This is a genomic window from Brevibacterium litoralis (assembly GCF_040212315.1).
GTDB lineage: Bacteria > Actinomycetota > Actinomycetes > Actinomycetales > Brevibacteriaceae > Brevibacterium > Brevibacterium litoralis.
The window spans coordinates 1-57,347 of record NZ_JBDIUY010000001.1 but is presented as its reverse complement, the minus strand read 5'-3'; the positions used below and the strand labels follow the sequence as shown (position 1 = coordinate 57,347).

At 69.1% G+C, this 57,347-nt stretch carries 48 protein-coding genes, 2 tRNA genes and 1 pseudogene (1 of these 51 running past the window's edge); 23 read left to right on the top strand and 28 right to left on the bottom strand.

Annotation, left to right across the window (positions count from 1 at the left end):
• The 5 genes in view from AAD496_RS00255 to AAD496_RS00235 are tightly spaced (at most 1 nt apart) and all read right to left on the bottom strand, a layout consistent with a single transcriptional unit that may run on beyond the window.
• Positions 1-358: the 5' end (the start) of a peptidoglycan D,D-transpeptidase FtsI family protein gene (locus tag AAD496_RS00255; protein ID WP_349826614.1), read on the bottom strand. 1,115 nt of this gene lie to the left of the window's left edge; the window shows 358 of its 1,473 coding nt (coding positions 1-358); the start codon lies at positions 356-358; its stop codon lies off the left edge, out of view.
• Positions 358-2,007: an FtsW/RodA/SpoVE family cell cycle protein gene (locus AAD496_RS00250; protein WP_349826613.1), complete on the bottom strand. Its 1,650-nt coding sequence runs from the start codon at positions 2,005-2,007 to the stop codon at positions 358-360. The genes AAD496_RS00255 and AAD496_RS00250 overlap by 1 nt, the downstream gene beginning before the upstream one ends.
• Before the next feature lies 1 nt (position 2,008).
• On the bottom strand, positions 2,009-3,679 hold the full coding sequence (locus AAD496_RS00245; RefSeq protein ID WP_349826612.1) for a PP2C family protein-serine/threonine phosphatase: 1,671 nt from the start codon (positions 3,677-3,679) through the stop codon (positions 2,009-2,011).
• Positions 3,676-4,230, bottom strand: a complete 555-nt coding sequence (locus tag AAD496_RS00240) for an FHA domain-containing protein FhaB/FipA (protein ID WP_349826611.1) — start codon at positions 4,228-4,230, stop codon at positions 3,676-3,678. The genes AAD496_RS00245 and AAD496_RS00240 overlap by 4 nt, the downstream gene beginning before the upstream one ends.
• Entirely contained in the window at positions 4,227-5,129 is a 903-nt protein-coding gene (locus AAD496_RS00235) for an FHA domain-containing protein (RefSeq protein WP_349826610.1), read from the bottom strand. The genes AAD496_RS00240 and AAD496_RS00235 overlap by 4 nt, the downstream gene beginning before the upstream one ends.
• Before the next feature lie 324 nt (positions 5,130-5,453).
• Between AAD496_RS00235 and AAD496_RS00230 the strand changes: the two genes are divergently transcribed.
• Both AAD496_RS00230 and AAD496_RS00225 read left to right on the top strand, forming a co-directional pair.
• Positions 5,454-5,537, top strand: a tRNA-Leu gene (locus AAD496_RS00230).
• A gap of 300 nt (positions 5,538-5,837) precedes the next feature.
• Positions 5,838-7,496, top strand: a complete 1,659-nt coding sequence (locus AAD496_RS00225; RefSeq protein WP_349826609.1) for an alanine/glycine:cation symporter family protein — start codon at positions 5,838-5,840, stop codon at positions 7,494-7,496.
• A 134-nt stretch (positions 7,497-7,630) separates the two neighbouring features.
• Here the strand turns inward: AAD496_RS00225 and AAD496_RS00220 are convergent, their stop codons facing one another.
• Positions 7,631-8,479: an HAD hydrolase family protein gene (locus AAD496_RS00220; RefSeq protein ID WP_349826608.1), complete on the bottom strand. Its 849-nt coding sequence runs from the start codon at positions 8,477-8,479 to the stop codon at positions 7,631-7,633.
• A 79-nt stretch (positions 8,480-8,558) separates the two neighbouring features.
• Positions 8,559-8,987 (bottom strand): helix-turn-helix domain-containing protein, encoded by a 429-nt coding sequence (locus AAD496_RS00215; protein ID WP_349826607.1) that lies wholly within the window; start codon positions 8,985-8,987, stop codon positions 8,559-8,561.
• Between the two features lie 63 nt (positions 8,988-9,050).
• Here AAD496_RS00215 and AAD496_RS00210 point away from each other — a divergent pair, with 63 nt between their 5' ends.
• A complete protein-coding gene (locus tag AAD496_RS00210) occupies positions 9,051-10,592 on the top strand; it encodes a SulP family inorganic anion transporter (protein ID WP_349826606.1) in 1,542 nt (513 codons plus the stop codon).
• Positions 10,593-10,704: 112 nt separating this feature from the next.
• On the opposite strand, the gene AAD496_RS00205 is transcribed toward AAD496_RS00210, so the two are convergent.
• Together AAD496_RS00205 and AAD496_RS00200 are read right to left on the bottom strand one after the other, a co-directional pair.
• Positions 10,705-10,995, bottom strand: coding sequence for a hypothetical protein (locus tag AAD496_RS00205; protein WP_349826619.1), 291 nt, complete (start codon positions 10,993-10,995; stop codon positions 10,705-10,707).
• A gap of 408 nt (positions 10,996-11,403) precedes the next feature.
• Positions 11,404-12,342, bottom strand: a complete 939-nt coding sequence (locus tag AAD496_RS00200; protein WP_349826605.1) for a dihydrodipicolinate synthase family protein — start codon at positions 12,340-12,342, stop codon at positions 11,404-11,406.
• A gap of 108 nt (positions 12,343-12,450) precedes the next feature.
• On the opposite strand from AAD496_RS00200, the gene AAD496_RS00195 reads away from it, so the two are divergent.
• Entirely contained in the window at positions 12,451-13,185 is a 735-nt protein-coding gene (locus tag AAD496_RS00195) for a class I SAM-dependent methyltransferase (protein WP_349826604.1), read from the top strand.
• Between the two features lie 12 nt (positions 13,186-13,197).
• On the opposite strand, the gene AAD496_RS00190 is transcribed toward AAD496_RS00195, so the two are convergent.
• The 4 genes from AAD496_RS00190 to AAD496_RS00175 all read right to left on the bottom strand — a co-directional run bounded on the left by AAD496_RS00190 (position 13,198) and on the right by AAD496_RS00175 (position 15,520).
• A complete protein-coding gene (locus AAD496_RS00190) occupies positions 13,198-13,665 on the bottom strand; it encodes a VOC family protein (protein ID WP_349826603.1) in 468 nt (155 codons plus the stop codon).
• Positions 13,662-14,108 (bottom strand): DMT family transporter, encoded by a 447-nt coding sequence (locus tag AAD496_RS00185; protein ID WP_349826602.1) that lies wholly within the window; start codon positions 14,106-14,108, stop codon positions 13,662-13,664. Before AAD496_RS00185 ends, AAD496_RS00190 begins: the two co-directional genes overlap by 4 nt.
• Positions 14,109-14,423: a DMT family transporter gene (locus AAD496_RS00180; protein WP_349826600.1), complete on the bottom strand. Its 315-nt coding sequence runs from the start codon at positions 14,421-14,423 to the stop codon at positions 14,109-14,111.
• Positions 14,424-14,530: 107 nt separating this feature from the next.
• Positions 14,531-15,520 (bottom strand): LysR family transcriptional regulator, encoded by a 990-nt coding sequence (locus AAD496_RS00175; RefSeq protein ID WP_349826599.1) that lies wholly within the window; start codon positions 15,518-15,520, stop codon positions 14,531-14,533.
• 394 nt (positions 15,521-15,914) lie between these two features.
• Between AAD496_RS00175 and AAD496_RS00170 the strand changes: the two genes are divergently transcribed.
• From AAD496_RS00170 to AAD496_RS00145, 6 genes are all read left to right on the top strand, one after another.
• The gene (locus AAD496_RS00170) at positions 15,915-16,103 is read left to right on the top strand and encodes a hypothetical protein (protein WP_349826598.1); all 189 of its coding nucleotides are present in this window, start codon (positions 15,915-15,917) and stop codon (positions 16,101-16,103) included.
• Between the two features lie 223 nt (positions 16,104-16,326).
• Entirely contained in the window at positions 16,327-18,219 is a 1,893-nt protein-coding gene (gene hutU / locus AAD496_RS00165) for a urocanate hydratase (protein WP_349826597.1), read from the top strand.
• A gap of 3 nt (positions 18,220-18,222) precedes the next feature.
• Positions 18,223-19,428: an imidazolonepropionase gene (hutI, locus tag AAD496_RS00160; protein WP_349826596.1), complete on the top strand. Its 1,206-nt coding sequence runs from the start codon at positions 18,223-18,225 to the stop codon at positions 19,426-19,428.
• 50 nt (positions 19,429-19,478) lie between these two features.
• Positions 19,479-21,146 carry a histidine ammonia-lyase gene (gene hutH, locus AAD496_RS00155; RefSeq protein ID WP_349826595.1) on the top strand — a complete coding sequence of 556 codons (1,668 nt, stop codon included), beginning with the start codon at positions 19,479-19,481 and terminating at the stop codon, positions 21,144-21,146.
• On the top strand, positions 21,143-22,480 hold the full coding sequence (locus AAD496_RS00150) for a formimidoylglutamate deiminase (protein ID WP_349826594.1): 1,338 nt from the start codon (positions 21,143-21,145) through the stop codon (positions 22,478-22,480). The genes hutH and AAD496_RS00150 overlap by 4 nt, the downstream gene beginning before the upstream one ends.
• Positions 22,481-22,489: 9 nt before the next feature.
• Positions 22,490-23,269 (top strand): IclR family transcriptional regulator, encoded by a 780-nt coding sequence (locus AAD496_RS00145; RefSeq protein WP_349826593.1) that lies wholly within the window; start codon positions 22,490-22,492, stop codon positions 23,267-23,269.
• 153 nt (positions 23,270-23,422) lie between these two features.
• On the opposite strand, the gene AAD496_RS00140 is transcribed toward AAD496_RS00145, so the two are convergent.
• From AAD496_RS00140 to AAD496_RS00120, 5 genes are read right to left on the bottom strand one after another with little or no spacing between them, the layout of a single operon-like run.
• The gene (locus tag AAD496_RS00140; protein WP_349826592.1) at positions 23,423-24,796 is read right to left on the bottom strand and encodes an alkylhydroperoxidase domain protein; all 1,374 of its coding nucleotides are present in this window, start codon (positions 24,794-24,796) and stop codon (positions 23,423-23,425) included.
• Between the two features lie 7 nt (positions 24,797-24,803).
• A complete protein-coding gene (locus tag AAD496_RS00135) occupies positions 24,804-26,600 on the bottom strand; it encodes a dipeptide ABC transporter ATP-binding protein (RefSeq protein ID WP_349826591.1) in 1,797 nt (598 codons plus the stop codon).
• Positions 26,597-27,493, bottom strand: coding sequence for an ABC transporter permease (locus AAD496_RS00130; RefSeq protein ID WP_349826590.1), 897 nt, complete (start codon positions 27,491-27,493; stop codon positions 26,597-26,599). Before AAD496_RS00130 ends, AAD496_RS00135 begins: the two co-directional genes overlap by 4 nt.
• Complete coding sequence (locus tag AAD496_RS00125; protein WP_349826589.1) at positions 27,490-28,578, bottom strand: ABC transporter permease; 1,089 nt, start codon at positions 28,576-28,578, stop codon at positions 27,490-27,492. The genes AAD496_RS00130 and AAD496_RS00125 overlap by 4 nt, the downstream gene beginning before the upstream one ends.
• A gap of 1 nt (position 28,579) precedes the next feature.
• Positions 28,580-30,436, bottom strand: a complete 1,857-nt coding sequence (locus AAD496_RS00120; RefSeq protein WP_349826588.1) for a TIGR04028 family ABC transporter substrate-binding protein — start codon at positions 30,434-30,436, stop codon at positions 28,580-28,582.
• Positions 30,437-30,913: 477 nt separating this feature from the next.
• On the opposite strand from AAD496_RS00120, the pseudogene AAD496_RS00115 reads away from it, so the two are divergent.
• The 5 genes and pseudogenes from AAD496_RS00115 to AAD496_RS00095 all read left to right on the top strand — a co-directional run.
• A pseudogene (locus AAD496_RS00115) lies at positions 30,914-30,991 on the top strand (hypothetical protein); the annotation flags it as partial.
• A 73-nt stretch (positions 30,992-31,064) separates the two neighbouring features.
• Positions 31,065-31,616, top strand: coding sequence for a VOC family protein (locus AAD496_RS00110; RefSeq protein WP_349826618.1), 552 nt, complete (start codon positions 31,065-31,067; stop codon positions 31,614-31,616).
• 75 nt (positions 31,617-31,691) lie between these two features.
• Complete coding sequence (locus tag AAD496_RS00105; protein WP_349826587.1) at positions 31,692-32,414, top strand: VOC family protein; 723 nt, start codon at positions 31,692-31,694, stop codon at positions 32,412-32,414.
• Between the two features lie 202 nt (positions 32,415-32,616).
• Positions 32,617-34,485, top strand: a complete 1,869-nt coding sequence (locus AAD496_RS00100; protein WP_349826617.1) for a gamma-glutamyltransferase family protein — start codon at positions 32,617-32,619, stop codon at positions 34,483-34,485.
• A gap of 112 nt (positions 34,486-34,597) precedes the next feature.
• A complete protein-coding gene (locus tag AAD496_RS00095) occupies positions 34,598-35,353 on the top strand; it encodes a GntR family transcriptional regulator (RefSeq protein ID WP_349826586.1) in 756 nt (251 codons plus the stop codon).
• A 109-nt stretch (positions 35,354-35,462) separates the two neighbouring features.
• Here AAD496_RS00095 and AAD496_RS00090 read toward each other — a convergent pair whose 3' ends face one another.
• Positions 35,463-37,058, bottom strand: coding sequence for an acetolactate synthase large subunit (locus AAD496_RS00090; RefSeq protein ID WP_349826585.1), 1,596 nt, complete (start codon positions 37,056-37,058; stop codon positions 35,463-35,465).
• A 179-nt stretch (positions 37,059-37,237) separates the two neighbouring features.
• Between AAD496_RS00090 and AAD496_RS00085 the strand changes: the two genes are divergently transcribed.
• Both AAD496_RS00085 and AAD496_RS00080 read left to right on the top strand, forming a co-directional pair.
• Positions 37,238-38,455 carry an allantoate amidohydrolase gene (locus tag AAD496_RS00085; protein WP_349826584.1) on the top strand — a complete coding sequence of 406 codons (1,218 nt, stop codon included), beginning with the start codon at positions 37,238-37,240 and terminating at the stop codon, positions 38,453-38,455.
• Between the two features lie 233 nt (positions 38,456-38,688).
• Positions 38,689-39,705, top strand: coding sequence for a class I SAM-dependent methyltransferase (locus AAD496_RS00080; RefSeq protein WP_349826583.1), 1,017 nt, complete (start codon positions 38,689-38,691; stop codon positions 39,703-39,705).
• A gap of 29 nt (positions 39,706-39,734) precedes the next feature.
• On the opposite strand, the gene AAD496_RS00075 is transcribed toward AAD496_RS00080, so the two are convergent.
• Positions 39,735-40,718 carry an ADP-ribosylglycohydrolase family protein gene (locus tag AAD496_RS00075; protein WP_349826582.1) on the bottom strand — a complete coding sequence of 328 codons (984 nt, stop codon included), beginning with the start codon at positions 40,716-40,718 and terminating at the stop codon, positions 39,735-39,737.
• 228 nt (positions 40,719-40,946) lie between these two features.
• On the opposite strand from AAD496_RS00075, the gene AAD496_RS00070 reads away from it, so the two are divergent.
• On the top strand, positions 40,947-41,759 hold the full coding sequence (locus tag AAD496_RS00070; protein WP_349826581.1) for a hypothetical protein: 813 nt from the start codon (positions 40,947-40,949) through the stop codon (positions 41,757-41,759).
• Between the two features lie 164 nt (positions 41,760-41,923).
• Positions 41,924-43,219 carry a DNA cytosine methyltransferase gene (locus AAD496_RS00065; RefSeq protein WP_349826580.1) on the top strand — a complete coding sequence of 432 codons (1,296 nt, stop codon included), beginning with the start codon at positions 41,924-41,926 and terminating at the stop codon, positions 43,217-43,219.
• Between the two features lie 4 nt (positions 43,220-43,223).
• Here AAD496_RS00065 and AAD496_RS00060 read toward each other — a convergent pair whose 3' ends face one another.
• The 6 genes from AAD496_RS00060 to AAD496_RS00035 form a co-directional block, all read right to left on the bottom strand.
• The gene (locus tag AAD496_RS00060; RefSeq protein WP_349826579.1) at positions 43,224-44,204 is read right to left on the bottom strand and encodes a NaeI family type II restriction endonuclease; all 981 of its coding nucleotides are present in this window, start codon (positions 44,202-44,204) and stop codon (positions 43,224-43,226) included.
• Entirely contained in the window at positions 44,201-44,941 is a 741-nt protein-coding gene (locus tag AAD496_RS00055; protein ID WP_349826578.1) for an HNH endonuclease, read from the bottom strand. Before AAD496_RS00055 ends, AAD496_RS00060 begins: the two co-directional genes overlap by 4 nt.
• A 178-nt stretch (positions 44,942-45,119) precedes the next feature.
• A complete protein-coding gene (drmB, locus tag AAD496_RS00050; protein ID WP_349826577.1) occupies positions 45,120-46,103 on the bottom strand; it encodes a DrmB family protein in 984 nt (327 codons plus the stop codon).
• Positions 46,096-46,947 (bottom strand): hypothetical protein, encoded by an 852-nt coding sequence (locus tag AAD496_RS00045; RefSeq protein WP_349826576.1) that lies wholly within the window; start codon positions 46,945-46,947, stop codon positions 46,096-46,098. Before AAD496_RS00045 ends, drmB begins: the two co-directional genes overlap by 8 nt.
• Positions 46,948-46,995: 48 nt before the next feature.
• The gene (locus AAD496_RS00040) at positions 46,996-48,699 is read right to left on the bottom strand and encodes an NERD domain-containing protein (protein ID WP_349826575.1); all 1,704 of its coding nucleotides are present in this window, start codon (positions 48,697-48,699) and stop codon (positions 46,996-46,998) included.
• 109 nt (positions 48,700-48,808) lie between these two features.
• On the bottom strand, positions 48,809-50,554 hold the full coding sequence (locus AAD496_RS00035; protein WP_349826574.1) for a carboxylesterase/lipase family protein: 1,746 nt from the start codon (positions 50,552-50,554) through the stop codon (positions 48,809-48,811).
• A gap of 137 nt (positions 50,555-50,691) precedes the next feature.
• On the opposite strand from AAD496_RS00035, the gene AAD496_RS00030 reads away from it, so the two are divergent.
• Positions 50,692-50,916: a hypothetical protein gene (locus AAD496_RS00030; protein ID WP_349826573.1), complete on the top strand. Its 225-nt coding sequence runs from the start codon at positions 50,692-50,694 to the stop codon at positions 50,914-50,916.
• A 195-nt stretch (positions 50,917-51,111) separates the two neighbouring features.
• Here AAD496_RS00030 and AAD496_RS00025 read toward each other — a convergent pair.
• Positions 51,112-51,188 (bottom strand) — tRNA-Asp (locus AAD496_RS00025).
• Positions 51,189-51,677: 489 nt separating this feature from the next.
• On the opposite strand from AAD496_RS00025, the gene AAD496_RS00020 reads away from it, so the two are divergent.
• From AAD496_RS00020 to AAD496_RS00010, 3 genes are all read left to right on the top strand, one after another.
• Positions 51,678-52,970, top strand: coding sequence for an acyl-CoA dehydrogenase family protein (locus tag AAD496_RS00020; protein ID WP_349826572.1), 1,293 nt, complete (start codon positions 51,678-51,680; stop codon positions 52,968-52,970).
• 1 nt (position 52,971) lies between these two features.
• Complete coding sequence (locus AAD496_RS00015) at positions 52,972-54,399, top strand: phosphotransferase (RefSeq protein ID WP_349826571.1); 1,428 nt, start codon at positions 52,972-52,974, stop codon at positions 54,397-54,399.
• 344 nt (positions 54,400-54,743) lie between these two features.
• Entirely contained in the window at positions 54,744-55,322 is a 579-nt protein-coding gene (locus tag AAD496_RS00010) for a flavin reductase family protein (protein WP_349826570.1), read from the top strand.
• Positions 55,323-55,325: 3 nt separating this feature from the next.
• Here the strand turns inward: AAD496_RS00010 and AAD496_RS00005 are convergent, their stop codons facing one another.
• Entirely contained in the window at positions 55,326-57,164 is a 1,839-nt protein-coding gene (locus AAD496_RS00005; protein WP_349826569.1) for a glycerol-3-phosphate dehydrogenase/oxidase, read from the bottom strand.
• Positions 57,165-57,347: the final 183 nt, after the last annotated feature.

The following is a 57,347-nucleotide window of genomic DNA, read 5'->3' as shown; positions in this document are numbered from 1 at the left end:
GGGCGTCGTCCGTCCCGGACAGCAGCGAGTTCTCGGTCCGCTCCAGCCCGGTGGTCGCGTTCGTCACCATGAAGTAGCCGGTCGCGGCCGCGTAGACCTCCGGGTCGAGGCCCTCGGAACCGTAGGTGCGCTGGTAGTCGTACACCCCGTCCTCGGTCTCGACGGAGGACGCGATCGGGCTGCCGTCGACGAGCAGCGGTCCGCGGTGACGGTCGAGCGCCTCCCGGATCCCGCGGGTGTTGAGCGGGTCCTCGGCCAGCCGCTGGGCGGAGAAGTACTGGATCCAGCTCGTCGACCCGAACAGCAGGGCGAACATGACGAACCCGACCAACGAGACGTTGCGCAGCGGTTTCAGCATCAGTCCTCCCTCCGATCCTCGTGCGTGCGGTCCTCGGCGCGGTCCCGGCCGCGACCGTCGAGCAGATCACCGGGGAACCCGTCCGCGGCGTCGGTGCCCGCCGCACGGGCCGTCCGGCGGTCGATGAGTCCGGTGGGCGCCTCGGCGTCCCACTGCTGCCGGTGTCCCGCGGTCGAGGTGCCTGCTGCCACGGGCGTGCCCTGCTCGGCGGGCGCCTCGGCAGGGTCCTCCGTGGACCGGGAGCGACGCAGGCGCTCCTTCGGGAGGGTGAGGACGCCGGTGTGGAGCTCCTCGACGGGGCGACGGGCGTTGTCGGAGGCGCGCAGGAGCAGGCCGATGATGATCCAGTTGGCCACCAGCGAGGAGCCGCCGGCCGCCAGGAAGGGCGTGGTGAGGCCGGTGAGCGGGATGAGCCGGGTGACGCCGCCGATGACGATGAAGCACTGGAGGGCGAGCGAGAAGGACAGCCCCGTGACGAGCAGGGTGCCGAAACCGTCGCGGAGCTTCTGGGCGGTCTTCATGCCGCGTTCGAAGAGCAGGACGTAGAGGAGCAGGATCGCGAAGGCGCCGACGAGGCCGAGTTCCTCGCCGAGCGAGGCCCAGATGAAGTCGGAGTTCGCGAAGGGGGTCTGCTGGGGGCGGCCCTCGCCCAGGCCGTTGCCGACCAGTCCGCCGTCGGCCATCCCGAACAGGCCGGTGACGAGCTGGTAGGAGCCGCCGGGACGGTTGAACTGCTCCGGGTCGAGGGCGTGCAGCCACCCGTCCACACGTTGCTGGACGTGACCGAACAGGGCCCAGGCGGCCACCGCGGCCGCGGCGAAGGCACCGAGGCCGAGGAAGATCCAGGTCTTCACGCCGGTGGCGACGTAGAGCATCGCGACGAACAGACCGAAGTACAGCAGCGAGGTGCCGAGATCCTTCTCCATCACCAGGATTCCGACGCTGCCGACGGCGAGCAGTGCGAGGAAGGCGCAGTCACGCAGGCGCGGCAGGCGCACACCGAGGATCTTCGGCCCGGCGAGCACGAGCTGGTCGCGGTAGGTCGCCAGGTAGCCGGCGAAGAACACCGCGAGCAGGATCTTGGCGATCTCACCGGGCTGGAAGGACATGCCGGCGATCCGGATCCAGATCCGGGCACCGTTGATCTCCGCGCCGATGAAGGGCATGAGCGGCAGCAGGAGGAGCACGAGGGCGGCGAGGCCACAGGTGTACGTGTAACGGCGCAGGATCCGGTGGTCGCGCAGGAACACGACGACGATCCCGGCGCACAACACACCGAGCGTCGTCCACTGCATCTGGGAGGTGGCGACGGTCGAGGTGGTGTCCGTGTCGGTCAGCGCCAGGTCGATCCGGTAGATCATCGCCAGGCCCAGGCCGTTGAGCAGCAGCGCGATGGGGACGACGACGGGATCGGCGTACTTGGCGCGCCACCACACGAGGGCGTGGAGCAGCAGTCCGAGACCGGCCTGCCAGCCGGCGTACACGTAGACGTTCGCGGGGACGCGGTCCTCGGCGCCGAGACCCACGAGTGCATAGGCGCCGGCGGACACGAGCACGGCGAGCACCGTGAGGCCCAGTTCCGCGACACGGTGCGTCCCCGGGCCCGGCGGCCCGTCCGGACGGCTCTCCACCGGTGTCAGGGTGCTCATGTCAGTTCCCCGCCCGCCCGGCGGTCGCCCGGGTCGTCGGTTCGGAACCCTGTTCGGGGGAGCCCTGGTCCGGCGCCTGCCCGTCGTTCCCGCCGGAACCCGATCCCGGGGTGGGCGTGGTGACGCCCCCGGTGGGCTCACCGGTCGGCGGGTCGGTGGGGGAGGGGTCCGCCTCGGCGGCGGCGTTCGACTCGGCCTCCGTGCGCAGGGTCTCCGTGACGGCCAGGGCCTCCTCCCGGGTGAGCGAGGCGATCCCGTCCTCCACCCGGGTGCGGCTGAACTCCCCGAGGTCGGCGACGGCGATGTCGGTGCGCAGCTCCTCCTCGGAGAGGTCGACGGGGCCCAGGTCCTGCGGGATCCCGCGGTAGACGACGACGATCCCGTCCTCGGCGGCCACGTAGTACTGACTGCGGACCGCGTTCCACCCGAAGGCCGCGGCGAGCACGACGGCGAGGACGACCGCGAGAGTGACGAGGAGTGCGACGAGTCCGCGCCGGCGGCGGGGCCGGTCCGCCGCGGGGTCGTCCGGGTGGTCGGGGTCCTCCGGGGCCACGTCCTCGGCGGCCGAAGTGCCGGTCGTTCCGGCGGCGTCGCCGGTCCCGGGCTCGTCCGTCGGGGTGTCGGCACCCGGGTAGCCGGGTGCCATGGCCCCGGCGCCTGCGGGCACCTCACGCGTGGGGACCTCGAGGGTCGGTGCGTCGGTCCCGGCGGTCGAGTCCTGTCCGGGTTCGACGGCGGGTTCGCCGAGGAGGTCGATCGCGGGCATTTCGGTGGTGTCCGTGAGGTCCTCGGGGACGACGGCCTGGGGGCCGGTCTCGATGAGCTCGGTCGGCGTCGACTCGACGAGCCCGAGCTGGGCGAACTGGGGGTTGATCGCGACCGAGCCGACGGCGGAGCCCAGGGACGCGGCGTCGGTGACGGCCCGGTCGTCCTCGGGCGCCTCGACGACGTCGCCGATGACGACGGTGACGTTGTCCGCACCGCCCCCGGCCAGTGCCAGGTCGACGAGGTGGTCCGCGCAGGCCCCGAGGTCGGGGATGGTCTTCAGGGCGTCCTCGATGTCCTCGATCGCCGCGAAGCCGGTGAGGCCGTCGGAGCACAGCATCCAGCGGTCGCCGGGACGGGCCTCGCGGAAGGACAGGTCGAGTTCCGGGGCGGCACCGACGTCCCCGAGTACCCGCATGACGACGGAACGCTGGGGGTGGGTGTCGGCCTCCTCCGGGGTGATCCGGCCCTCGTCGACGAGGAGCTGGACGAAGGTGTGGTCGTGGGTGACGAGGGTGAGCTCGTCGTCGCGCAGCAGGTAGGCACGGGAGTCACCGATGTGGGCGAGACCGAAACGGTCGCCGTCCCGCAGGAGAGCGGTGACGGTCGTTCCCATGCCGGCGAGCTCCGGCATGTCGTGGACGGTGTCGATGATCCGGTCGTTCGCCGCGAGGATCGTGGACCGCAGTGTGTCGAGCGCGTCCGGGTTCGACCCGGTGTCGCCAAGGGCCTGCATCCGCGCGACGGTGATGGCCGAGGCGACGTCACCACCGGCGTGCCCACCCATGCCGTCGGCGATGAGGAGGAAGTTGGGGCCCGCGAACCCGGAGTCCTGGTTGTTCTTGCGGTGGAGTCCGGTGTGCGAGCGCGCCGCGGTCCGCAGGACGTGTGTGGGTGCAGTGCTCACGCGGCAAGCTCCAGTGTGGTGTGTCCGATGGTGAAGGGTCGGCCGGGTCCCAGCGGCACCGGTGCGGTCACCCGTGCCCCGTCCAGGTGGGTGCCGTTCGTGGAGCCGAGGTCCTCGAGCACCCAGCCGGACCCCTGCGGGACCAGACGGGCGTGACGACCCGAGGTGTAGTCGTCGTCGATGACCAGGTCGTTCGACCCCGAACGTCCGAAGGTGACGGGCACGGACCCGAGGGCCAGGACGGTACCGGTGAGCGGTCCACCGGTGACGACGAGGCGCGAGGCGTGGGTCGGCACGGGCCCGGAGGCCGGGGGACCGGCCCCGGCGGGGGCACCGGGCGGCGCGGGGTGGTGCGGAGGGGAGGACTCCTCGGCGGCGGGGGGCCCGGCGGGGTACTGCGCCTCTGTGCCGGTACCGTCCGCGGCCCGTGCGGCGCCTCGGCGGCGGGGGGCGTAGATGTCCTTGCGCACCACGCGGGCGACGAGGAGGACGAAGAGCCACAGCAGGGCGAAGAGCGCGAACCGCAGCAACATGACGGTGAACTCGCTCATCGGCCTCCCGTTTCGTCGATCCGGAACGTCACCGGGGTGTCGCCGACCAGCAGCTCGACCCCGTCCGTGAGGGCCACCGTGTCGATCCGGTGGCCGTCGAGGAGGGTGCCGTTCGTGGAGTCCATGTCCTGGGCGGTCGCGTGCCCGCCCTCGACCGTCACCCGGAAGTGGGCGCGGGAGGCGCCGGGGTCGTCGACGACGACGTCCGCGCTCTGGGAGGAGCGGCCGAAGACGGTCGTGCCCTCGGGCAGCAGGTGGTCGGTGTCGTGGACGTGCGCGAGGAAGGTGCGCTGCGCGGTGCGCCGGGGGCGGGAGGCCGCGGGAGCGGAGGAAGTCGGCCCGGGGTCCTGGGAGTCGGTGTCGACCGTGACCTGCGGGGCGGGCGGGATGTGGTCGCTCGGGAGGTCCGCGTTGTGGCCCGGGGTGGACTGGGCCTGGTGGGCGTAGACCTCGGGGACGATCGGATGGGCCCGCGACACCGGGTCGTAGCCGCCGCGGCTGGCCGGTTGCGCGGCCGGGGTGCCGTCGGAGCGTCTGGTCGAGGCGCGGACCCGGTACATGCCGGTGTCCAGGTCGTCGGCCTCCTCGAAGGTGACCGTCACGGGGCCGACGAAGGTGTACCCCTGGCTCACCGCGTGGTCACCGGCGACCTGGCGGAGGTCCGCGAGCAGATCCGTGGCGATCGGTTCCAGGCGGTCGTAGTCCGCCGCGGACAGTTCGAACACGTAGGAGTTGGCGGTGAGGGTGCGGCCGCGGGAGACGACGGCGGCACGGTCGTCGGCCTCCTTGCGCAGGGCCCCCGCGAGTTCCACGGGTTCCACCTGGGAACGGAAGGCCTTGGCGAAGGCTCCGTTCACCACGCGTTCGATGCCTTTCTCGAACCGGTCGAGCACGCCCATGTGCGGATGCCTCCTTCCTTCGGTCTGGGTCCTCCGGTGGTGCGGTGACGGAGACGGGCGCCGGAGGACGGGAGGATCGGCTGGTGAGATCGGTCCTCCGGTCACGTGGCGCACGCTGCGTCAGCACACCATGCTAACCATGCGGTGGGCCGTTCGTTCGTCGGGAACACTCAGAGGGGCCGGGGAATCTGCCACGCGGGGTGCTGCCCGATCGCTGGTGTCGGGTGATGTGCTTGGGTGTGAAGTGAATCTCAAAGGGGTCGAGTGGGGCGGTTTCGATTTGTGCGACTCCCCGCGGGCTGCGTATATTTGTTGTCACCGCTTGCGCAAGTGGCGGAATAGGTAGACGCGCTGGCTTCAGGTGCCAGTGATGGCAACATCGTGGGGGTTCAAGTCCCCCCTTGCGCACCGAATGATCCGGGCCGGAACCCCAGAGGGTTCCGGCCCGGATCTTCTTCGTCACCCCTGGCGTCACCCGTGTGGTGGCGTCGCCCGGGTCGTGGTGCGGCCCGGGGTGACCGTCCCCGGGCTCGTCGCGGGGGTATCGTGCGAACCGGAGTCCGTACGAATACCGTAGGTTTACGATTTCTCTGGTAATCCGTCACCGATGTGACTTGAATCATCACGACACCACGCTAAGTTCGTGCGAGGTGCCGGAGTCGGGGCGAGTCCCCGACCGTAAAGCGACCTCGCACCGCGGTGACTCACATGGATCCCGCACGAACCCCGGACGTCCTCGCAAGCGGGGGCATCGACCAGACCATCGACTCGTGGGTGGCGCCGATCGCCGATCTCATGTCGGCGATCGTCTTCTACGCCGTGCCCCTGCCCGGCGGTGCCGAACTGCCGATCGTCATCGTGTGGCTGATGCTCGGTGGCCTGTTCCTCACGGTCTACCTGCGCTTCCAGCCGCTCACGGGGCTCCGGCACTCCATCCGCGTCATCCGCGGGACCTTCTCCCGGAAGACCGACCCCGGACAGGTGACGAGTTTCCAGGCGCTCGCGACCGAGCTCTCGGGCACCGTGGGACTGGGCAACATCGCCGGTGTCGCGGTGGCGATCACGATCGGTGGCCCCGGTGCCGCCCTGTGGATCGTGATCTTCGGGTTCCTGGCGATGAGCATGAAGATGGCCGAGGCGACCCTCGGGTCCAAGTACCGGATCGTCGACGAGAACGGGAAGACCTCCGGCGGTCCCATGTACTACCTGCGCACGGGTCTGGCCGAGATCGGCCGTCCGCGTCTGGGCAAGTTCCTCGCCGTGTTCTACGCGCTCGTCACCATGGTCGGCGTGTTCGGCGCCGGCAACATGTTCCAGTCCAACCAGGCCGCCGCCCTGCTCGCCGCCGCCACCGGTGGTGAGGAGTCCTGGCTCGACGGCAAGGGCTGGGTGGTCGGTGTCGTCATGGCCGCCGTCGCCGCCCTCGTGATCCTCGGCGGGATCACCCGGATCGCCGAGTGGACCTCGGCCATCACGCCCGCCATGGGCATCCTCTACGTCGGATCCGTCCTCGTGGTCCTCGCCGTGAACGCCACCGAGATCCCCCGCGCGATCGGGCTCATCTTCACCGGCGCCTTCACCGGTGAGGGCGTGGCCGGCGGCATCGTCGGTGTCGCGGTCGTCGGCATCCAGCGCGCCCTGTTCTCCAACGGTGGTGGCCTGGGTACGGCGGGCATGGCCCATTCGGCCTCGAAGACCTCCGACCCCGCGACCGAGGGTTTCACCGCTCTGTGGGAGCCGCTCGTCGACTCCATCATCATCTGCAGCATGACGGCGCTCGCCATCACGACGACGGGCCTGTTCGCCGCCGATGCCGGGGACGGCAGCACCGCCGAGGGTGTCGCGCTCACCAGCCAGGCCTTCGGCACGGTCGTCGGGTGGTTCCCGATCCTGCTCACCGTCTGCGTCGTGCTCTTCGCCTTCTCGACCGTGCTGTCCTACGCCTACTACGGCCAGCAGTCGATCCTCTACCTCACGAAGAACAGCAAGGTGGGTCTGCAGATCTTCAACGTCTGCTGGATCCTCGCGATCATCGTCGGTGCCGCCGCGTCCCTCGACTCGGTGCTCGCCTTCTCCGACGCGATGTTCTTCCTCATGACGGTGCCGAACCTGATCGGCATGTACTTCCTGTCGCGGATCGTCCGCTACGAGATCCTCAAGCACCGCACCCGTGCCCTGGCCGACGCGCTGGAGGAGGTCCCCGAGGACCTCCAGGTGGGTCTGCGCGACCACCACCCGACCCGCGAGCAGGTGACGGCCGAGCGCAAGCGCGTGAGCGCGCTCAAGACCGAGCGCCGCGCCATCAAGCGCGAGTTCCGCAAGGCCCAGAAGGCACGCGGCGTCGACGTCGAGGTCCCGACGGCCTGAGGGCGGATACGGGGGCGCCACCGGCGAACTCGCACGCTCGAAGTACCAACCCCACGTACTCCTTCGCTCCTCGGCCTTGGTGGCACCCCCGTCTCCACCCTCAGGCAAGCCGAGGGTGGAGACGTCACGGGGTGTCAGACGAGACCCAGGCGTTCGAAGGCGTGTGCGACGCCGTCCGCGTCCACGGGGTCGGTGACGAGGTCGGCCGCCTCCTTCGCCTCGGGTGTGCCGTTTCCCATCGCGACACCGGTGCCCACGTAGCGGAGCATCTGCAGGTCGTTGTTGTTGTCGCCGATCGCGACCGCCCGCTCGACCGGGACGCCGAGGTCGGCGAGGACGGCGCGGACACCCGCGGACTTGTCGACACCGGCCAGGGACACCTCGCCGCCGCGGGTGCCCAGGCCCGGCAGGGTGCCGGTGATGACCTCGAAGTCCGGGCCGAGGCCCGCGACCACCCGGTCGTAGGCGTCGTCCCGGGTGCCGGTGAACACGGCCTTCGAGACCGGCGTGTCCGGCAGGACCCCGGGGTCGAGCGGACGCACGGTGTCACCGAAGGCCAGCGACTGTGCATCCGCCCGCCCCAGTGCCGTGTACCGCCGCGCCATCTCCTCCTGGTGGGCCGGGGTCGGGTGGGTGAAGTCCGGGCCCTGGAGGTTGTACATGAGGTCCGCCGCGACGAACACGTCGACCATCTCCCGGAGTTGTGGCCGGGTCATCGCTCGCGCGAACACCGTGCGCGCGCCCACCCGGGCGTAGGCCCCGGCCCCGGTGACCGCTCCGTCGAAGCCGAGCGCCGCGAGCTCCGGGAAGATCTCGCGGGGCACCCGGCCGGTCGCGAGGAACACCCGGTGCCCGGAGGCCCGGGCGTGGCGGATCGCCCGGGTGGTCGAGGCGGGGATGTTCCCGTCCTCGTCGAGGATCGTGCCGTCGACGTCGAGGAACACGACACGGTGGTCGGCGGAAGCGGCGGCGGCAGGTGTCATGGATGGCCTTCCGGGTGGGGTGCGGGGGTCGGGCGGCCGAGGAGTCAGAGGACCCGGGGGGCCAGAGCCCGCGGACGAATCAGAGGGCGTCGAGGGTGGCGATGAACTCGTCGGCCATGTCGAGCTTGCGGGCCAGCTGGGCGCGGCGTTCGTGTGCCTCGGTGCGCAGGGCGGCGAGATGGGCACGTGAGGCCTCCGTCGGTTCGCCCTCGGCCAGCGCCAGGAGTTCGCCCATCTGTTCGAGGGTGAAGCCCAGGGGCTTCATGCGACGGACGAGGAGGATCCTCTCGACGTCGGACTCGGTGTATAGGCGGAAGCCGCCCTCGGACCGTGCTGAGGGGGAGACGAGTCCGACCTCGTCCCAGTGTCGCAGGGTCCGCAGGGACAGGCCGGTGCGCTCGGCGACGGTGCCGATCTGCACGGTGTCGACCGGCACGCCGTCGGTGCGGGCGGCGTCCTTCCGCGCGGTATCGGCCGCCGGTGCGGGGTCCTCGGTCCGGGTGGTCATGGCGTCCGATTCTGCCACATGCCCTTTGAACCCTTCCCTTACGTGAGGGTAGGGTGGGCGCTCGTGACCGACACCCCCTCCTCGCGCACGTCCACCGGATCACCCGAGGCAGACACCTCCTGGTCCGTCCGCTCCGCACTCCGGTCCCCGCGCCGCCTCACCATCGAGGCGCTCGCCGGGCTCATCACCGCGCTCGCTCTCATCCCCGAGTCGATCGCCTTCACCGTGGTGCTCGGTGTCGACCCCCGGGTCGGCCTGTTCACCTCGGTGATCCTCGCGATGGTCATCGCCTTCGTCGGTGGGCGGCCCGCGATGGCCTCCGGAGCCGCGGGGTCCGTCGCGCTCGTCGCCGCTCCCATGGTGAAGGCGCAGGGGGAGCAGGGTCTCGACTACCTGGTGCTCGCGGTCTGGTGCATGGCCGTCATCCAGATCCTCATGGGTGTCCTGGGAATCACCAAGCTCATGCGGTTCATCCCGCGGTCCGTGATGGTCGGGTTCGTCAACGCTCTCGCGATCCTCATCGCCTGGTCGCAGATCGAGCATCTGATCCACGTCCCGTGGGCCGTCTACCCGCTCGTCGTGCTCGGCGCCGCCGTCGTCGTGCTCCTGCCGCGGATCACGAAGGTGGTGCCCGGTCCTCTCGTCGCCGTCGTCCTGCTCACCTGCATCACCGTGCTCGCCGGGATCACCGTGCCCACCGTCGGTGACCAGGGGGAGCTGCCGGAATCACTGCCGACCCTGTTCCTGCCCGACGTCCCGTTGGACATGGAGACCCTCCGGATCGTCCTGCCGGTCGCCTTCGCGATGGCCCTCGTCGGGATGATGGAGTCGCTCATGACGGCCAAGCTCGTCGACGACCTCACGGACACCCACTCCGACAAGACGCGCGAGGCCTGGGGTCTGGGCGCTTCGAACCTCGTCGTCGCGCTGTTCGGCGGCATGGGCGGCTGCGCGATGATCGCCCAGACGATCGTGAACGTGAAGGAGGGTGGGGGCCGGACCCGGATCTCGACCTTCCTCACCGGGTTCTTCATCCTCGTCCTGTGCCTGGCGCTCGGACCGATCGTCGGTCTCATCCCGATGGCGGCGCTCGTCGCGGTCCTCGGCGTCGCCGCCGTCACCACCTTCGACTGGCACTCCGTGCGACCGTCGACCCTGCGGCGTCTTCCCGCCTCCGAGACCGCGGTCATGGTCGTCACCGTCGTCGTCACCGTCGCCACGGACAACCTGGCCTACGGCGTCCTCGCCGGCGTCGCGCTCGCCGGCATCCTGTTCGTCAACCGGGTCGCCCACCTCACCTCCGTCGAACGGGTGGCGGACACCGACGCCCGCGGCCGAGGCGCCCGGACCTACCGGGTCACCGGCCAGTTGCTCTTCGCCTCCTCGAACGATCTGACCAACCAGTTCGACTACGCAGGTGACGCCGCCGAGGTCTCCGAGGTCGTCATCGACCTCTCGCAGGCGCACGTGTGGGACGCCTCGACCGTCGCTGCACTCGACGCGATCGAGACGAAGTACGCCCAGCACGGCATCACCGTACGGATCGAGGGGCTCAACGAGGATTCCGCCCACCGTCATGGCAGGCTCACCGGCGAGTTGGGGTGATCCGTCCCGCCCGAGTGCAGTGGGTCCGGCACTCCCGATCGCACTCGATCCCGCTGTATTCCTTTTTCTATGTGAGGACGTAGAAAAAGGAATACAGCGGGATCGAGTGCATTCACTGCCGGCGGGCCGCCTCGGGGGCGGGTTCCGGGCGCAGACCGATCCCGACGAAGGCGGCCGGGAGCGCGGTGAGCTGCGGGAATGTCCTCAGCAGACGGACGAGCGCACGCGGTGCCACGGGCCCGGAGCCGGAGGCCAGGGCCCGCACGATCCCCGCCTGGATCCCCTGTTGGACCCTCTGCACGGCGCGGGCGGGCCAGGCACGGCGGGACGGGACGGCGGCGAGGTGACGGTCGCTGATGGATCCGGTCCGCAGGGGCTCGGCGAGGATCCGGGCGGCGGCCACCGAAGTCCTGGACCGCGAGGTTCACACCGAACCCGCCGGCCGGTGACATCGCGTGTGCCGCGTCGCCGAGGAAGTCGCGGAGGAAGTCGCCGAGTTTCTCGAGGACGAGGACGTCGACCCCGGAGCAGACCGGTGATGATCCCGGCCGGGCCGCCGCCGGCGATGACGCAGGTGACCTCGGTGGGAATGGCGTCGGAGACCATGACACGAGTGTGCGCGTTCTCGGCCCTTCTTCCCGCCTCTACGTGTGTATTCGTCTGTGGACAGAATCCCGGATATCCCGCAGATTCACGCGGATCACGTTGTCCACAGGGCTGTGGAAATGTGGATGAACGGTGGATGTTCGTGAATATACACATGTCTTTCCACAGACATAGAGAAATCGATAGAGAACGATCGGGCACTGGTTCAGCGGAGGTCGAGTTCCTCGACGATCCGCGCCACGGACTCCCGGGCCGCAGGTGGAAGACCGCGGATCGGGGCGGGAAGGGAATCCGGGCGGACGAGGCCCAACTCCTCGGCGATCGCAGCGGTCGGTCGCAGGCTGCCGTGGGTGTGGAAGAGCTCCCACAGCGGCGACAGCCGGGAGTGCAGATGGTGTGCGGACGCGGCAGGCGCCTCGGCGGCGGAACGCAAGTCCGTCGCCGCCCGGGTGAGGTCGAGGCACGGCCCCGGGAGGACCCCGGCGAGGACGGAGAACCAGAGGTCCGCGCCGGCGAGGAGCGCCGTCGTCGCGGCCGGGTCGCCGGAGATCCCGACGGCCGTACCCGGCGCCACGGACTCCCGCACCGCGAGGAGCTGCCGAGCGCTGGTGTCGACGTCCCCGGGCGTCACGCGGGTCGGCGGGATCTTCACGCCTGCGACATGGGGCAGGGAAGTGATCGACCCGTACAGCTCCGGGGAGTAGGTCACGTGGGTGGTGCCGGGGTTGTCGTAGAGGATGACCGGTACGTCGACGACGGCGCTCACTCGTTCGAACACGGAGTGGACCTCGTCCGCGTCGAGTGCCTGGTAGGTGGGTACGGCGACGAGGAGTCCCGCAGCGCCCGCGTCCTGTGCGTCGGTGGCCAGATCGAGGACCTGCCGTGTCGACAGGGCGCCGACGCCGACGACGACCGGTGTGTCGCCGGCGGCGTCGATCGCGGTCCGGGTGAGCCGGGTGCGTTCGTCCCGGGAGAGGTACATGTACGAGCCGGTGGAGCCGAGGACGCCGATGGAATCGACGCCCGACGTGGCGGCACGGGAGGTCAGCCGTGCGAGGGCGTCGAGGTCAGGTGCTTCGTCGACGAACGGCGTGAGGGTAAAGGCACTGAGACCGGTGAACGGTGACGGGGAGGATGGGCCCATGGAATCAGTGTGGCAGGAGGGTCGACGGCCGCGCGTCAGGGGTGAAGGATGGGGGCAGGTCCTTGCCGGTGGTCACCACCGGTGACGTCGACGAGTGCAGGAGGCGCCATGACGGACACGACGACCGGGCACGAGAACCCGCACCCCGACCAGGATCCCCGGGACTTCTGGGAGGACATGTACTCCTCCCGCGGTGCGGTGTGGTCGGGGAAGGTCAACGCGGTCCTGGAGGACGTGGTCGGCGACCTGTACTCCGGCAACGCCCTGGACCTCGGGTGCGGTGAGGGCGGTGACGTCCTGTGGCTCGCACGGCGCGGGTGGAAGGCCGTGGGGATCGACATCTCGACGGTCGCGGTCGACCGCGCGCGGCTGGCCGCGATGGAGGCCGGGGTCTCGCCCGACCGGGCGGAGTTCGTCGCCGGGGACCTGGACGGGTGGGAGGACCCGCGGACCTTCGACCTCGTGACCGCCTCGTTCCTCCAGTCACCGGTGGCGCTCGCCCGGGCCGAGATCCTGCGGGCAGGTGCCCGGCGGGTGGCCCCGGGCGGACATCTGCTCGTCGTCGCACACGCGGAACTCCCGCCCTGGAGCGCGCACGCCCACGATCACGAGGACGAGCGTGACCACGCGGACGAGCACGACCACGCGGGTCACGGGCACGGGGAGGAGCCGGCGACGCAGTTGCCGACACCCGAGTCGGAACGGGAGGACCTGGCGCTCGACGAGACGGAGTGGACGACGGTCATCGCGGAACTGCGTGACCGCACGGCCACCGGGCCCGACGGACAGCAGGCGACCCTCCGGGACTCCGTCGTCCTCGTCCGCCGCGCCGACGAGGAGTGACCCCGGTCGTTCTCAGTAGGTGAGCGGGCGGGAGGAGATCTGCCAGGTGACGCCCCACCGGTCCTGGACCCAGGCGAAGCGGGGGCTGAACCCGTACTCGTCGCTCGGCGGCATGAGTTCCGCACCACCGTCGCCGAGGGCCGAGGCGATCCGGTCGACCTCGACGGATTCCGCCACCTCGACGAACAGGGACACCGAGGGTGTGAACCCGAAGGCGTGCTGTACGGAGCTGTCGCTGCAGTAGATGGTCTGGTCGGCGATCCGGAACGCGGCGAACAGGACCTTGCCCGCCACGTCGTTCATCTGCATGTCCATGCCGGCGGCTTTCGCCTGTTCCATGGCCTCGACCTGTTCGGGCGGCAGTTCGTCCGGGTGGCGCGTGAGCGACAGGATCTCCCCGCCGAACACCTCGACGTAGTGGTGCATCGCTGCTTCTGCATCGCCCTCGAACATGAGGAACGTGCGTGCTGTCGTCGTCATGGGCCGAGTCTGCCACGCAGGGCGGCCGGGCTCGAGGGGTCCGCGGTGTCGATCCCCGCAGGATCAACTTCTGCGGGATCCGCCGTGCCGTCCACCGGACCCGGGCCATCCGCCGTGCCTCCGACCGCCGAGGGCACGAGCTTCAACCCGATCACCGCCCCGACGATGCCGGCGAGGAACAGGGCCTTGAGGGGTGAGAGCGATTCCGTGCCGGTGGCGACCGCCCACAGGACGGTGAGTGCCGCGCCGATCCCCGTCCACACCGCGTAGGCGGTGCCGACCGGGATCGACCGCATCGCCCACCCCAGCCCGACCATGCTCGCCACGAGTCCGAGCGCGAAGACGAGGGTGGGGCCGGGGCGGGTGAAGGTCTCCGAAGCGCCGAGCGCGGTCGCCCAGACGGCCTCCAGCACTCCGCTGATCACGAGGACGAGCCAGGGCACTCAGCTCACCACCTTGAGGCCGATGACGCTGCCGACGAGCAGCACGATCAGCCCGATCCGCACGAGCGAGGCACGTTCCTGCCCCGTCACGACCGCCCACAGGACGGTGAGTGCCGCGCCGATGCCCACCCACACCGCGTAGGCCGTGCCCGTCGGGATCGTCCGCATGGCCCACGCGAGGCCGGCCATCGACGTGCACATGGCGAGGACGAAGACGACCGAGGGCAGCACCTTCCGGAATCCCCGGGAAGCGGCCAGGGCCGAGGCCCACACGGCCTCCAGGGTGCCCGATGCGATGAGGATGAACCACGCCATCACCCCAGTCTGCCCTCCGCGCGTTGCGGGTGCGTTGCGGGGGAGCACACCGCTCCCGAGGTGCCCTGAGCTTCCCCTGTGAAGTGCAGGGCGCCTCGGCGGCGGGATCAGGCGGACCGGAGTTCGGTCACCTCGGCGGGGCGGGGCTCCGGCACGCCGGTGCCGTCGCCTGCGCAGAAGCCCAGGCGTTCGATGTCCTCGGAGACGGACTCGCGGGCGAGGTCGAGGAAGGTGTCGGCGAGTTTGTCCTGCAGGTCGGTGTCGGGGATCCGTTCGGCGACGACGAGGTGGATGTGGCGGACGGGGACGGGGTCGACGATCGGCAGGACGCGGACGCCGCGGGGGACGTGGACGATTCCCAGGCGCGGGAGGATCGAGACGCCCATGCCGCGGTCCACCATCTCGAGGGCGGTCTGGTAGTCGTAGGCGCCGAACCGGAAACGCGGGGTGACGCCGACGGCGGCGCACACGGCGTACAGGCGGTCGGCGCAGGGGCCGCCGCCGGCCTCGTTGTCGACCCAGGCGAAGGGCGTGAGGTCCTGGATACGGACGGACTCCTCGGCGGCGAGCGGGTTGTTCTCCGGCATCGCGACGACGTACGGGTCGGCGAGGAGGTGGGTGGAGCGCCAGCCCTCGGGCACGACCAGGTGCTCGGAGTCGGCGACGACGACCTGGACCTCGGTGCCCTGGAGTTCGAAGTCGCCGCGGCCGGCGGCCATGACGACGCTCACCGAGAGTTCGGGGCGGAACCACTCGAGGTACGCGAGGACGTCGGGGATCCAGCGGACCCCCGTGGACCCGAAGTAGCTGATGGCCAGCGTGTCCCGGCGGCCGTTGACCAGGTCGTCCGCCTTCTCCTCGAGTTCGGCGACGGCGTCGAGGACGGATTCGACGTGGGGGAGGAGGTCCTGGGCGGCCTCGGTCGCCTGGAGGCTGCGGCCCACGCGGCTGAACAGCTGCAGACCGGTGTTCTTCTCCAGGGACTTGAGCTGCTGACTCACCGCGGAGGGGGTGAAGCCGAGGGCGTCGGCGGCACCCCGGACGGACCCCGTCGAGGCGATCGAACGGAAGGCACGCAACTGCGTCAGGTCGGTCATGAGGATCACTGTAAAGGAAATCTGATCAGTTGTGCATTTCTGTGAGGGTGTGCTGAACGGCTTTGCGGAGTGGCGGTGTGGAGTCCAGGGCGGGGAATCGCTGTGTGAACCTGCTCACATGGTGTTCCGTATCGTGGGAGAAGGCGCGTCGAAGGGGGTGTTCTCGAGAGATCCAGGTCATCGAATCGGGCTGGAATAGCTGTGCATCGTGACGTGTTGCACTGTCCATGGAGGCTGTTAAGTCAGCGTGCACGATTGTGCACTTCCGTGTGATGGAACTTCATGGCCTCGAGCGATCATGATGGATATCGCAACGGCCGGTCAGAACGGGCCGCTGTCCGCACGGCGCCAACCGCGCACGGCGACCACCGAACACCATCGAAAGGAGCTCGTGATGAGCACCCTCGCAGCCATCGTTTCCCTCGCCCTCATCGTCGCCGCCATCGCCGCCGGGTACTACGCCATCGGCCGGTTCGTCGTCGACACCCAGCACAACAACACCGAGCTCAAGACCGGTGCCCGTGGCGTCCTGTCCGTCATGGCCCGCGGCTTCAACTCGCTGGCCGTCGCCCCGCGCGTCTGAGGTCGTCCGCGACCTCACGGGCGCCGTCGCGCCGCACCACGTCCGCCCCTGCCGGAATGATCCGGCAGGGGCGGACGTGTATTCACCTCGGAGACGATGTCCGATATATCGGACACTTTGCGGCCCGGGACACTTCCGTTCCTCATCGTAGGATCCGCACACTCGGGGAAAAGAACCGTGGCCCGGACCACTCCGGGTGCCGCACGTCCCGTGAGGAGTCCCCATGAGCATGCCCGTCCCGTCCGACGACCCGGGCACCCGTACCGTCGACGCGTCCGCCGGATTCACCCGTCACGACCCCACCCGTGAGATCCGCGCACCCCGCGGCACGGGCATCACCGCGAAGTCCTGGCAGACCGAGGCCGCCAAGCGGATGCTCATGAACAACCTCGATCCGGAGGTCGCCGAGCGCCCCGAGGACCTCGTCGTCTACGGCGGTACCGGCCGCGCGGCCCGCTCCTGGGAGGCCTACGACGCGATCGTGCGCACCCTCGACGACCTGGAGTCCGACGAGACCCTGCTCGTCCAGTCCGGCAAGCCCGTCGGTGTGCTCCGCACCCACGAATGGGCTCCGCGCGTGCTCATCGCCAACTCGAACCTCGTCGGTGACTGGGCGAACTGGGAGCACTTCCGCCACCTCGAGGCCGAGGGCCTCATGATGTACGGACAGATGACCGCCGGGTCCTGGATCTACATCGCCACACAGGGCATCCTCCAGGGCACCTACGAGACCTTCGCCGCCGTTGCGCGCAAGCGGTTCGACGGGACGCTCGCCGGCACGCTCACCGTCACCGGCGGCTGCGGCGGCATGGGCGGCGCGCAGCCCCTGGCCGTCACCCTCAACGGCGGAGCCTGCCTCATCATCGACGTCGACCGCACCCGCTTGGAGCGACGCAGGGCCAAGCGGTACCTCGACGAGGTCGAGACGGACCTCGACACCGCCCTGGAGAAGGTCCTCGCCGCGAAGAAGGCGCGGCAGCCCCTGTCCGTGGGTCTCGTCGGGAACGCCGCCGAGGTGCTCCCCCTCCTCCTCGACCGTCCCGAGGCCGCGGAGGTCGACGTCGTCACCGACCAGACCTCCGCGCACGACCCGCTCTCCTACCTGCCTGTCGGCGTGGGCCTCGACGACTGGGAGTCCGAGGCCGCAGAGGTCGACGTCGTCACCGACCAGACCTCCGCGCACGACCCGCTCTCCTACCTGCCTGTCGGCGTGGGCCTCGACGACTGGGAGTCCGAGGCCGCCGAGGACGCCGAGAAGTTCACGCTCCGGGCACAGGAGTCCATGGCCCGTCACGTCGCGGCGATGGTCGGGTTCCAGGACCGCGGCGCCGAGGTGTTCGACTACGGCAACTCGATCCGCGACGAGGCCCGGACCGCCGGCTACGACCGTGCCTTCGACTTCCCGGGCTTCGTGCCGGCCTACATCCGTCCGCTCTTCTGCGAGGGCATGGGACCGTTCCGCTGGGTGGCCCTGTCCGGTGATCCGCAGGACATCGCGGTGACCGACACGGCCCTCAAGGAACTCTTCCCGGAGAAGGAGTCCCTGCACCGGTGGCTCGACGCCGCCGCGGAGTACGTCGAGTTCGAGGGCCTGCCGGCCCGCATCTGCTGGCTCGGCTACCGCGAACGCGAGCAGGCCGGTCTCCTGTTCAACCGCCTCGTCGCCGAGGGGAAGGTGTCCGCCCCGATCGTCATCGGCCGTGATCACCTGGACTCCGGCTCCGTCGCGAGCCCCTACCGCGAGACCGAGGGCATGGCCGACGGGTCCGACGCCGTGGCCGACTGGCCGCTGCTCAACGCCCTGGTGAACACCTCCTCGGGTGCCACCTGGGTGTCCCTCCACCACGGTGGTGGTGTGGGCATGGGCCGCTCCATCCACGCCGGTCAGGTGTCGGTGGCCGACGGCACCGAGCTCGCCGCGCAGAAACTGCAGCGCCTGCTCACCAACGATCCCGGCATGGGCGTCCTCCGCCACGTCGACGCGGGCTACGACCGCGCCCACGAGGTGGCCTCCGGGCGGGGCATCCGCGTGCCGATGGACGCCGGCCTCGACCACCGGCCGGCCGCGGACACCGCTGCCGCCCCCGCCGTCCCCGACACCGTCCCGGAGGGATGAGACGTGCGCACCCTCGTCACCGGTATCGGTGAACTCGTCACGAACGACCCGCAGGCCCCCGATCTCCTCGGGCTCGTCGAGGACGCGGCCCTGCTCGTCGAGGACGGTCGGGTCGTGTGGGCCGGGGCCCGCGCGGACCTCCCCGCCGCCGAGGCGCCCGCCACCACGGTGCTCGACGTCGCCGGCCGTGCCGTGATGCCCGGTTTCGTCGACAGCCACAACCACCTGGTCTTCGCCGGGGACCGATCGGAGGAGTTCGCCGCCCGGATGGCCGGTGAGGCCTACTCCGCCGGCGGCATCCGCACGACGGTCACCGCGACCCGGGAGGCCACGGAGGAACGACTGGAGGACAACCTCGCGCGCCTGGTCCGCCAGGCCCTGCACTCGGGCACGACGACGACGGAGATCAAGACCGGTTACGGGCTCACCACCGCCGACGAGGTACGTGCCCTCGACATCATCGGCCGGTACACCGACGAGGCGACCCTGCTCGCCGCCCACGTCGTGCCCCCGGAGTACGCCGACGACCCCGAGGCGTACGTGGACCTCGTCGTCGACGAGATCGTCCCGGCCGCTGCCGGGAAGGCCCGCTGGATCGACGTGTTCTGCGAGGAGGGTGCCTTCACGGAGGACCAGACGGCGCGGATCCTCGACGCCGGGGCCGCCCACGGCATGCGCCCGCGACTGCACGCCAACCAGCTGAGCGCCTCGGGAGCGCTGCAACTGGCGGCCCGGCACGGGTGCGCGAGTGCGGACCACGCGACCTTCGCCTCGGACGCCGACCTGGAGGCCCTCGCCGCGGCGGGCACCGTCGTCACGCTCCTTCCCGGCGTTGAGTTCTCCACCCGACAGCCGTACCCGGACGCCCGTCGCTACCTGGCCGCCGGTGTGACGCTCGCGCTCGCCAGCGACTGCAACCCCGGGTCGTGCTTCACGAGTTCGCTGCCCTTCTGCATCGCCGTGGCCGTCCGCGACATGCACTTCACCGTCGACCAGGCGGTGTGGGCGGCGACCGCCGGCGGTGCCGCGGCCCTGCAGAGGACCGATGTCGGTCGGTTGACGCCCGGCGCCCGGGCGGACTTCCTCGTGCTCGACGCGCCCTCCCACCGGTACCTGGCCTACCGGCCGGGTGTCCCGCAGGTCGCCGAGGTGTACCGCGCCGGTGAACGCGTGGCCACCAATCCGGCGCCCTACACGTCTCCCCTCTGACACCCTGCCGGCACCGATGCCGGCATCCCACGACCGAAAGGACCTCCCACATGACCGAGCCCCGCGCCACCGGCGCCCTCGACGTCGTCGACCTGGACCCGGAGACGCTCACCTTCCGTGAGGTCGTCGCCGTCGCCCGGTACGACGCCCCGGTGCGGATCCCGCCGGCCGTCCTCGACGCGGTGGCCGCGGGCCGTGCGGCGGTCGACGCGCTCGCCGCCGCCGACCGTCCCGTCTACGGGGTCTCGACCGGGTTCGGCGCGCTGGCCCAGCGTCACATCGAACCGGACCTGCGCACCGCACTGCAGAAGTCGCTCATCCGCTCGCACGCCGCGGGCATGGGCACGGAGGTCGAACGCGAGGTCGTCCGCGCCCTCATGCTCCTGCGTGCCCGTACGCTCGCCACGGGCCGCACCGGTGTCCGCCCGGAGACCCTGCAGGTCTACGTCGGCATGCTCGACGCGGGCATCACCCCGGTCGTCCACGAGTACGGTTCGCTCGGCTGCTCCGGCGACCTCGCACCGCTGTCGGCCTGTGCACTCGCCGCGATGGGGGAGGGCCCGGTGCGGGACGCCTCGGGTGCGCTCACCACCGCCGCCGAGGCGCTCGCCGCGGCGGGTCTCGAACCGCTCGTCCTCGCCGAGAAGGAAGGACTGGCCCTCGTCAACGGGACCGACGGCATGCTCGGGATGCTCGTCATGGCCCTGTACGACCTGGAGAACCTGCTGTCGACGGCGGACCTCACCGCGGCGATGAGCGTGGAGTCGCAGTTGGGCACCGACCGGGTGTTCGCCCCGGATCTCCACGCGCCCCTGCGGCCCCATCCCGGCCAGGAGTCGAGTGCCGCGAACACCTTCGCCGCGCTCGCCGACTCCCCGGTCGTCGCCGGGCACAAGGACTCGACCCACCTCGTCCAGGACGCGTACTCCCTGCGCTGCGCCCCGCAGGTCACGGGATCGGCCCGGGACACGCTCGCCTTCGCCGCGACCACGGCGGCCCGCGAGCTACGCGCGGCCATCGACAACCCCGTGGTCCTACCGGACGGCTCGGTGTCCTCGAACGGCAACTTCCACGGTGCCCCGCTCGCCCATGCCCTCGACTTCCTCGCGATCGTCGCCGCCGACGTCGCGAACATCGCCGAGCGTCGGACCGACCGCTTCATGGACGTCGCCCGCAACCAGGGTCTGCCGCCCTTCCTCGCCGACGACGCGGGTGTCGATTCCGGGCTCATGATCGCCCACTACACACAGGCGGCGATGGTCTCCGAGATGAAGCGGCGTGCCACCCCGGCGAGTGTCGACTCGATCCCCTCCTCGGCGATGCAGGAGGACCACGTGTCGATGGGCTGGTCCGCCGCCCGCAAGCTGCGCGCCTCGGTCGCCGATCTCGGCCGGGTCCTCGCCGTCGAGATGTACGCCGCCGCCCGTGCCGCCGACCTCCGCACTGCCGAGGACCCACATGCCGTCCCCGGTCCCGTCACCGGGGCCGTCGTCGCCGGACTGCGGGAACGCGTGGCCGGTCCCGGCCCCGACCGGTTCCTGTCCCCGGAGCTGGAAACGGTCACCGATTACGTGACCTCGGGTGCGGCGATGGCCGCCGCCGAGGCGGTCGCGACCTTCCGACACACGCTCACCGACACCGACGGTCGGGTCCTCGACGGGCGCGCGCCCGCGGGGAACGGTGCGGGCGCCTCGGCGGCGGGGGACGTGCGGGCATGAGCACGCACTGGTTCCGCCGGGCGTGGACCGGTGAGCGGGTCGCGGACGGCGTCCGGATCGAGGTCGATGCGAGCGGCACGATCACGGCGTCGGAGTCGGGAGTACGGGATCCGCAGGACGACTGGACGGTGCACGACGGTCTGGCGTTGCCCGGTGCCGTCAACGCGCATTCGCACGCCTTCCACCGCCTGTTGCGCGGCCGCACCCACGGCGACGGCGGGACGTTCTGGACCTGGCGGAGCGTCATGTACCGGGCGGCCGCCCAGCTCGACCCGGAGATCTACCGGGCCGTGGCGACCGCGGTCTACGCGGAGATGGTCACCGCCGGGTACACGGCCGTCGGCGAGTTCCACTACGTCCACCACCGCCCCGACGGCACGCCGTACCCCGACCACGCGATGGAACGCGCACTGGCACAGGCGGCCGTCGACGCGGGGATCCGTCTCGTGCTCCTCGACACGGCCTATCTCACCGGTGGGATCGGGGCGGACGGGCCGCAGCCGCCGGGGGAGGAGCAGCAGCGCTTCACCGACGGGGACATCGAGTCCTACCTGGAGCGACACACGGCGCTGCGGCAGGTGCTCGCCGGTGTCTCCGACCGGGTGACGGTGGGGGCGGCGATCCATTCGGTCCGGGCGGTCCCCGAGGCCGCGATCGCCCGGTTCGCGTCCCTCGACGGTCCCGTCCACGTGCACCTGTCCGAACAGCCGGCGGAGAACGCCGCCTGCCGTGAGGCCTACGGGGTCACCCCGACGGGCCTGCTGGAGCGCACCGGGGTGCTCCCGACGCTGGGTCCACGGTTGTCGGCGGTCCACGCCACCCACCTCACCGAGGCCGACGTCGCGGCGCTGGGAGGGGCGGGCGCCTCGGTCGTCATGTGTCCGACGACGGAGGCCGATCTGGCCGACGGGATCGGCCCGGCCCGGGCGCTCGCCGATGCGGGTGCCTCCGTGGCGCTCGGTTCCGACCAGCACGTCGTCCTCGACCCACTGCTGGAGGTGCGCGGCCTGGAGGCCGGGGAACGTCTGGGCAGCGGGGAACGCGGCCGGTTCGCGCCCGGGGACCTCGTCGCCGCGCTCACGACCGGCGGATCCCGTTCGCTCGGGTTGCCCGCGGGCCTGGTTCCCGGGGGTCCGCTCGACGTGGTCGTCGTCGACGACGCGAGTGTCCGTACGATCGGGAGCGTGGACGAACAACTGGTGCTCGCTGCGACCGCGCAGGACGCCCGCGAGGTGCTCGTGGCCGGTCGGGTCGTGGCCCGCGACGGTGCGCACACCGCGCTCGGAGACGTGGCCGCGCTGTACCGGACGGCTTACTCCCTCCTGGATCTGTGAGGTCCTGAGGTGCCCGAGGTCCCCGCTCTGCGCAGGTCCGTCGCGATCCTGCGGCACCTGGCCGCCGGCAATCGGCCGGTGAGTGCCGGTGCGCTCGTCCGCTCCCTCGGATTCCCGCGGTCGAGCGTGTACGAACTCCTGTCGGTGCTCGACGAACTCGGACTCGTGACGAAGGTCGACCAGGGATACGTGCTCGGGGCCGGCGTGAGCGAGCTCGGAAGTGCCTACGTGCGGAGCAACCCCTTGCAACGACTGGCGCAGACGAGCGTCCGGAGGTTGGCCGACGAGACCGGTGGGACCGCGCAACTGGCGGTGTTGCGCGGTTGGGAGACCGTCTACGTCCTCAAGGAGCAGGCCGCGAACTCGATCGCTCTCATCACCGCGACGGGCGTGCGGATGCCCACCTATCTCACCGCGACCGGACGGGCGATCATGTCGGCGATGTCGCGCCGGGAGGTCGTCGCGCTGTTGTCGAACGAGGCGCGGCTGTCCGGTTCCGAGGGGTTTGTGAGCCGCACGGGTACCGGTCCGCGGTCCCTGGCCGAACTGCACGCCCTGTTGACCCGGACCCGGACCGAGGGTCACGCACTCGAACACGGGGAGATCACCCCGCGTGTGTGGACGGTCGCCGCGCCGGTGTTCGACGTCCTGGACCGTCCGGTCGCCGCCGTCGGGGTGTCGCTCGGCGAGGGTGCCGAGGAGTCCGACGAGGAACGGGCCCACCGGCAACAGGAGGTCGCCGAACGCGTCCGGTCGACGGCCCGGGAGGTCACCGAACGCCTGCGGTAGGGGTTCCCTCAGTCAACCGCCCCGATATCTTTCACGACCCTCGGTATGTCGCGACATACCGAGGGTCGTGAAAGATATCGGGGCGGAGTCGAGCACTGCCGGGGCGGCTCCGGACTCAGCCGGTGGGGTGCCGCGGTGCGGGCGGCAGGTGGATCAGCCCAGCCGGAAGGGGGTGGGTTCTCCGAGGGACAGCATGAGCCGGTTGGCCCAGTTGAAGAAGGCCGCACCGTTGATCACGTCGATGATCTCCCCGTCGCTCAGCCCGGCCGCACGGAGGCGCTCCACGTGGTCGGGGCCGAACGTCTCGGGCGTCGCGGTCACCGCGACGGCCGCCGCCGCGACGGCGTTCCACCGCTCGGATCCCAGGTCCGCCCCGACACCCTCGGCGAGTAACCGTTCGATGTCCTCCGTGCGTCCCTCCGATTCCTGGTCCGCCCGCCGCGAATGGATCGAGGCGCAGTACAGGCAGCCGTTGAGCCGACTGGCGACGGTGGCCGCGAGCTCCCGTTCGGCACTCGGCAGGCCGTCGCTGAAGTTGAAGAAGATGTCGAGATCCGTAAGGGTCCGCGCCTCCAGTGCATCGGGGTCGCGCGCGAGGAGCCGGAAGTAGGCGCTCTTCGTCCGTTCGGGCTTCACCAGCGACTCGACCTGGCGCTCTGTGAGCTCCTCCTCGGTCGGGGGCGCGATCCACGGGACCCAGTCGAGCCCGCCCTGCCGGAACACCTGCGGCCGGTCGAGGTCGGGGTATTCGAGGACACGCACCGGCCCCGCCGGGATCTCCTCCCGCGGGTCATCGGCCGGGTCACTGTCACCGCCCGCACCGACGGTGCCACCACCGGACACCCCCGCTGCCGAGGCGCCCGCCCCGCCTGCATCACCCGCGCCACCCCCGGCCCGGTCGTCCCCACCGGGGTTCTCCCCGAGCACCCGGAGCGCACCGGCCAACCGGATCTGGAAGTTGAGGAAGGACACGAGCTGTCCGAGCGAGACGATCCCGTCCTCGTCCCAGCCGGCGTCGAAGAGCGGCTGCAGTCGCCCGGGTGCCGCGTCCCGCGGGTGGAGCACGAGCATGTGCGTGTACTCCAGGGCCGTGACGAGCCGGGTACCGAGGACCCGTGCCGCGGTACCCGGGACCCGGTACTCCTGCCCGGCCACGGACTCACCGGCCAGGGGAGCGGGCGCATAGGCGCCGTACGGTCCGGTGCGCTGCGCGGCGGCGACTGCGCCGGAGAGCGCCTCGATGACGGAATCGTCCTCGTATTCGTCGGAGAGTAGATCCCCGTAGAAAGTCGAAGCGGACTCATCGGAGAGCAATCCGGCCACGAAGGTCGCGACCGCGTACCGCTGCCCGTGCGTGAAGTCCCCGGGTGCGGCCGGCTCCAACAGCGCGACGAAACTCCTCTGCGCGTTCTCCTTCGCCTGGGCACGGTGGCCACGCCACTCCTCCAGGGGAGACCCGGGGGCGATCTCGGCCAGGACGTCGATGATGTCCGCGTCGGGGACCGTCCGTTCGTCGAGTGTGGTCATGGGGTCCTCACTTCTCTCGGGTGGTGGGTCGCGGGATCGCGGCGAGGAGCCGCTTCGTGTAGTCCTCCTGCGGGTCGGAGTAGACCCGCGCGGTCGGCCCGGCCTCGACCTGACGGCCCTTCGAGAGCACCGAGACGGTGTCCGCGATCTGCCGCACGACGGCGAGGTCGTGACTGATGAACACGTAGGTGAGACCGAGCTCCTGCTGCAGGTCGTCGAGCAGCCGCAGGATCTGTGCCTGGACCGTGACGTCGAGCGCGGAGACCGCCTCGTCGAGCACGACCAGACGTGGCTCGATGATGAGGGCGCGGGCGATCGCCACCCGCTGCAACTGACCGCCGGAGAGCTCCCGGGGCCGCCGCGTCAGCAGTCGCGCGGGCAGCGCCACCCGGTCCATCGCCTCCCGCACGGCCCGCGCACGGTCGGTGCGGGTGCCGAGCCGGAAGTTCCGCAGCGGCTCGGTGAGCGTCGACGCGATCGAGTGCGCCGGGTCGAGCGCCGAGTAGGGGTTCTGGTGGACCAGCTGCACCGCCTTGTGGAACGCCTTGCGCTCCCGGCGGGCCGCCCCGCCGAACAGGCTCCCGCCGCGGGGGAGTGCGGCGGCGTCGAAGTCGCCGATCCGCGCGGTGCCCGCCTGCGGGTCGAGGAACCCGGTGAGGATCTTGCCGAGCGTCGACTTGCCCGATCCGGACTCGCCCACGATCCCGTGCGTCGTCCCCTCGGGCACGGAGAACCCGACGTCCTCCAGGCCGATGACGTCGCCGTTCGCCGCCCGTCCGTACACCTGGGTGAGCCCGGAGACCTCCAGGAGGGTGGGTGCGGGATCCGCCGCCGAGGCGCCCTGCCCCCGGGCACCCTCCGCGGGCCGCCCGTCCGCCGCTGCGGTCGCGGCGCGCGGGCCTGCGCCGTGGGAGCCGGTCCCGTGGGTGGTGAGGTCGACGAGCGAGGGGGCGTCGGCCAGCAGCCGGCGGGTGTAGTCGGACTCCGGCTGCGTGAACACCTGGACGGCGGGACCGGACTCGACGACCTTCCCGCCCTGCATGACGACGAGTTCGTCGGCACGTTCCGCAGCGACCGCGAGGTCGTGGGTGATGAAGAGGATCCCGGCGCCCTCGGCACGCAGGTCGTCGAGGAGGTCGAGGATCCGCTTCTGGACGGTGACGTCGAGGGCGGAGGTCGGCTCATCGGCGATGATGAGGTCCGGTTCGAGCGCGATCGCCGCGGCGATGAGGACGCGCTGGCGCATACCGCCGGAGAGTTCGTGCGGGTACTGGTCGGCCCGCAGTTCCGGCCGGTCGATGCCCACGCGGTCGAGCAGTTCGAGGACGCGGGCCCGGGCCTGCTGCGTGTCGGCCTTCCGGTGGATCCGCAGGGACTCCGCGACCGAGGCGCCGATCGTCTTGAGCGGGTTGAGCGAGTTGCCCGGGTCCTGCGGGATGTAACCGATCCGCGCTCCGCGCACGGCCCGCCACTCGCCGGGGGTGAGGGTGGCGAGGTCACGGTCGCCGAGCAGGATCCGGCCGGAACCTGTCACTGCGTTGCGGGCGAGCAGACCGATGACGGCCGAGGCCGTCGAGGACTTGCCCGAGCCGGACTCTCCGACGACCGCGGTCGTCCGTGCGGCCCTCACCTGCAGGGACACACCCTCGACGGCGGCGAGCAGGTCGCCGGACCGCGAGCGGTAGGAGATGTCGAGGCCCTCGACCGAGAGGACGACGGGGGTGTCCGCCGAGCGGTCCTCGTGAGTGCGGGGCGCCTCGGCGGCGGCGGTGGTGCCGGCGGTGGAGGTGTCGGTGGGGGTCATGCGCTCAGCTCCCTCAGTGCGCTGCCGATGCGGTGGGTGGAGAGGACGACGAGCATGACGACCAGGCCCGGCAGCACGGTGAGCCACCAGGAGGTCGCGACGAAGTTGCGTCCCTCGGCGATGATGAGGCCCCATTCGGGGGTGGGTGCCGGGGTGCCGTAGCCCAGGAACCCGAGGGTCGAGATCTGCAGGATGGCCCAGCCGATCTGCAGGACGGCGAGGGCGATGACGGCGCCCAGTCCGTTGGGCAGGACGTGGCGGCCGAGCACCGACCAGTAGTTCCCGCCGGAGCCGTAGGCCGCGGCGACGTAGTCGGAGGTGTTGATCCGCACGGCCTGCGCGCGGGTGAGACGCGCGAACTGGGCGATCGAGGTGACACCGACGGCGATCGCCGCGTTGATGGTGCCGAAACCCAGCAGGATGACGACCGTGAGGCTCAGCAGCAGGCCGGGGATCGAGAGGAGCACGTCGATGAAACGCATGAGCACGTCGTCGACGATGCCGCGGCGGGTGCCGGCGACCAGCCCGATCGCCGAGCCCACGACGAGGCCGACGCCCACGGCCACGAGTGCCGCGAGCAGCGACTGCGAGGCGCCGTGGACGACGCGGGCGAACACGTCGCGCCCGGTCTGGTCGGTGCCGAACCAGTGGTCCGCACTCGGCGCCAGCAGGGCCGCCGTGTCCCCGCCGTCGAGCGGGTTCTCCCGCGTGAACAGCCCGGGTACGAGCGCCATGAGGACGGCGATCAGGAGGATGCCGGCGGCCACGATCGTGAGCGGGCCGGTGCGGCGGAGGAACCGGGTCAGTGCCGTCCCGGTGGCGCGCCCGCGGGTGGTCGCGGGCGCCCCGGTGCCGGGGGTGCCCGGGTCGGTGGTGAGAGTGGCGGCGGTCATCGGGTGCCTCCCGGGTTCGTGGTGTCGGACGCCGCCGAGGCGCCCTGCGCGTGGGTGCCCGGCGTGCCACCGGCGCCCTGCAGGGCGGGGGAGAGGTCGGTGGTGTCGGGGGTGGAGGGCGCCTCGTGTGCGGTGGTTCTCGATGCGGACCGGGAGGTCCGGCGCAGGCGGACGTCGATGACGGGGTACAGCAGGTCGACGATCAGGTTGACGAGGACGTAGCCGAGGGTCGCGAGGACGACGACGGCGAGCAGGACGGGGTTGTCGCGGTCGGCGACGGCCTGGGCGGTGAGCGCCCCGATCCCGGCGCGGCCGTAGACGGTCTCCGTGATGACGGCGCCGGCCACGAGTTCGCCGAAGACGAGGCCGGTGATGGTGAGCGCCGGGAGCAGCGAGTTGCGGGCCACGGAGTTCACGAGGATCCAGCCCTCGGTGGCGCCCTTGGCCTGGGTGACCTTGACGAAGGGCTGGGTGCGGACCTCGTTGATCGACTGGATGAGGATCTGGGCGATCGGGGCCGACAGCGGGACCGCGACGGTGAGACCGGGGAGGATCAGGCTCTCGACGGGTCCGGGTTCGACGACGTCGACCCAGCCGAGCGAGAAGCTGAAGATCTGGACGAGGATGATGCCCAGCCAGAACACGGGCACCGAGATGAACAGCGAGGGCACCGAGTCGAAGACGCGGCGCAGGGCGGTCCACCCGCCGTAGGTGGCGAGGACCGCGACGGCGACGGCGAGGACGACGGCGCCCAGGAACCCGACGAGCGCCAGCTGGAGCGTCGAGGGGAGCGCTTCGGTCACGAGGGTCGAGACGGCGGCCCCGGAGTTCACCGAGTAGCCGAGGTCGCCCTGCAGGACACCCCGGAGACCGTTCCAGTACTGGAGGTACCAGGGCAGGTCGGCGCCGTAACTGGCGTGGATCGCGGCGATCTGTTCGGCCGGGAGTCCGAGCGCGGGGTCGGCATAGCGGGCCATGACGCCGTCACCCGGGAGGATCTGCAACAGGATCGCGGCGAGCGAGTAGGCGAGGAACAGGACGAGGACCGCCTGTCCCAGGCGCAGGAGCAGGTATCGGGGACTCATGTCAGGCTCCTTCGTTCCGGGCAGCGGAGTTCTCGGCGGAGTTCTCGTCGGCCAGCCAGGTGTCGTAGAAGGCGGGGCGTCCCACCGGCTCCGTCGCGAAGCCCTGCACGGCACGCCGGAAGGCGAAGACCTGGGGCTCCTCGAAGAAGGGGAGGACGTAGGCGTTCTCGGCGAGGTAGCGCTGGAAGGCGATGGCCGCCTCGTTGCGCTCCTCGTCGGTCGGCCGGGAGGCCATGTGGTCGAGCAGGCGGTCGATCTCCGGATCGCGCGGGCCGATGTCGGTGCCCTCGTCGGACTCCGCGTTGAGGAAGGCGTTGCGGTTGACCGAGTGCCAGTTCGAGCGGACGTTGTCGTAGTCGGCGCGGGCGACCATCGAGTGGTAGACGTTCACCTTGTCGATGTCGAGGGAGTTCAGGGTCTGCTGCGACTGGTCGCCCTCGTTGATCGTCCAGCCGATGCCCACGCGGGCCAGGTGCTGTTGGACGAGGGTCTGGACCTCGCGGGAGCGCGGCTGGGGAAGGGCGATGTTCACCCCCAGCTGCAGGCGCTCGCCGTCCGCGTTCGTGCGGATGCCGGTGGAACCCGCGGGACGGGTCCAGCCGGCCTCGTCGAGGAGTGCCGCGGCCTCGTCGGGGTCGTACGGGAAGTACTCGGCGAGGTCCACGTACCCCCAGGCGTTCGATCCGATGATGCCCCGGGCCAGCGGGAAGTTGGGGGTGAAGAGCTTGTCGACGATCTCCTGCCGGTCGATCGCCCGGATGATGGCGCGGCGGACCCGCACGTCCTGGAGGAAGGGGTGGCGGAAGCGGAAGCTCATGCCGTTGTTGATGCCGTTGGTCGCCTTCGCGAAGACCTGGAGTCCGGCCTCCTCGATGCGGGCCTCGTCCGGGGCCTGGAGGTCGCGCAGACCGTGCACCTGCCCGGAGACGAGTGCACCCACGCGCACCGAGTACTCCTGGTTGACCCGGTAGTCGATGCCGTCCAGGTGGGCGCGTCCCTGGTGGGCCAGGTGTGGTGGGGCCCAGTCGTAGTCCTCGCGGACGCGGACGGACAGTTTGGTGCTCACGGCCTCCTCGGTGATGTGGAACGGGCCCGAGGTGATGATCTTCGTCGCGGAACCCGGGCCGAAGCCCTCGGAGTCGAGGTCGAGGGTCGAATCGGCCAGCAGTCCCTGGTTCATGGTCGACACCGCCTGTTGGAAACCGAGCGAGGGAGCGGTGAAGTGGAACCGGACCGTGAGGTCGTCGAGGACCTCCGCGCGGTCGTAGTTGGCGATCTGTTCGGAGACCGGGAGGGCGCGCTCGGTGTCACCACGGCCGAAGAGGTCGAAGTTCTTCGCGACGTTCGCAGCGTCCAGTGGACTGCCGTCGGCGTAGGTGACGCCGGGGCGGATGCGGAACGTGAACTGCGTGGCGGAGTCGTTGATCTCCGGGAGGTCCTCGGCGATCCACGGGTACAGCTCCAGGGTCTCCGGGTCCTGCCACAGCAGGCGGTCGGAGATGTTGTTCATGATCCCGCCGTTCGGGTAGAAGCCGACCGACGGCGGGTAGAGCGTCGTCCAGGTCTGGGGCTCGAAGTAGTCGAGGATCCCGCCGGTCACGGGACCCCCGGCCGTCGCGGCGCTCACGTCGAGGGTGTCCTGCGGGGTGCAGGCGGCCAGGGCCGTGATCCCGGCGAGCGAGGCGCCGAGGCCAAGGAAGCCGCGGCGGGTGGCGGTGGTGCTCCGGGTGGTGTTCCGGAAGGCGCTGCCGCGGGTGGTGGTTCCGGTGCGGGCGGTCGCGTCGCCGAGGGCGGCGCTGTACGCGGTGGGCTGGGGTGCGCGTGGCGTACGCGCACCGGTGGCACGGTGTGCCGTCATGGTGAGGGTTCCTCGTGTTCGTGGGGCGGGGACGACTGTGTGATGGGGACTGTGTGATGGGGTGGGGATGACGACGCGATCGAGACGTCATGAATCGACGGTTCTCGAGGCGGAATTCACGGATGTGTGCCCTCTCGATTCCGGGTGCCGGAGGAGGACACCGGAGCCCGGGGATCTCAAGGGGTCAAGAGGCGCGCTCCCGGACTCTCAGCCGGATGCGGGCAGCACGACGGGGCTCGCGACGCCGGAGGTCAACAGCTCACGGTCGTGACGAGCATGAGGTCGATGTGCAAGCGGCGCCAGCCGCGCACCGAGGTCATGGTCGTGAACACGGCCCCGATTCTAGTCCCCGGCGTCCGGCGGGTGAACACCACCCCGTCACCTGGGGACACATCTGCGGACACATCAGCGGACACATCAGGACACCGGGAGACACGGACCGGGTCCGGGTGAGCACGCCCGACGTACCGTGGCCCCATGACGCGCTCCCCGTTCCCGCCCTGCCTCGACCACCTCGTCATCGCCGTCCCCGACCTGGAAGCGGGCGTCGCCGAATTCGAGAGACTCTCCGGCGCGCGGGCCGTCCCGGGGGGGATCCCATCCCGGGAAGGGGACGGCGAATGCACTTCTGCGGCTCGCTCCTCTAGGGTGGCAGGGTCCTGTTCCGGCCGGTATTCCTCCGGTCTATCTGGAGATCATCGGGCCGGATCCGGAACAGGACACCTCCCTGGCGGCCGACCGGTTGCAGGGTGTCACGGGGATGACCTTGCAACGGTGGGCCGTTCAACCTCCTGACTTCGACCGGACGGTCGCGGGCGTCGGGGTCGCGGGCCTCACCGACACGGTCCTCGGGCGTGTGTACGACATGTCCCGGACCACGCCGGGCGGCGACACCCTCCGCTGGCGCCTGACCCGCCGGCTGCCCCTGCCGCAGAACGGCGTCCCGCCCTTCCTCATCGACTGGCAGGACTCGCCGCACCCGTCGACCGTGTCCATGCCGACGGTCGAACTCCGGGACTTCCGCGCAGTCTCCTCGGACCCCGCGGGGACGTCCCGTGTCCTGGGCCTCCTGGGCGCTCCCGAGGTGCCCGTCGACCCCGGCACCACCCCGGGCCTCCGTGCCGTGTTCCGGGGAGCGGACGGGGAGTTCACCGTCGAGTCGCAAGCGCTCGCCCTCTGATCCCGTCCCAACTGTCGACCGGGCACTCCCTACCGTCCAGTAGACGGTTCAGGAGGCGCGGGTACTGTGACGTGCATGAGCATCCCCGCCGCACTCGACCATCTCGTCCTCGCCGTGCCGGATCTCGCCGCCGGCGTCCACGACTTCACCGCCCGCACCGGCATCGTCCCCACCTACGGCGGCGCCCACGAGGGACGCGGGACCGCCAACTACCTGGTCGGGCTCGATCCGACAGGAACCGCCGCCGAGGCGCCCTCCACTCCCGACGGAACCGCTGCGGGGACCGACGCCGGGGCCGAGGACCGGCCGCTCATGTACCTGGAGATCATCGGTCCGGACCTCGAACAGGACGTGCCGGAGGGCGCCCCGCTCGCCTTCGGGCTGGAGGCCATCACGGAACCGACGCTCGTGACCTGGGCCGTGCATCCGGCCGGTTTCGACGACCGGGTGGCGGATGCCCGGACCGCCGGGGTCGACTTCGGGGTCGTCAACGACATGTCGCGGCGGACCCCCGCCGGTGACCTGCTCGAATGGCGCCTGACCCAGCGGTTGCCGCTGCCGCAGGAGGGTGTCCAGCCCTTCCTCATCGACTGGCAGGACTCCGTGCACCCGGCGCTCGGGGAGATCGGACGGATGGGACTCGACGTCTTCGAGGTCCGTACACCGGTCATCGAGAGCACCACCAAGGCCCTCGAGGTCCTCGGTGCCGCGGACACGACCGTCGTGGATGCGGACGCCTTCGCGTTGCGGGCCACCCTGAGCGGACCGGCCGGGAGCATCGGGTTCGGCGGGGAGTGAGCCGGATCGGGCGCGAGGTGTATACGATCGTGAGCACCCGATGTGCCCCTCAATCCCTCGGAAAGGACGCCGTATGAGCGCCCCCGACCCCGTCACCGCCGACTCCGGCACCGCAGCGGGCTCCCCGTTCCCTCCCCCCTCGTCCTCCTTCGTGCCCGGGCCCGAGGACACGACCCGTCCGACCCTCCGCGGCGGGTTCGGGATGAGCGCCTCGACCCACTGGTTGGCCAGCTCGGCCGCGCAGTCCGTGCTCGAACGTGGCGGCAACGCCTTCGACGCGGCCGTGGCCGGTGCCTTCGTCCTGCAGGTCGTCGAACCGCACCTCAACGGGCCCGGTGGTGACATGACCGGTGTCTTCGCCACGGCGGAGGAGCCGGACCGCCCGCAGATCATGATGGGTCAGGGACCGGCCCCGGCCGGTGCGACGATCGACCACTACACGGGTCTCGGGCTCGAGCTCGTGCCGGGTGCCGGCGCGCTCGCCGCCGCGATCCCCGCCGCCACGGACGCGTGGCTGAAGCTACTGGAGGACCACGGGTCGTGGGAGATCGCGGACGTCCTCGACTTCGCCATCGACCTGGCCGAGAACGGTCATCCGATCGTGCCGCGGGTGGCTCGGACGATCGGCCTCGTCGAGGACCTCTTCACCGAGCACTGGCCGAGCTCCCGGGAGCTGTGGATGCCCGACGGGCAGGTGCCCCGACCGCAGCAGGTGCTCACGAACCCCGACTGGGCGGGCGTGCTCCGGCGCCTCGTCACCGCTGGTGAGGAGGCTGCGGGTGCGCCGGAGGCCGCTCCCGGGGCGCGGGCCGAGCGGGTGGCCGCCGCGCGGGAGGAATGGCGGACCGGAGTCGTCGCGCAGGCCGTGGACCCCTTCGTGCGCACCCCGCACCGGCACTCCGATGGCGGCGACTACGCCGGTGTCATCACGGCCCGGGACTTCGCCGGCTTCCAGGCGGACTTCGAGGACGCCGTGACGATCGACTTCCGCGGGTACACGATCGCGAAGACCGGGGCCTGGGGGCAGGGTCCGGTGCTGCTCCAGGCGCTCAAGATCCTCGACGGGTTCGAGGACGAGAGGCTGGATCCCGGCACCGAGATCGGCGTACACACGATCCTCGAAGCGCTCAAGCTGGCGCTGGCCGATCGCGACACCTACTACGGCGACGATCACGTGGACCTCGACGTCCTCCTCTCGGAGGAGTACGCGGCCGAGCGCCGGGCCCTCATCGGCGAGGAGGCCTCACTCGAGTTCCGGCCGGGCCGGCTCGCCTCGGTCCCGAACCCCGTGCTCCCGCCCCTCATGACGGAACTGCCGGCCGGTGCCGCGACCCCGGAGGTGCTCAGCCGCATGGGCCTGGGCGAACCCACGGTGGCCAAGCCCGGCCAGGAGGCGGAGGAGGACCGCGCGGGAGGTGCCGAAGGCCAGGGCGCCTCGGGCGCGGAGGACGGCCAGGAGGTCACCGGGCCCGACGGGCGCGTGAACGGCGACACCTGCCACATCGACGTCGTCGACCGGTGGGGGAACATGGTGAGCGCGACGCCGTCCGGCGGGTGGCTGCAGTCCTCGCCGACGATCCCGGGGCTCGGGTTCTGCCTGGGTACGCGTCTGCAGATGAACTGGCTCGACAAGGACAGCCCCTCGCACCTGGAGCCCGGCAATCGGCCGCGGACCACGCTCACGCCCACGCTCGTGCTGAAGGACGGGCAGCCGGTCATGGCGATCGGGACGCCCGGTGGCGACCAGCAGGACCAGTGGCAGCTCGTCGCTCTCCTGCGGATCCTGGTCGGCGGGTACGAGCCGCAGCAGGCGATCGACGCGCCTTCGCTCCACACCACCTCGATGCCCGGGTCGTTCTGGCCGCGGACGTGGACGCCCGGAGGTGCCGTCGTCGAGGACCGGCTCGGGGAGGACGTCATCGGCGGGCTGGAGCGTCGCGGTCACGTCGTCACACGGGCCGGTGACTGGGCGCTCGGACGTCTGTCGTGCGTGGTCCGCGACCCGGAGACGGGGCTCCTGCAGGCGGCGGCCAACCCCCGGGGCAACCAGGGTTACGCCACCGGGCGGTGACGCGAGGTGTTCCACGTGAAACATCGCAGTGACCGACGAGGAGTACTGTTCGGTACCCATGAACGACACGGGGCCGTGCTCGACGGTGCCACGCGAAGGAGCTGAGCGGTCGATGTCCGAAGTGCAGTCACGGGACGTGTCCTCACCGGAAGTGCAGTTGTCCGAGGTGGCGATCGAGGGGGAGGGCGCCTCGGCGACGATGCTCCGCCTGCTCCGCGGCGAGATCCTGTCGGGCCGGCAGCCCGCCGGGACGCGCCTGACGGAGAACGGGCTGGCCCGGAAGTACTCCGTCTCGCGGATACCCGTGCGTGAGTGCCTCAAGGCGCTGGAGGCCGAGGGGCTCATCGAGACCCGCCCCTATGCCGGGGCGACGGTCGTCGAACCGCCTGTCGACGACGCCGCGGACCTCTTCGCGGTGCGGATCTTCCTCGAGGGCCGCATGGCCCGGAAGGCGGCCGAACGCGCCGCGCGCCTTGACGCCGCCGGGGAGGGGGACGAAATCGTGGGTGAATGTTCCCAGCCCTGGAAGGAGATCCGAACCGAGATCGACGAGATCCTCGACGAGGGTGACGTCATCATCGCCACCGGCATGGTCGAGGGGCTCGCGGAGCTCAACACCCGCTTCCACGAGGCGATCGCGGAGCTCTCCGGCTCGGCCTCCCTGGCCGGGCTCCTGCGGCAGATCGCCGGCAAGATCCGCTGGCTCTACGCGCTCAACGTCACCCGGCGTGGCGTCGAGGCGTGGAGCGAGCACCGCCGCATCATCGACGCGATCGATGCGGGGGACGCGGATCGTGCGGCGGGGCTCGTCGAAGCGCACGTGAGCACGAGCCGGGACAGCTACTTCACGCACATCGCCGGTGTGTGAAGCGCCTTGCCGTTTTCTTGTAGAGGTGCCGGGCGGGGCGCGGGGACACCCCTCCCGCCCACATCGACTCCGCCCCCGACCTGCGCTAGCGCAGGTCGGGGGCGGGTCTTTAGAGGACTACTTCGATGAGGGCGGGGCCGGGGGAGTTGATGGCGGCGTCGTAGGCGCGGCCCAGATCCTCCATCGAGGTGGCGCGTTCGGCGGGCACGCCCATGCCGCGGGCGAGCGAGACGAAGTCGATGACCGGGTTGTCGAGGTCGAGGAGCGCGCCGGACTTCTTGCCGACGTTCGTGACACCCACGTTGTCCATCTCGCCCCACAGGATCTGGTACTTGCGGTTGGCGAAGATGAAGGTGACGACGTCCAACTGCTCGCGGGCCATGGTCCACAGGGCCTGGAGCTGGTACATGGACGAGCCGTCGGCCTCGAGGCAGAGCACCTTGCGGTCGGGGCAGGCGATCGCCGCACCCGTCGCCACGGGCATGGCCCAGCCGATGGAGCCGCCGGTGCCACCGAGCACCGAGTGCGGGTGTGAGGGCGTGGTCGCGGAGTTGATGGTGGCGCCGGAGCTGATCGACTCGTCGCAGACGATCGCGTTCTCCGGGATGGCACCGGCGAGGAAGTGGCCGAACTTCTCCGGCGTGATGGTGCCGGTGGGCCGCGCGTCCGGGAGCGCCAGTTCGGTGCGGGCGACGGCGGAATCGCCGGTGCCGTCGGCGCCGAGGAGATCCGCGAGGGCCCGGACGCCGCGGACCGGGTCGTTGCCCGGTGCGCCGAGGTCGACGAAGTGGGTGCCCTCGCGGGCGATGCGGCTGCGGCGGTCCGGGTAGGCGAAGAAGGCGACGGGGATCTTGGCGCCGACCAACACGATGTTGTCGTACTTCTCCATCATCGGCTGCGAGACCTGGATGGGGTAGGGCAGGCGCTTGACGTTGTAGCGGCCGGCGCCGCGTTCGATCCGGGAGAGGTGGGTCTGGGAGTACACCTCGGCGCCGGTGAGGGCGGCGATCCGGACACCCGCCTCGAGCGCCTCCTGGGAGACGGCGCCCTCGCCGAACAGGAAGGCGGTGCGGGGACCCGCCTCCTTGAGGACGCGGGCGGCGGTGTCGACGGCGTCCTCGTCGACGGTGCGGCGATCGACGGCGGGACGGGCGGTGACGGGCACCTGGACGTCGGGGTGGACGTCGTTCCAGGCGGCGTCCGCCGGGAGGATGAGGCTGGAGATCTTGCCCTCGCGGGCGACGGCGACGGCCTCGGCGGTGTCGGTGGCCAGCGCGTCGGCACCTCCGGAGGTGCGGACCCAGTCGCTGAAGGGACGAGCAGTGCCCTCGATGTCCGAGGTGAGAGGCGCGTCGAGGTCCCGGTGGTAGCTGGCGTGGTCGCCGATCACGTTGACGATCGGCGTCTTGGCACGGATCGCGTTGTGCAGGTTGGACAGGCCGTTGGCCAGGCCCGGGCCCAGGTGGAGGAGGGTGGCGGCGGGCTTGCCGGCCATGCGGCCGTAACCGTCCGCGGCGCCGGTGACGGTGCCCTCGAAGAGGCCGAGGACGCCGCGCATCTTCTGCGTGCCCTCCAGGGCCGCGACGAAGTGCATCTCGGAGGTGCCGGGATTGCCGAAGACGACGTCGACGTCATTGGCCTCGAGGGTGTGGAGGAGGGCGTCGGCTCCGTTGAATCCGTCGGGGCGGGGATCCGTGGTGGTCATGCTGAGGAGTGCTCCTGGTGGTGTCGGGGACGGGTGCTGGTCCGGGACGGGTGGTCGTCCGGGATACCGGACGAGGGGGGCGGCACGACGGTGTGCTCCGCAAACTGGCGGTAACCGTGTCGTGGAAGGATCATGTCCCACAGCACACTACACAGACTCCACCGGAGGGGACACGAGCGATGGCGACCGTCACGAGCATGCTGCGGGACATCCACGACATCGGCCGCGACGGCCGGACCGGCGGGTACTACCGACCGGTCTGGGGCGAGGCCGAGCTCACCCTCCGCGAGTGGTTCACCGGGGAGGCGCAGGCCCGGGGTCTCGACGTGCAGACCGACCGGAACGGGATCATGTGGGCGTGGGCCGGGAAGCCTGCCAAGAACGCCCTGGTGACCGGCTCGCACCTGGACTCGGTGCCCGGTGGTGGTGCCTTCGACGGACCCCTGGGTGTGGCGAGTGCGCTGGCCGCCTACGACGAGCTCGTGGCCCGTGGGGTCGACTTCACCGCTCCCGGGGCGCGCCCCTTCGTCATCGCCGTCTTCCCCGAGGAGGAGGGCTCGCGGTTCGACCAGGCCTGCCTGGGTTCCAAGCTGCTCAACGGTGCGGCGGATCCCGCGACCGTCATGAACCTCAAGGACCTGGAGGGCATCACCTTCGCGGAGGCCGCGAAGAAGAACGGCTACGACCCGGCGCGGTTCGGCCGGGACGAGGAGATGCTCGGGCTCATGGGGTCGTTCATCGAGCTGCACGTGGAGCAGGGTGTCGGGCTCATCGACATGGACCAGCCGGTGGCGATCGCCAAGTCGATCATCGGCTCCGGTCGGTACGCCATGACGGTCCGCGGTGAGGGCAACCACGCCGGTGCCACCCCCATGCGTCTGCGCAAGGACCCGATGGTGGCCGCCGCCGGTGTCGTCGCGGCGGTGCGCCGGGCGGCTGCGGAGTCGGACGGGGGCGTGGCGACGGTCGGTCGTCTGCTCGCCCACCCCGGTGGCGTGAACGTCATCCCCGACTCGGTGGAGCTCACCCTCGACTGCCGGCACGCCGATGATTCCGTGCGGGAGTCGATCCTGTCGACGATCCGTACAGAGGGTGCCGCGGCCGCCGAGGAGGAGGGCTGCACCTTCGAGTTCACCGGTTCCGGCAAGAAGACCCTGGAGTTCGAGGCGGAGCTGTCCCAGCGCATGCAGCAGGTGCTGCCCGAGGCGCCGCTCCTGGAGTCGGGTGCCGGCCACGACGCCGGGATCCTGGCGAGCGACGTGTCGACGGGCATGCTGTTCGTCCGGAACCCCACCGGCATCAGCCACTCGCCGGAGGAGACCTGTGAGGACGCGGACGCCGACTTCGGTGCGATCGCCCTGGCGGATGTCCTCCAGGCGGAACTCACCCGCGTGTGACGGCGTGAAGTGCCCGCCGACGTGCGGGTGAGTGGCGTGGGGGTGCGGTTCAGTGCCAGCCGCGGTCGGGGATCTCGTCCGGATAGACGAGATCGTCCCGAGACGTTGGGGCACCCACCACACCCCACCGGCGCTCGTATGACGTCGCGGGGCCGTGCATGACGCCACCTGAGAACGCTGTCGGAAAGGGTCGATAGGCTCGCGGCAAGCGATGCAGAGGGGAAGTGCCCGAGATGGACCAGACCGACGACACCCGCGAGGCCGAGCCCGCCGGTGCCGAGCGCGGCTGGATGACCGGCCACATCGGGGAGTCCGAGGGACCGGTGAACCCGACCGACCCCGCACCACGAAAGGGAACGGTGCAGGGGAAGGGGGAGGGCGCCTCGGGCGCGGCGGAGGACCTGACGGCCACCCCGCAGACCCAGTGGTCGGCGGAGGACGAGGACGAACTCTTCGTCGAGATCATGGTCGAGTTCCACAAGGACGCCGCGCGCCAGGGTCCCGGCACCGACGCCGCGACGCTGCGGGCGTTGAACGCGCTCCCGAGGCGCCCCGCCCCCGGCACCACCGCCGACGGGGGCACCGCTCCCGCCCCGGACTCCGGCGCCGGACCGTGCGCGGTCCTCGACCTCGGGTGTGGCACCGGGGCGCAGACGCTCGTGCTCGCCCGGCACACGGAGGCGCACGTGACGGCGCTCGACGTGATCCCGGAGTTCCTGCAGAAGGTGCGGGAGCACGCCGCGGAGGCGGGCGTCGCCGAGCGGGTCACGACGGTGCAGGCGTCCTTCGACGAGTTGGAGACGCAGTTCGAGCCGGGTGCGTTCGACCTCGTGTGGGCGGAGGGTGCCATTCAGGAGATGGGCTTCCGTGAGGGGTTGGAGCACTGGAAGCGGTTCGTGCGGCCCGGTGGGCACCTGGTCGTCACGGACCTGTGCTGGACGACGGACGTGCGGCCGGCCTTCGTCGAGGACTTCTGGGCGCAGGCCTACGAGGGGATCGGGACGGTCGAGGAGAAGCTGGCCGTCGTCGAGCAGGTGGGACTGGAGTGCCTGGACTGGTTCGAGCTGCCGCGCGAGGGGTGGACCACGGGCTACTACGGGCCGATCCGGGAGCGCACGCCCCGGTTCCTGGCCGCGCACCGGGACCTGCCCGGCGTCGAGGAGTACCTGATGATCGGCCTGCAGGAGGCGGAGCTGTACGAGCGGTTCGGCGACCACTACGGGATGGTGTTCTTCATTCTGGAGGTGTGAGGGACCGAGTGCTCATCGGTCATCACTCATCAGTGGTGAGTGACGGTACGGACCGCGAGGTCGACCAGGTCGTCCGCCCGGCCGTTCCCCTTCTCCTGGGCCGGGTACGGCCACCCGTGCAGGATCCGGCGCCATTCCGCGGGCACCGCCGAGGCGCCCCACCGGGCTCCGAGCAGTGCACCGGCGATCGCCGCGACGGTGTCGGTGTCGTGGCCGATCCGGATGGCGGTGCCCAGGGCGTCGACGAGGTGCCGGGCGGGCGCGTCCTGCGGCACCGGCGTGTGGGTGAGGGCCGACCATGCGGCCTGGAGAGCGCCGACAGACCACGCGTTGGTGGTGAACTCGCCCGGGTCCTTCTGCTCGGCCTCCGTGAGGAGGGTCCGCCACTTGTCCGGCTGCGGGACCCACGGCGCGATGTCCTCGAAGGTGGGGAACTGGCCGGTGAGGACGGTGTGGCGGATCATGAGGCACCAGACGGCACAGGCCTCCTGGGCGTGGTCCTGGTAGTGGGTGAGGGCGCTGACGGCACCGGCGGCTTCGACCAGTCCCTCCGGGTCGTCGAGGTAGGCGAGAGCGACGGGGCCGGTGCGCATGAGCGAGCCGTTGCCCGCACTGCGGCCGGACATGTCGTGCACGGCTCGCGCAGCGGTGGTCATCGCGCTACCGAGGTCGTCGGCGGTCCGGTCGGTGTGTGCGAACACGGCAGCGGTCTGGGTACCGATGTCGGCCGGGTCGCCGTCGCACCAGGCGAGGAAGCCTTCGGCAATCGCGGTGCGGGCCGCCGGGGAGCGGAGGTCCGCGCCGGTGGCGGCGACCCGGGCGATCGCGACGGCCTGCGCGGTGTCGTCGGTCCATTCGCCGGGGGCGAAGTCGCCGAGTCCTCCGCCCTTCATGACGGGGACGAGGTCGGGTGCGGGGTACGTGAACTCGTAGCCGGCGCCGAGGGCATCCCCGGCGGCCGAGACGAGCAGGACACCGCATGCGCGGTCGGTCTGGGCGGTGGTGAGGGGCATGGTGTGGGGTCCTCTCGGTGGATGCTCGGCATTAGATAGTCTATACGACCAATAGTAAGGCTGAGGAGGAAATACTCCTCGCGCGGTGGGCGCGGCGGCTAGGGGTGCGTCCTCTGCAGCCGACAAATGTGTCAAGGGTTCTGGCTTTGCAGGTGCTCACCAGGAATAATGCTTGCTATCGACATGAAATGAGTTCGCGCGGTGTTAGGGAGATCTGGGAGCCAATCGATGGAAACGGAAACGACGGCACAAGACGTCATTGAGCAATTAGGGACCTCAGATAACGCTAAGAATAGGCTAGCTCGATGGAAGTCGAATCGTCCTGCCGTTGCTCGACACGTATTGCAGCACGTCACTCGCGTACCTTATATAGCTTCAATCGATCAGTATGAGAAGGTATTGGCTGAAACAGAACCTCCGCTGGCGGAAATTAAAAAATCCAGGATTGGGAAAGTTCGTGAGATGGCGGACTGGAGCCCAAATTTCGCGTTCATGCATGTTTTCCATTACGCACTCGAGGAAATCGGAGAACCTTACACCTATCAAGGGTTCCGAGACTTTTGCCGTGAAGATGTACGTGCGCGAGAGATGATCTGGGATCCGGCGGTGGAAAGAATCCGGCAAACAAAGCAGAAATATGATGATGGTCAGGCGAGGGAGGCGATGCGCTGGAGGGTTGCGACCGCCTATTGCTCATTCGTTCGCGAACTCCGTACCTTCGCATATATCCGCAACTGTGGGATCCCATTGAAGATACACCCCCTCGCAGACGCGCTTTATCGAGTTGACGCATGGATCGACAAAGTGGTCGTCGACCTATATCTGGTTAATCCGCAGTACCGCCAAGGATCGGAAGGCCGGAAAATACCGTCTCGCGACATTGTTGGGGCGGGTTTCCATTATTTGGACCTGACTATACCTAACAAGCGGCATTTTGGTCGGATATATTTGGTGGATGACGAGGAGGCAGAAAAAGCGGCTCGGAAGATCTCAACGTTTTGGAAGACCGTCGCTTCAGGCCTCGACTCGAAGAGCAAGTAGAATGTCATGAAGTCTCCCCATCGTGTGATGGCTCCTACAGGTGCTAGGCGACGCTGGGTCGACCTGCGAAGATGTATGTCCGAGGCACCTGGTTGGATGACTCCATCGTTCGGAGGGGGACTGTGGTGCGCAAGGCAGACAGAAGTGAGCAGGCAGGGACAAGTATGACGCGAGACACGCTGCGGGTCGTAGAGATCTGCGCGGGAGCGGGCGGGCAGGCTCTCGGCCTCGAACTCGCTGGTTTCGAGCACGCCCTCGCGATCGAACTTGATGAGAACGCTGCAGCAACGTTGAAGTACAACCGGCCTGACTGGAACGTTGCAATTGGCGACGTCGCCGAGGTCCCTGAGCCTGGCCAGCCTGCCGAGGACCACCATGTGTGGAACCCCGATGACTACGTGGGCGTTAATCTCCTGGCGGGTGGTGTTCCGTGTCCGCCCTTCTCCATTGCCGGCAAGCAGCTAGGCGCGAACGATGAGCGGGACCTCTTCGCCTGGGCCGTAGAGCTGGTTGGCCGCATGAAGCCGAGGGCAGTCCTCTTGGAGAACGTTCGAGGGCTGTCGATGCCCCGCTTTGCTGCGTACCGTCAGTGGGTGAAAGACCGGCTTGCTGAACTCGGCTATTGGTCGGACTGGCGCCTGCTCGAAGCGAAGGACTACGGGGTGCCGCAGCTTCGTCCGCGCTTCATTCTCGTGGCGCTTCCTGATGACGATGCCCGGTACTTTGAGTGGCCTGAGAAGACTCCCCTGGCTGGCGGTGTCGGCGAGGCGTTGTACGCAATGATGGCCTCGGAAGGTTGGCCTGGGGCTGATGCTTGGCGCGAGGGCGCGAAGGGCATCGCACCGACGATCGTTGGTGGATCGAAGAAGCACGGTGGTGCCGACCTGGGCCCCACTCGTGCCAAGAAGGCATGGGCTGCACTAGGGGTCGACGCGAAGGGGATTGCTGATGAACCGCCGACGGTTGATACACCGCGCGCCTACGTCCCTAGGCTCACAACTGACATGGTGGCCCGGATCCAGGGCTGGGGGCCCACTAGTGAGTATGACTGGACATTCACCGGTCGTAAGACAACCCGCTACCGGCAGATCGGCAACGCCTTCCCGCCTCCGGTCGCACGAGCAGTCGGAGCGTCCATTCGGGACGCGTTGCTCCACGTTGGCCGAGAGAAGAATCTCGACGCGGTCGTCGAAGAGGTCGAGCACGAACCGCTGTACCTGGCATTGAAAAACGCGCCGAGGCCGCTGACTGCCAAACAGCTCATCAAAACTTCTGGGGAGAAGATAGATACTAGGGAGTTTGAGCAGCGGATTGGACTCTTGGCTCGTGATTTCAATATCAGTAGTACGGGTGACGGAGATGATCGAACCTTCGCTCTAGGGTCCTTCAAAGGCTTCGTGGGGCAGAAAAACCACTACCGCGCCGAAGTCTTTGAAGAAGTTAGAAGCAAGGTGAGCTGACGATCTAGGAGGGCTTCTTGCTCTCTGGCAGTCTTGGTGCTGCTGCTGAAACTATCTCGTCCTTCCCGGCGATACGCCAGCACTTGCCATCGAGTTTGGTAGTGAAACGTTCGCCTTCTTGAGCCTCCAAGACTCTTAGGCTAACGACCTGGCCACGCTTAGGGATTGCAGCCCCGAGTTCGATGCAAATATTCTTCTGAGCTGAGTAGTCTCCCGACAGTATGAGGAACCCTTCCCCCTTCAGATGATCACGAGACCCGTTATTAGAGCGAACTCTCTTCATGTAGTCCTTCTGCTGGGCCAATGTCGCGATAGTTTCACTCCTAATGGGGGTGTTCTGAACGACTCTGAACAGCTCATTGAGTTTCTGCTGACCGCTTCGTTTGGAAAAGATACGGCGAGTCTCTTCGTCACTGAGATCCAGTAATACATTGCGTTCCATTGGAGAATCTGGAAAGATCCAGTGGACGTTCTTTCTGCCTAAGGAGTTGATCTGCTTTTTCCGATCCCAGTTTCGTCCCGTCCTCAAGAATGCATCGGAAGCGCGAACGACCCCAATATTCCAAACGTTGATTTCATCGTTTGAGAAGCACCCTAAGACTAGCTTGTCTCGGTTCTTGGGAGGGATCATCCAACCCATCCGCTCCATCGAATACTTGCAATCAATTTCGATCCCGCTGATGTTGAAGTCCAGATCTTCGCCGTCATCGATTATGTCATCGAACTGTCTTCTGAGCTTTATCTCGAAAAGAGATCCGTAGTGAGCCCTCTCGGTCTTGGAGATCTGGTTCCAGCGATAGCGACCAGTGTGCTGACCGTCATATAAGTAGTCGTAGGTGTCGCGGAATACGGACGCGCACCGTTCGCCAGACGGATCGACTCGTCGAAAGGCCTGAGCGACCCGCTTAATTTCAGAGTCTTTGCTGAACTCCGCAAGAAGGCCGAAATTATCTTTCCCTTTAGTTCTTGGGTCCGACGGTGTCATATGTCCTCCATCGTGTTTTGAAGCTCTAGCGGGGTTATCGTCGCGGGTTCGCGATGGATGATTCGGTGACAATTTGAGCACAGCAGGACCAGATCATTGATTACGGTCCATCGTTCGCCTGTCTCGTGGAGCGGCTCTACGTGATGTACCTCGATGTATCCTTCGCCCCGTGGCCCATATACCTTCGCGAAGTTGAAGTTGCAGACCTCGCACTGGATTACGCCTCCGCCGCGAAGAACAGCATCGATCTTCGCCTGTCGTAGTACCCAGCTTCTTTCGTATCGACGACTGACGACTGAAATCGATTTGCCTTCGGCTGCTCCACTTGGATGGGTGATTTCCGTAGGTGCGAAGAATTTTTGCCCTGCGTGCTTGAGGATGGTCTCTTCGACTTCTTGGGCTGCGAGCGCAAGGCGTTCGTCGTTATCGTGGTATATCTTGGCGAACTCGACTTCTGCCTTGGTTGTTTTAGTCCCTTTTTGGATGTAGTCGGGGCGTGCGGTTCTGAGATTCTCCGACTTGGCTCGAATGGAACCAGGGCCGCGAAACTTCTCGTCGCGGTCGGCTTGAGGATGGAAGGGTGCGTTGCGCAGGAGTGATGATGCCCAAGCCGACTCCTCGTCCTTGGGCTCGAGCTTCGACCAGCCCGGCTTGTTGGATCGTAGCGACTTGGTACGCATGGCGTGCGCGACAACCAGAAGCTCTTCGCGGATCCACGTGGGATTCGGTTTCGGCATCGACGATCCTCCCTCCTGACGATACTAGTCGAAGGCTGCGTTCGTTGGCGTGTGTTTTCCGCACTGCTCCCGACGTATTCGTCCACTTTGGACAGTCGACGGCCGTGCGGTTCGCTTTCTCATAAGACGCGCTGCGGGGTGACCGCGCGGGCCTGCTAGCGGTTTCAGTCCTAGAACATCAGTGAACGAGTCGTGAGAAGAACCCTAGGTCAGGTTTCTTAAAGGAGCCGACTACCAGTCCCCGGTCGAGGAATCGGTTAAAATGCTCACAACTGGTCTCCGGGACCAAAGCACATCCATGACAGGCAGCTAGGTTGCAGGAGTCGGTTCCCTGTCCGTGCTCTCCAGAGTCCATGCAGACCGGGTCGGTGGAGCACCATGTCGCGTCACTTAACGCGGCCTTCAGGACCTTCTGGAAGTTATTGGGCGAGGACATCCGCACTAGACCTCCCATGGTGCCTTCTGAGTCGCCGGCCGCGGTGTAGATGAGCAGGCCTGACATCTCCTTGCCTGGGGTGTCGGAGACGTAGAGGCGCTCCCGCAGCGAGGCTGAGCTGTACCCGCAGGCGAATACAAGCTCATTGATCATCAAGTGCGCTAGGGTGTGCATCATCACGAAGCGCGGGCGGATGTCGCGCATTATCAGGCCTCGGCTGGAGGCAGCATCCGTGTAGTGGTTATTGATCAGCTGCGCCCGTGCCTGGACCTCGGGACGTTCCTCCCACTCTTGCAGTCTCTCAGGGTCGATCTCGAGGTAGATGCCTTCGCCCTTGACTACGTAGGCTGGCAGCCAGTCGTGCTCTCGGCTGAGGGGTCGGCGGCGTAGCAGCTGCTTTCCCTCAACCAGGCCAAGCGGCGTGTCGGTGAGGCGGGTGAAGCCGCGCAGGGCGCGGGTCTCACGCAAGGTCTCGACCGATCGAACCCTGCCGATCAAGTCGGCAAGGTCGTTGTGCACTCCGGGGTCGCTGGCAGTGAGGTCGTCATCCTGAGGAGTCTGTCGAATCTGCTCATATTCTGGGTAACGCCAACTGTCGTCTGAGGTCAGCAGCTCGACGTTCCCAGCGGACGCCTGTTCGGGTTCATATCCACCGATACCGAAGTGCTCTTTGTAGAGGGCGTGGAAGTCCTCGACGCTCACGTCACCGACTACCTCTTCAGGCATGCGCCGCTGAAGCTTGCGGTGCATGGCGACGGGGGGCTGCCTTGATCCGCTCAGGGACATCAGCATCCGCGAACTGCGAGGCACTGTAGACATGTGTCCCGACGGTGGGGGCACCTGAAGTGCTAGGCAGCAGAACATCACCGATTCTCGTCGGCTGGCCAGGTGTTCCTTCCACACCCAGGAAGGCGCTGAAGTCCTTCTCCAGCCAGGTCCGTGTACCGATGACAGCGAGGTCCGAAGCCGGACTTGCGAGCCGCTGGTCCCAACTGGAATCGATCTCGATGTAGGACGCGAAGGTCCCAGGTTCTGGACGTTCAGCTCGTGCTTCTTCCGGAATCTCGTCCAGGTGAGCAGCAGCGAGCACAGAAGGCCGCTGGAATGTTCCGTTCGAGGTATGAACCCGTACGCCGTTACGGCCTAGATCCTGCAGCCCAAGGTACCGCTTAGCAGTGACAACCTTGCCGCACGTCACCATACGCACCGGAGCGCCCTCGGGGATGGCCTCGAACGGAGTGAGCGGACCGGGTTTTGATTGCTCCGTCCAGCCACAGGCGAGCAGCGCAGCCGCAAAGTCACGGCCCGGTAGTGACAGTGCTACCACGAGCTGTCGCCCCTCTTCGAGGCGCGTCCGGGCATACTTTGAGATATTCCTGCCGAGCAGAAACGTGTCTCCGATCCATGGCGCAGCAGCGCCTTCCGCGTCCGCCGATTCAGAAAGCGTCAGGCGTCCTTGCCTGTGGCTTTCCTTGGCTGTCTGTGTCGTCAACGATCCTCCATTATCTGTTGTCACGAGACTAGAGGTGAGCATCGAAAATTTCACCACCATCTTCTGTTGCGGGGCCATCCGGACGGTTATGGAGCGTCTTGGAATATCAGATGCATCTGTAGTCAGTCACAACCCGTCCACCCACTCCAGGTCGCCGACGACCACGAGCTTCGCCTTCGCGCGGGACATGCCGACGTAGAGCATCTCCTTGGCCACCGGGAGCTTGGCGTCGGAGAACCCGTTGATGGCGAGCACCACGACCTTGCGCTCCAGGCCCTTGAAGCCCAGGACGTGGCCGTAGAAGACATCGGTGCCGGAGAAGAACCCGTCCCAGTACCCGTCCCATCCTTCGACCTCGACGGTCTCCTTCTGGACCGGGTGGCGGCTGCCCGTCGTGAGGAGCGCGACGTCCTCCGGCTCCCACCCGCCCTCCACCTTCTGGCCACCCACCACCGTGACCGAACCTGCCGGCTGCAGGAGCGCCTCGACCGCCTCGTCGGCGAGCTCCCGGGCACCGTCGACGCCACTGTCGATCCGGGTCACCTCGTGGCCCCCGACGTTGCGGATCTCCTGGCGGAAGGGTGCCAGGGGAGCGAACGCCTCGGCGACGGTCTGCGCATTGCGCAGATTGGTCCCCAGCCAGAAGGGGTTGAGGTCCACGGGCGCGATCCCGTCGCGGTCGAAGATCCGCTGCGCGTCGTCGGTGAACACCCACAGCACACCCTCCTCCGAGTCCGGCTCCCGCAGGCACCCGAGCACCGCCTGCCACCACAGGTCACTGAAGTCCTGGCCCTCGTCGACGACGATCGCGTCGAACTTGCGATCCTTGGGCCGCACGGCGGTGTGCTCCATGAGGGCCCGCGGCAGGGACTCCTCCCAGTACTGCGAGTCGTAGTCGCGCCCCTCGTGTCCGTGGACCGCCTCCCACGTGACCGGCAGATCGTGGAACAGGCCCACGTAGGCCGGGCGTTCCTCCTCCGGCCAGCCGTCGACCATGAGCTGGAAGTACCGCGCCAGGCCCCGCGAGTAACACATGAGCGCCACGCGCCGGCCCTCGCGCGCGAGGGTCCGCGCCTTGAGCAACGCCAGGTGCGTCTTGCCCGAGCCCGGGCCGCCGGAGAGCTCCGCCCGGTGCTGGAACCGCAGGACGTCGACGATCGTGTCCTGCTCCCGGGTGAGCGCGTTGCCCCGGTCCTCCAGCTCCTGCGCGAGGGTCCGGGCGTTCGCGCGCGCCCGGTGCGTGGCGCGGAAGGCCTTCTCGACGAGCGCCACCTGGTCGGCATCGGCCGGTGGCACGCCGACGTGCTGATGCCGCAGGGCCGTGGCGACGGCACTCGTGGGGTCGGTCATCTGCGAGGCGTCGATGAGGATGCTGCGGGGAGCGTCGGGGGCGTCCCAGTCGGCGGGCAGGTCGGTGTAGGGGAGGGCGGCCATGTGGATCACCCGCCCGATCCCGCGCGAGGACCGTCCGTGCATGTAGTCCTTGAAGGCGTACTTGGCCTCCAGCGCCTGCTCGACGGGGGAACGGTCCAGGAAGGTCTTCCCCCGCGAACCCTCCGTGTACCACCGGCCCTTCTCGACGCCCACGCGCCCGCCCTTGACCTCCAGGACCACGATCCCCACCCCCGGCCACAGCACGAGGACGTCGATCTCCAGGTCCTTGTCGTCGGTGAAGATCCGCCGGTTCGTGAGCACCCGCGCGTCGCGGGGCAGGGTCGCCCGCAGGCGGGCCACCACATGATCCTCCGCCGCCGAGGCGCCCTGCACCTCGGCCTTCTCCGTGCCGTCCGTCGATGGTTCTGCCTTGGAAGTGCGCGTGTCCTGGGTCACGCTTCCGATCGTATGGCCTGGGCGGTGTGCGCGTCCGCGGTGGCGGTGGGGCCGGCCGCGATCGTGTCGGAACCGAGATGTCGGAGGGGTGGTCAGAACCCTGACTCCCTCACCCCTCCCGGTGGTGCAGGTATTCGGCCCAGGCCTGGCGGGTTCCGCTCCGGGGGTCGTGTTTCACGTGGAACGGCGCGTCGATGATCATCGTCGCCCGCTCGACCCCGTCGTACTGCGGCCACGTGGGGACCGCCTGGGCGGTGGGGACGCCGGTCCGGGCGAAGGTCGACCACAGTTCGACCAGATGCACGGAGAACCGGGCGTCACGCTCGGCCGCCTCGAGCTGATCGGCCCGCGCGGGGTCCGCGGCGCCCGCCTCGACGGCGCGGCCCAGTGCCCGGGCGTACTCGGTGCTGCGCCCGAAGTGGTGGGGGATCTCCGCCCCGTGCGTGGCGCCGAGCCTGCCGAAGAGCGGAACCTGGCTCGTGTACTCGAAGGAGTACATCCACGTCGGTGCGTGGTGGGCGTGCGACTCCGCGGCGACCGTGCTCGGGTACCAGAACATGAGGTCGCCACCCAGCTGGCTGTCCGCCTCCGCCGACGGGAAGTCGGTATAGACGGCCAGCAGGTCCTGGGCCGCCTCACCGGGCAGGAGTGTGCGAAGAGTCCCTTCCGTGACGGGGATGATTGCCTCGCCGGTCTTGCCGGAGTCGAAGCCCGCGCGGAACAACTGTCCTTCGTTCTCCATCGTGCCGATGAGAAGCGGGACCGGTGCGGCCTTCCCCTCCGCGATGAGCGCGAGGATCCGGTCGGGGAGCGACACGCCGTCGGCGACCGGGGCGAAGGTCCGCACGCCCGGATCCGACTTCTTCAACCCGGAGAGGAGCGCCACCTGCGCGCGGACGAGCTCCTCGGGGCGTGCGTGGGTGATCGCCTCGGCGCATCGCTTGTCGGTGTCCGCTGCGGGGTCGAGCAGGCGCGCGAACTGCCGGGCCAGCTGCGCATGGTCCTCCGCCGTCGCCACGGAGGCCGGGGCCGGTGACTGTGCGATCGCCCGGTGGAACAGGCCCTGCGCGTCCGGCATGCACATGAGGGCGAGGACCGACATGGCGCCGGCCGACTCCCCGTAGATCGTCACGTTCTCCGGGTCCCCACCGAACTCGGCGATGTTCTCCCGCACCCACCGCAACGCGGCGATCTGGTCGTACAGACCGACGTTCGACTCGAATCCCGGCTGCGTGTCGCCGGTGAATGCGCCACCGTCGCCGCGCGGTGCCGGCAGGGAACTGACATCGAGGAACCCGAGCGCCCCGATCCGGTAGTTCATCGCCACGTGGACGACACCCGCTTGCTGCACGAAGTTGAAGGCCGGGTAGTTCTTCGCCGACCCGTACTGGAACGCCCCACCGTAGAACCACACCATGACGGGCAGGGGGTCGGTGCCCTCGGCGGCTCCCGCTGTCGTGCCCTCCGCGGTGTCCTGCGTTGCCGGTCGGTGCACGTCGAGGTACAGGCAGTCCTCCGAGAAGGGGTTCGCCTGACGGTCGTCACCGAGCCCGCCGAACGACTCCGGCAGCGGGACCTGGAACGGCGAGGCGCCATACTCCGTCGCGGAGCGCGGCTCCGTCCACGGCTTCGCCGGCCGTGCACGCCGGAACCGGAGATCGCCGACCGGGGGCTGGGCGTAGGGGATGCCCAGCCAGGAGTGGGTACCCGGACTCGCGTCCGAGGCGGGTGTCGCGAACCCGACGACCGGCCCGGCCGTGGTGGTCCGGGTGAGAGCGGGATCTGCAGGGGCGGAGGTCGGTGCGGACTGCTGCGGGGTCGCGGGGGTGGTGCCCGCGTCGTCGAGGGGTGCCATGGTCGGAGTCTAGGACGGCCCGGTGTGCCGTCGAGGGTCTGTTGTCGGAATGCACAGTCCCACCACAGGGCCGGTCGGCACTTCTCCCAACGTGGAGGAGGACAGTGGAGAGCACAGAACGACCACCGGAGGACCACATGACCCACCACCCGACCTATGACCAGGACCCGCAGGCGCGCACCGCCTCCGCCCGGCACGCCACCGACACGATCCCGCGCACGACCTTCGGATGGATGGCTGCCTTCGCGCTGTCCGCGGCCGTCGCGATCGCCGGGACCGGGATCCTGCCGAGCTCGGTGTCCCACGCAGCCGGCGTCAAGGACCACAACTACATCGTCGCCCGGACGGCCACGACGGACTGAGCGCGGAGGTGGGGCCGCGGACGCAAGGTCGTCGTCTGCCGTACTGATGCCCGGCAGGTAGGCGAGAGTGCCGGGCATCGGTACGGCAGGCGACATTCACCTTGCATCGAATGCGCGTGGGCCCGGGTTGGCCGGCGCTGACCGCCCCGGACACGACGAAGGCCCTCACTCGATGAGTGAGGGCCTTCGACCTTATGGCGACTCCGACGGGACTCGAACCCGCGACCTCCGCCGTGACAGGGCGGCGCGCTAACCAACTGCGCCACGGAGCCATTTGGTGCTGCCCTGTTCGCGTTTCCACGATCAGGCAACTCGTCAACCATAGAACACTACGCCCGGTTCCTCCAACTCGAAAGGGGCCGGAAGCGGGAACTGCGACGGACGTCACATGAGTGGCGGGTCCTTGCAGGCCACTACAGGCCCCCGGCGGGCCCCGGCGCGGTCCAAGCCCGGCCCCCGCCGAACGGTAATCCGGAGAATGTGCGAACCGCCGAGTGCGCGTCTATCCACCTCTAAAACCTCCGATCGAATGTTAGGCCCGGAGTCTGAATCGGCTGGTCGCCACAGGACCCGTCCTGGTGCGCCACTCGGTCGTCGATCATGGACGAAACCCCGATGAATGGCCTGTGTACAGGGATTACAAGGGTTGACAGGCAGTGATCGTGCGACCAGTCTCGAACCCGACGCGTTCGTTCGACGGCTAAAAATTATGTCCGGCAAAGAGGCCGGGCGCAAGGCCGTCGGACCCGAAAGGCCCCCTCATGGACTACCGCTTGCCCGCAAAGCTCCAGACCCTCCTGGCGGAGATCGACGCCTTCGTCGAGAAGGAGATCCGCCCCCTCGAACAGCAGGACGACAACATCCGGTTCTTCGACCACCGGCGCGAGTACGCCCGCACCGACTGGGAGAACGGTGGCATCCCCAGCCGCGAATGGGAGGAACTCCTCGCGGAGGCCCGCCGGCGTGCCGACGCCGCCGGCTTCTACCGGGCCCAGTTGCCGGAGGAGTTCGGCGGCTCGGGGCTCACGAACCTCGACATGGCGGTCATCCGTGACCACCTGGCCTCCCAGGGTCTGGGCCTCCACTGCGACCTGCAGAACGAGCACTGCGTGGTCGGCAACAACGTGGGCGTCATGCTGTTGACCAATTACGGCAGCCCCGCCCAGATCGAGGAGTGGCAGGAGAAGATCGCCGCAGGTCAGGCGCACTTCGCCTTCGGCATCACCGAACCGGACCACGGTTCGGACGCCACCCACATGGAGACGACCGCGACGAAGACCGACGCCGGATGGCGGATCAACGGCGAGAAGATGTGGAACACCGGGGTCCACACCGCCGACCGGGACATCGTCTTCGCCCGCACCCACGGTGAACCCGGCGACGCGGAGGGCATCACCGCCTTCCTCGTGCCCATGGACGCCCCCGGCGTCGAGGTCCTCGAATACGTGTGGACCTTCAACATGCCCAGCGACCACGCGCACATCCGGTTCACCGACATCGAGGTGTCGGAGGCGGACGTGTTCGGCGAGTTCGGCCGGGGTCTGCAGATCGTCCAGCACTTCTTCAACGAGAACCGCATCCGTCAGGCCGCCAGCTCCCTCGGCGCCGCACAGTTCTGCATCGACGAGTCCGTCGAGTACGCCAAGCAGCGCAAGCCGTTCGGCAAACCGCTGGCAACCAACCAGGCGATCCAGTACCCGCTCGTCGAGCTCAACGCGAAGGCGCACATGCTCCGCTCCTTCGTCCGGGAGACCGCCTGGCTCATGGACGAGGACGGGGCGTTCTCCGTCTCCGACCGCGTCTCGATGGCCAACTACCAGGGCAACCGCCTGGCCTGCGACGCCGCCGACCAGGCGATTCAGACCCACGGCGGCATGGGCTACTCCCGCAAGAAGCCCTTCGAGCACATCTACCGCCACCATCGCCGCTACCGCATCACCGAGGGCTCGGACGAGATCCAGATGCGCCGCATCGCCGGCTACATGTTCGGCTTCATGAGCAAGGGCGCCCCCAAGGGTGTCAGCGGCACCTCCTACAAGACCCAGGGGAAGTGACGTGACCGCCGAGGACACCGCGCGGTCGATCGTCCAGGACCTTCTCCCCGCCGGCGACGTCGTCACGGGGGTCCACGTTCTCGACGGCGGCGCCAACCGGCAGATGTTCCGGGTCGACGCCGACACCCCGGCCTTCGCCCACGTGGTCGTCTGCCTGCCACACCCCACGGATGCCGACCGCGCGGCGAACGAACGCGAGGCGCAGGTCCTCCGTGCCGCCCACGCCGCGGGGGTGCCGTGCCCCGCCGTCCTCGCCCACGATTCCGCGGAGACCGGCGACGGGCTCCCGTACATCGTCCTCGAATGGGTCGACGGCGAGACGATCCCCCGCAGGATCTTCCGCAACGACCACCTCTCCCGCTCCCGAGGCGCCCTGCCCGCGGACCTCGGGCGTGCACTCGCCGGCATCCATTCGGTCGATACCGCGGCACTCGGCGAGCTGGGAGTCTCCTTGCCGCACCTGGACGATCCGGTCGGCGGTCTGGAGCGGGACTACCTGGACCTGGGTGTGCCGCGGGCCGCGATCCGCTTGTGCCTTCGTGAACTCGCACGCGCACGGACGGCGGCAGCGGTAGCGACGGGGAGTGGGGAGTCCGCCGAGGACAGGGCGCCTCGGGCGCTCGTCCACGGAGACTTCCGCATGGGGAACCTCATGGTCGACGAGGACGGCCTGGCCGCCGTGCTCGACTGGGAACTCGCCCACACCGGCGATCCGCACGAGGACCTGGGGTACGTGTGCATGCGGGCGTGGCGGTTCGGTGGCCAGGGTCGGGTGGCCGGCGTGGGGGAGGTCGAGCCCTTCCTCGACGCCTACGAGAAGGCCGGTGGCGCGCGACCGACCTCGGAACAGCTCACCTGGTGGGAGACCCGGGCGACGCTGTGGTGGGCGATCGGGTGTCTGCGCCAGATGCGGCGGTCTGTGCCCGGGCATGCGAGTGAACTCGAACTCCTGGCGATCGGCCGGCGCACGGCCGAGCAGGAGTACGACGCACTCGAACTCCTGTACCCGGACGTGCCTCCGACGCCGGGACCGGAAGAGAGCGCAGTGTCGGCCGGTGGCGCGGTCGAGGTGCACGCCTCTCCCTCGGCGGACGCGCTCCTCGGTGCGCTCGCCTCCTACCTGGAGCGGGACATCGTGAAGGGGGAGGGGGAACCCAATAGGTTCACCGGTCGGGTCGCGATGAACGCGGTGCGAGTCGTCCGGCGGGAGACCGCAGCGCGGGAGCGGGACGCGGCGTGGTTCGCCTCGGCGCTCGCCGGGCTCGGCGTGGATTCCGAGGCGGCACTCGAAGAGCGGATCCTGGAACTGCGGGACACCTCGGGCGCGGAAGGGACGGAGGACGCTGCCGAGGTCCGGGCGATCGTCGCCGTCCTCAAACGTCTGGCCCGTCTGCGTCTGGCCGTGAGCAATCCGCGGTACTTGGAGTGACGGCCCTGGGGGCAGGTGATGTTCCACGTGGAACGACCCTGGGCATCGGGTGGAGGTGGCCGGTGTCGACGAACAGAGGTGTCCGGGGGAACATGACGGCGCGTGACGGGTTGCGCGTCGTCATGTGACAGGTGACCTTCTGTGACGGGGCGCAGGTGGCCTACTGTGCCAAAGTGAACCACTCGAGGAGGTCCGGTCGGTTGAACACTGGTGGCAGACCGCCGGAACCACAGTGACGAGCCGGGTGCTGCCGACAAGGTGTGTGCGAGGACGTCGCCATGGATCGATCCGGGGGTGGGGAAACTGGCGGCGCGCCGCGCTGCGATCAACCGGAGGTACGGACCATGACCGAACGCACCGAACACTCGACGCTGGCCGGTGGAGACCTCGCCGGCTTGGGGCTCGACGTGTCGGCGGAGCACGCCGAGGTGTCCCCGCAGCGAATGCGTGAGGTCATGGGCAGCTTCGGTTCCGGCGTCACGGTCGTCACCGCACAGACCCCGGACGGGCCGACCGGCTTCACGTGCCAGTCGTTCACCTCCTTGTCGCTGGAACCCCCACTCATCACCTTCAACCCGGCGCGCTCGTCGAGCACGTGGCCGCGTCTGCGTGAGGTCGGATCCTTCACCGTCAACGTCCTCGGGGCCCATCAGGACCACCTGTCCAACCAGTTCGCGCGATCCGGCACGGACAAGTTCGCCGGGATTTCCTTCACGCGGTCGGCACGGGGCAATCCGCGACTCGACGATGCCGTCGCCTGGATCGACTGCACACTCCACCGTGAGTACGACGGTGGTGACCACACGATCGTCGTCGGTCGCGTCGAGGCACTTGTCGGCTTCGACCACCTGGAACCCCTGCTCTTCGTCCGCGGCGGCTACCACGCGGTCGAGAGCGCCCGCGCCCCCGCGTCCTGCGTCTGAGCCCTACTCCGCGGCGCTCCCCTCGATGGCCCGCATGACGAGGTGGGCCGCCTCGGCGTCGGTGGTGACCTCCTCGGCCGCGCGTTCCGCCGCGACGTGGGCGCGGAAGTCCGCGATCTCCCGGGCGATCCGTTCCTCGTCCCAGTCGAGGACGGGCGCCACGAGGTCCGCGACCTCCTCGGCGGCGGCGACACCGCGGTCGGGCACCTCGTAGTTCAGGCGCATCCGGCGTTCGAGGACATCGACCAGGTGCACGACCCCTTCGGCGACGGCCGCGTGGACCGCCTCGACGCGCAGGTACCGCGGGGCACCCTCCAGGGGGAGGTGCAGGTCGGCAGTGTGGGAGGGCTCCTGGGCACCCAGTTCGATGATGCGCAGCAGGTCCTTGGCCAGCGACCCGTACCGCATGAGCAGACGGTCGACGCGTGCGGGCTCCCACCCGTAGGTCTCCGCGGCCTGCTCCAGCGTCATCCGCGCACGTGCCAGGTTCCGGGCGCCGAGGAGCGGGAGCGTCTCCGTCTCGGAGTCCCGGACGCCCGGATCGTCCCGCACTGCGAAGTCGATGACGTCACGGGCCATGACCCGGTAGGTCGTGAACTTGCCGCCGGCGATCGCCACGAGTCCCGGCTCGACCTCCATGACCGTGTGCTCCCGGGACACCTTGGTCGACCCTGCAGCGGGGTCCTCCACCTCCTCCGGCGCCTCCTGGGGAACGACGGGTTGGAGGAGCGGCCGCAGCCCCGCGTAGACACCGATGACGTCCGCGCGGGTGAGGGGCTCGGCCAGCACGGTGTTGGCCCGCGCGAGCACGTAGTCGATGTCCGCCGAGGTGGCGACGGGTGCGTCGACGTCCTCCTCCCAGGGGGTGTCGGTCGTGCCGATGACCCAGTAGTCGTCCCAGGGGATGACGAAGAGGACGGACTTCTCCGTCTTCGTGATGATGCCGGTGTCGGGCGCGGCGGCGATCCGGTCCCGGGGGACGGTCACATGGACGCCCTTCGAGGCCAGCACCTGCAGGCCACCGCGACTGGTGGCGAGGTCCTGCTGCTCCTCCGTCCACACACCGCCGGCGAGGACGACGTGCCGGGCGTGGACGACGAACTCCCGTCCGGTGAGCTGGTCACGGGCGCGGACGCCGGCCACCCGACCGGTCGCGTCTCGTAGGTAGTCGACGACGCGGACATGACTGGCGGCCTGGGCGCCGAGAGCCGCCGCCGAACGGACGAGGGTGAGGACGAAGCGCGCGTCGTCGACCTTCGCGTCGTAGTACTCCAGAGCGCCGACGGCCGCCTGCTCGGACAACCCGGGCACGTGCTCGCGCAGGGCCTTGCGACCGAGGTGCCGGTGGACGGGCACCGCACGCTTGCGTCCCGGCCGACCGGCGAGCGTGTCGTACAGAAGGACACCGGACCCGATGTACGCCCGGTCGAGGAAGGGTGTGGCGAAGGGGAACACGAACGCCACCGGTTTCACCAGGTGAGGCGCGGTGACGGTGAGGAGGAGGTCGCGCTCCTTGAGGGCTTCCGCGACGAGCGCGAAGTCGAGCATCTCGAGGTACCGCAGCCCTCCGTGCATGAGCTTGGAGGACCGCGAGCTCGTGCCCTGCGCCCAGTCCTGCGCTTCCAGGAGCCCGACGGACAGACCGCGGGACGCCGCGTCGACCGCGGCGCCGGCACCGGTGACACCACCCCCGACGACGAGCACATCCAGAGGATCCGCCGCCGAGGTGCCCTGCAGTCCTGCGATCGACTGGGCTCGGTGCGCCGCCGAGAGGTCCTCGGCGCGGGTGCCCAGACGGTGACCGTGAGAAGTGCCGGTGCGGCGACGAGTCGTTTTGTCCATGGGGTGAGTCTGCCGAGGGAAGCTGGACACGAGGTGAATTGCCGAGAGTGGAGTCCCAGGTCACGTGGGCGAGGTCACCCGGTTTCGGTTTGCTCCAGGCACTGCCCGACGCATAGAGTTCTATCTCGTTCGCCGCCACGGTAGGCGGGGAACGACAATCGAATCTCCACCCGACCGGGTGAC

Excerpts from the sequence above, each read along its gene's own strand:
- AAD496_RS00250 (WP_349826613.1), bottom strand. The coding sequence starts at position 2,007 with ATGAGCACCCTGACACCGGTGGAGAGCCGTCCGGACGGGCCGCCGGGC.
- AAD496_RS00240 (WP_349826611.1), bottom strand. The coding sequence starts at position 4,230 with ATGAGCGAGTTCACCGTCATGTTGCTGCGGTTCGCGCTCTTCGCCCTG.
- AAD496_RS00235 (WP_349826610.1), bottom strand. The coding sequence starts at position 5,129 with ATGGGCGTGCTCGACCGGTTCGAGAAAGGCATCGAACGCGTGGTGAAC.
- AAD496_RS00225 (WP_349826609.1), top strand. The coding sequence starts at position 5,838 with ATGGATCCCGCACGAACCCCGGACGTCCTCGCAAGCGGGGGCATCGAC.
- AAD496_RS00220 (WP_349826608.1), bottom strand. The coding sequence starts at position 8,479 with ATGACACCTGCCGCCGCCGCTTCCGCCGACCACCGTGTCGTGTTCCTC.
- AAD496_RS00215 (WP_349826607.1), bottom strand. The coding sequence starts at position 8,987 with ATGACCACCCGGACCGAGGACCCCGCACCGGCGGCCGATACCGCGCGG.
- AAD496_RS00200 (WP_349826605.1), bottom strand. The coding sequence starts at position 12,342 with ATGGGCCCATCCTCCCCGTCACCGTTCACCGGTCTCAGTGCCTTTACC.
- AAD496_RS00195 (WP_349826604.1), top strand. The coding sequence starts at position 12,451 with ATGACGGACACGACGACCGGGCACGAGAACCCGCACCCCGACCAGGAT.
- AAD496_RS00190 (WP_349826603.1), bottom strand. The coding sequence starts at position 13,665 with ATGACGACGACAGCACGCACGTTCCTCATGTTCGAGGGCGATGCAGAA.
- AAD496_RS00180 (WP_349826600.1), bottom strand. The coding sequence starts at position 14,423 with ATGGCGTGGTTCATCCTCATCGCATCGGGCACCCTGGAGGCCGTGTGG.
- AAD496_RS00175 (WP_349826599.1), bottom strand. The coding sequence starts at position 15,520 with ATGACCGACCTGACGCAGTTGCGTGCCTTCCGTTCGATCGCCTCGACG.
- AAD496_RS00170 (WP_349826598.1), top strand. The coding sequence starts at position 15,915 with ATGAGCACCCTCGCAGCCATCGTTTCCCTCGCCCTCATCGTCGCCGCC.
- hutU (WP_349826597.1), top strand. The coding sequence starts at position 16,327 with ATGAGCATGCCCGTCCCGTCCGACGACCCGGGCACCCGTACCGTCGAC.
- hutH (WP_349826595.1), top strand. The coding sequence starts at position 19,479 with ATGACCGAGCCCCGCGCCACCGGCGCCCTCGACGTCGTCGACCTGGAC.
- AAD496_RS00150 (WP_349826594.1), top strand. The coding sequence starts at position 21,143 with ATGAGCACGCACTGGTTCCGCCGGGCGTGGACCGGTGAGCGGGTCGCG.
- AAD496_RS00140 (WP_349826592.1), bottom strand. The coding sequence starts at position 24,796 with ATGACCACACTCGACGAACGGACGGTCCCCGACGCGGACATCATCGAC.
- AAD496_RS00135 (WP_349826591.1), bottom strand. The coding sequence starts at position 26,600 with ATGACCCCCACCGACACCTCCACCGCCGGCACCACCGCCGCCGCCGAG.
- AAD496_RS00130 (WP_349826590.1), bottom strand. The coding sequence starts at position 27,493 with ATGACCGCCGCCACTCTCACCACCGACCCGGGCACCCCCGGCACCGGG.
- AAD496_RS00125 (WP_349826589.1), bottom strand. The coding sequence starts at position 28,578 with ATGAGTCCCCGATACCTGCTCCTGCGCCTGGGACAGGCGGTCCTCGTC.
- AAD496_RS00120 (WP_349826588.1), bottom strand. The coding sequence starts at position 30,436 with ATGACGGCACACCGTGCCACCGGTGCGCGTACGCCACGCGCACCCCAG.
- AAD496_RS00105 (WP_349826587.1), top strand. The coding sequence starts at position 31,692 with ATGAGCATCCCCGCCGCACTCGACCATCTCGTCCTCGCCGTGCCGGAT.
- AAD496_RS00100 (WP_349826617.1), top strand. The coding sequence starts at position 32,617 with ATGAGCGCCTCGACCCACTGGTTGGCCAGCTCGGCCGCGCAGTCCGTG.
- AAD496_RS00095 (WP_349826586.1), top strand. The coding sequence starts at position 34,598 with ATGTCCGAAGTGCAGTCACGGGACGTGTCCTCACCGGAAGTGCAGTTG.
- AAD496_RS00090 (WP_349826585.1), bottom strand. The coding sequence starts at position 37,058 with ATGACCACCACGGATCCCCGCCCCGACGGATTCAACGGAGCCGACGCC.
- AAD496_RS00085 (WP_349826584.1), top strand. The coding sequence starts at position 37,238 with ATGGCGACCGTCACGAGCATGCTGCGGGACATCCACGACATCGGCCGC.
- AAD496_RS00080 (WP_349826583.1), top strand. The coding sequence starts at position 38,689 with ATGGACCAGACCGACGACACCCGCGAGGCCGAGCCCGCCGGTGCCGAG.
- AAD496_RS00075 (WP_349826582.1), bottom strand. The coding sequence starts at position 40,718 with ATGCCCCTCACCACCGCCCAGACCGACCGCGCATGCGGTGTCCTGCTC.
- AAD496_RS00070 (WP_349826581.1), top strand. The coding sequence starts at position 40,947 with ATGGAAACGGAAACGACGGCACAAGACGTCATTGAGCAATTAGGGACC.
- AAD496_RS00065 (WP_349826580.1), top strand. The coding sequence starts at position 41,924 with ATGACGCGAGACACGCTGCGGGTCGTAGAGATCTGCGCGGGAGCGGGC.
- AAD496_RS00060 (WP_349826579.1), bottom strand. The coding sequence starts at position 44,204 with ATGACACCGTCGGACCCAAGAACTAAAGGGAAAGATAATTTCGGCCTT.
- AAD496_RS00055 (WP_349826578.1), bottom strand. The coding sequence starts at position 44,941 with ATGCCGAAACCGAATCCCACGTGGATCCGCGAAGAGCTTCTGGTTGTC.
- drmB (WP_349826577.1), bottom strand. The coding sequence starts at position 46,103 with ATGCCTGAAGAGGTAGTCGGTGACGTGAGCGTCGAGGACTTCCACGCC.
- AAD496_RS00045 (WP_349826576.1), bottom strand. The coding sequence starts at position 46,947 with ATGGCCCCGCAACAGAAGATGGTGGTGAAATTTTCGATGCTCACCTCT.
- AAD496_RS00035 (WP_349826574.1), bottom strand. The coding sequence starts at position 50,554 with ATGGCACCCCTCGACGACGCGGGCACCACCCCCGCGACCCCGCAGCAG.
- AAD496_RS00030 (WP_349826573.1), top strand. The coding sequence starts at position 50,692 with ATGACCCACCACCCGACCTATGACCAGGACCCGCAGGCGCGCACCGCC.
- AAD496_RS00020 (WP_349826572.1), top strand. The coding sequence starts at position 51,678 with ATGGACTACCGCTTGCCCGCAAAGCTCCAGACCCTCCTGGCGGAGATC.
- AAD496_RS00010 (WP_349826570.1), top strand. The coding sequence starts at position 54,744 with ATGACCGAACGCACCGAACACTCGACGCTGGCCGGTGGAGACCTCGCC.
- AAD496_RS00005 (WP_349826569.1), bottom strand. The coding sequence starts at position 57,164 with ATGGACAAAACGACTCGTCGCCGCACCGGCACTTCTCACGGTCACCGT.